At 67.1% G+C, this 57,147-nt stretch carries 53 protein-coding genes and 5 pseudogenes (2 of these 58 cut by a window edge); 34 read left to right on the top strand and 24 right to left on the bottom strand.

Annotation, left to right across the window (positions count from 1 at the left end; all coding sequences use genetic code 11):
- Together J2853_RS33075 and J2853_RS33080 are read right to left on the bottom strand one after the other, a co-directional pair.
- On the bottom strand, positions 1 to 356 hold the start of the coding sequence (locus J2853_RS33075; protein WP_307564630.1) for an asparaginase. 622 nt of this gene lie to the left of the window's left edge; only the first 356 of its 978 coding nucleotides appear in the window; its start codon is at positions 354 to 356; its stop codon lies beyond the left edge, outside the window.
- 319 nt (positions 357 to 675) lie between these two features.
- Entirely contained in the window at positions 676 to 1,467 is a 792-nt protein-coding gene (locus J2853_RS33080) for a hypothetical protein (RefSeq protein WP_307564631.1), read from the bottom strand.
- Positions 1,468 to 1,484: 17 nt separating this feature from the next.
- Between J2853_RS33080 and J2853_RS33085 the strand changes: the two genes are divergently transcribed.
- Positions 1,485 to 2,756 (top strand): IS256 family transposase, encoded by a 1,272-nt coding sequence (locus J2853_RS33085; RefSeq protein ID WP_307568692.1) that lies wholly within the window; start codon positions 1,485 to 1,487, stop codon positions 2,754 to 2,756.
- On the opposite strand, the gene J2853_RS33090 is transcribed toward J2853_RS33085, so the two are convergent.
- Both J2853_RS33090 and J2853_RS33095 read right to left on the bottom strand, forming a co-directional pair.
- Positions 2,753 to 2,893 (bottom strand): hypothetical protein, encoded by a 141-nt coding sequence (locus J2853_RS33090; RefSeq protein ID WP_370879446.1) that lies wholly within the window; start codon positions 2,891 to 2,893, stop codon positions 2,753 to 2,755. The genes J2853_RS33085 and J2853_RS33090 overlap by 4 nt on opposite strands.
- A 302-nt stretch (positions 2,894 to 3,195) precedes the next feature.
- Positions 3,196 to 4,569, bottom strand: coding sequence for an IS1380 family transposase (locus J2853_RS33095; protein WP_307556262.1), 1,374 nt, complete (start codon positions 4,567 to 4,569; stop codon positions 3,196 to 3,198).
- A 489-nt stretch (positions 4,570 to 5,058) separates the two neighbouring features.
- Between J2853_RS33095 and J2853_RS33100 the strand changes: the two genes are divergently transcribed.
- The 8 genes and pseudogenes from J2853_RS33100 (at position 5,059) to J2853_RS33130 (ending at position 12,507) form a co-directional block, all read left to right on the top strand.
- Positions 5,059 to 6,432, top strand: a complete 1,374-nt coding sequence (locus J2853_RS33100) for an IS1380 family transposase (protein ID WP_307556262.1) — start codon at positions 5,059 to 5,061, stop codon at positions 6,430 to 6,432.
- Between the two features lie 947 nt (positions 6,433 to 7,379).
- Entirely contained in the window at positions 7,380 to 8,135 is a 756-nt protein-coding gene (locus J2853_RS33105; protein ID WP_307564632.1) for a hypothetical protein, read from the top strand.
- On the top strand, positions 8,132 to 8,272 hold the full coding sequence (locus tag J2853_RS33110; RefSeq protein WP_307564633.1) for a hypothetical protein: 141 nt from the start codon (positions 8,132 to 8,134) through the stop codon (positions 8,270 to 8,272). Before J2853_RS33105 ends, J2853_RS33110 begins: the two co-directional genes overlap by 4 nt.
- Positions 8,273 to 8,342: 70 nt before the next feature.
- Positions 8,343 to 8,999, top strand: a complete 657-nt coding sequence (locus J2853_RS33115; protein ID WP_307564634.1) for a hypothetical protein — start codon at positions 8,343 to 8,345, stop codon at positions 8,997 to 8,999.
- Between the two features lie 1,546 nt (positions 9,000 to 10,545).
- Positions 10,546 to 10,746 carry a hypothetical protein gene (locus J2853_RS33120; RefSeq protein ID WP_307564635.1) on the top strand — a complete coding sequence of 67 codons (201 nt, stop codon included), beginning with the start codon at positions 10,546 to 10,548 and terminating at the stop codon, positions 10,744 to 10,746.
- A 6-nt stretch (positions 10,747 to 10,752) separates the two neighbouring features.
- Positions 10,753 to 11,037 (top strand): annotated as a pseudogene (locus J2853_RS47985) (HNH endonuclease); the annotation flags it as partial.
- Between the two features lie 87 nt (positions 11,038 to 11,124).
- Positions 11,125 to 11,562 carry a hypothetical protein gene (locus tag J2853_RS33125; RefSeq protein ID WP_307564636.1) on the top strand — a complete coding sequence of 146 codons (438 nt, stop codon included), beginning with the start codon at positions 11,125 to 11,127 and terminating at the stop codon, positions 11,560 to 11,562.
- A 24-nt stretch (positions 11,563 to 11,586) separates the two neighbouring features.
- Complete coding sequence (locus J2853_RS33130) at positions 11,587 to 12,507, top strand: phage major capsid protein (RefSeq protein WP_307564637.1); 921 nt, start codon at positions 11,587 to 11,589, stop codon at positions 12,505 to 12,507.
- Between the two features lie 156 nt (positions 12,508 to 12,663).
- On the opposite strand, the gene J2853_RS33135 is transcribed toward J2853_RS33130, so the two are convergent.
- Positions 12,664 to 13,158, bottom strand: coding sequence for a hypothetical protein (locus tag J2853_RS33135; RefSeq protein WP_307564638.1), 495 nt, complete (start codon positions 13,156 to 13,158; stop codon positions 12,664 to 12,666).
- A 545-nt stretch (positions 13,159 to 13,703) separates the two neighbouring features.
- On the opposite strand from J2853_RS33135, the gene J2853_RS33140 reads away from it, so the two are divergent.
- Entirely contained in the window at positions 13,704 to 14,864 is a 1,161-nt protein-coding gene (locus J2853_RS33140) for an ISAs1 family transposase (RefSeq protein ID WP_307555645.1), read from the top strand.
- Positions 14,865 to 16,292: 1,428 nt separating this feature from the next.
- Here the strand turns inward: J2853_RS33140 and J2853_RS33145 are convergent.
- Positions 16,293 to 16,496 (bottom strand): hypothetical protein, encoded by a 204-nt coding sequence (locus J2853_RS33145; RefSeq protein WP_307564639.1) that lies wholly within the window; start codon positions 16,494 to 16,496, stop codon positions 16,293 to 16,295.
- A gap of 105 nt (positions 16,497 to 16,601) precedes the next feature.
- Positions 16,602 to 16,751 (bottom strand): hypothetical protein, encoded by a 150-nt coding sequence (locus tag J2853_RS33150; protein WP_307564640.1) that lies wholly within the window; start codon positions 16,749 to 16,751, stop codon positions 16,602 to 16,604.
- A gap of 109 nt (positions 16,752 to 16,860) precedes the next feature.
- On the opposite strand from J2853_RS33150, the gene J2853_RS33155 reads away from it, so the two are divergent.
- Positions 16,861 to 17,118: a winged helix-turn-helix domain-containing protein gene (locus J2853_RS33155; protein ID WP_307564641.1), complete on the top strand. Its 258-nt coding sequence runs from the start codon at positions 16,861 to 16,863 to the stop codon at positions 17,116 to 17,118.
- A gap of 212 nt (positions 17,119 to 17,330) precedes the next feature.
- Here J2853_RS33155 and J2853_RS33160 read toward each other — a convergent pair whose 3' ends face one another.
- The 5 genes and pseudogenes from J2853_RS33160 to J2853_RS48225 all read right to left on the bottom strand — a co-directional run bounded on the left by J2853_RS33160 (position 17,331) and on the right by J2853_RS48225 (position 22,956).
- Entirely contained in the window at positions 17,331 to 18,608 is a 1,278-nt protein-coding gene (locus J2853_RS33160; protein WP_370879548.1) for a recombinase family protein, read from the bottom strand.
- Positions 18,609 to 19,118 (bottom strand): annotated as a pseudogene (locus J2853_RS47990) (recombinase family protein); the annotation flags it as partial.
- Positions 19,021 to 20,769 (bottom strand): annotated as a pseudogene (gene metE, locus J2853_RS33165) (5-methyltetrahydropteroyltriglutamate--homocysteine S-methyltransferase); the annotation flags it as partial. The pseudogenes metE and J2853_RS47990, both read right to left, overlap by 98 nt.
- Positions 20,770 to 21,045: 276 nt before the next feature.
- Positions 21,046 to 21,570 (bottom strand): NUDIX hydrolase, encoded by a 525-nt coding sequence (locus J2853_RS33170; RefSeq protein ID WP_307564643.1) that lies wholly within the window; start codon positions 21,568 to 21,570, stop codon positions 21,046 to 21,048.
- Between the two features lie 41 nt (positions 21,571 to 21,611).
- A pseudogene (locus tag J2853_RS48225) lies at positions 21,612 to 22,956 on the bottom strand (NsdA family TPR-like regulatory protein).
- A gap of 186 nt (positions 22,957 to 23,142) precedes the next feature.
- Here J2853_RS48225 and J2853_RS33180 point away from each other — a divergent pair.
- Entirely contained in the window at positions 23,143 to 23,484 is a 342-nt protein-coding gene (locus J2853_RS33180; protein ID WP_307564645.1) for a hypothetical protein, read from the top strand.
- Positions 23,485 to 23,546: 62 nt separating this feature from the next.
- On the opposite strand, the gene J2853_RS33185 is transcribed toward J2853_RS33180, so the two are convergent.
- The 4 genes from J2853_RS33185 to J2853_RS33200 all read right to left on the bottom strand — a co-directional run bounded on the left by J2853_RS33185 (position 23,547) and on the right by J2853_RS33200 (position 28,314).
- A complete protein-coding gene (locus tag J2853_RS33185; protein WP_307564646.1) occupies positions 23,547 to 25,709 on the bottom strand; it encodes an ABC transporter permease family protein in 2,163 nt (720 codons plus the stop codon).
- Complete coding sequence (locus J2853_RS33190) at positions 25,706 to 26,392, bottom strand: ABC transporter ATP-binding protein (RefSeq protein WP_307564647.1); 687 nt, start codon at positions 26,390 to 26,392, stop codon at positions 25,706 to 25,708. Before J2853_RS33190 ends, J2853_RS33185 begins: the two co-directional genes overlap by 4 nt.
- A 68-nt stretch (positions 26,393 to 26,460) precedes the next feature.
- Positions 26,461 to 26,820: a hypothetical protein gene (locus J2853_RS33195; protein WP_307564648.1), complete on the bottom strand. Its 360-nt coding sequence runs from the start codon at positions 26,818 to 26,820 to the stop codon at positions 26,461 to 26,463.
- Between the two features lie 123 nt (positions 26,821 to 26,943).
- The gene (locus J2853_RS33200) at positions 26,944 to 28,314 is read right to left on the bottom strand and encodes an ISAs1 family transposase (protein ID WP_307564649.1); all 1,371 of its coding nucleotides are present in this window, start codon (positions 28,312 to 28,314) and stop codon (positions 26,944 to 26,946) included.
- Positions 28,315 to 28,424: 110 nt separating this feature from the next.
- Between J2853_RS33200 and J2853_RS33205 the strand changes: the two genes are divergently transcribed.
- Both J2853_RS33205 and J2853_RS33210 read left to right on the top strand, forming a co-directional pair.
- Positions 28,425 to 29,153 carry a helix-turn-helix domain-containing protein gene (locus tag J2853_RS33205; protein ID WP_307564650.1) on the top strand — a complete coding sequence of 243 codons (729 nt, stop codon included), beginning with the start codon at positions 28,425 to 28,427 and terminating at the stop codon, positions 29,151 to 29,153.
- Positions 29,086 to 29,847, top strand: coding sequence for an ABC transporter (locus J2853_RS33210; RefSeq protein WP_307564651.1), 762 nt, complete (start codon positions 29,086 to 29,088; stop codon positions 29,845 to 29,847). Before J2853_RS33205 ends, J2853_RS33210 begins: the two co-directional genes overlap by 68 nt.
- A gap of 422 nt (positions 29,848 to 30,269) precedes the next feature.
- Here the strand turns inward: J2853_RS33210 and J2853_RS33215 are convergent, their stop codons facing one another.
- On the bottom strand, positions 30,270 to 30,434 hold the full coding sequence (locus tag J2853_RS33215) for a hypothetical protein (RefSeq protein WP_307564652.1): 165 nt from the start codon (positions 30,432 to 30,434) through the stop codon (positions 30,270 to 30,272).
- Here J2853_RS33215 and J2853_RS47995 point away from each other — a divergent pair.
- The 5 genes and pseudogenes from J2853_RS47995 to J2853_RS33240 all read left to right on the top strand — a co-directional run bounded on the left by J2853_RS47995 (position 30,433) and on the right by J2853_RS33240 (position 33,146).
- Positions 30,433 to 30,690: a hypothetical protein gene (locus J2853_RS47995; RefSeq protein ID WP_370879449.1), complete on the top strand. Its 258-nt coding sequence runs from the start codon at positions 30,433 to 30,435 to the stop codon at positions 30,688 to 30,690. The genes J2853_RS33215 and J2853_RS47995 overlap by 2 nt on opposite strands.
- 70 nt (positions 30,691 to 30,760) lie before the next feature.
- Positions 30,761 to 30,922 (top strand): hypothetical protein, encoded by a 162-nt coding sequence (locus tag J2853_RS33225; protein ID WP_307564654.1) that lies wholly within the window; start codon positions 30,761 to 30,763, stop codon positions 30,920 to 30,922.
- 433 nt (positions 30,923 to 31,355) lie between these two features.
- Positions 31,356 to 31,661 (top strand): annotated as a pseudogene (locus J2853_RS33230) (helix-turn-helix domain-containing protein); the annotation flags it as partial.
- 53 nt (positions 31,662 to 31,714) lie between these two features.
- Positions 31,715 to 32,332, top strand: coding sequence for a transposase (locus tag J2853_RS33235; protein ID WP_307564655.1), 618 nt, complete (start codon positions 31,715 to 31,717; stop codon positions 32,330 to 32,332).
- Positions 32,333 to 32,531: 199 nt separating this feature from the next.
- Complete coding sequence (locus J2853_RS33240) at positions 32,532 to 33,146, top strand: IS5 family transposase (RefSeq protein ID WP_307564656.1); 615 nt, start codon at positions 32,532 to 32,534, stop codon at positions 33,144 to 33,146.
- A 151-nt stretch (positions 33,147 to 33,297) separates the two neighbouring features.
- On the opposite strand, the gene J2853_RS33245 is transcribed toward J2853_RS33240, so the two are convergent.
- The 3 genes from J2853_RS33245 to J2853_RS33255 form a co-directional block, all read right to left on the bottom strand.
- Positions 33,298 to 34,137, bottom strand: a complete 840-nt coding sequence (locus J2853_RS33245) for a pentapeptide repeat-containing protein (protein ID WP_307564657.1) — start codon at positions 34,135 to 34,137, stop codon at positions 33,298 to 33,300.
- Positions 34,138 to 34,308: 171 nt separating this feature from the next.
- Positions 34,309 to 34,722: an ester cyclase gene (locus J2853_RS33250; protein ID WP_307564658.1), complete on the bottom strand. Its 414-nt coding sequence runs from the start codon at positions 34,720 to 34,722 to the stop codon at positions 34,309 to 34,311.
- Between the two features lie 160 nt (positions 34,723 to 34,882).
- The gene (locus tag J2853_RS33255) at positions 34,883 to 35,485 is read right to left on the bottom strand and encodes a LysE family translocator (protein WP_307564659.1); all 603 of its coding nucleotides are present in this window, start codon (positions 35,483 to 35,485) and stop codon (positions 34,883 to 34,885) included.
- A gap of 86 nt (positions 35,486 to 35,571) precedes the next feature.
- On the opposite strand from J2853_RS33255, the gene J2853_RS33260 reads away from it, so the two are divergent.
- From J2853_RS33260 to J2853_RS33270, 3 genes are all read left to right on the top strand, one after another.
- Positions 35,572 to 36,495, top strand: a complete 924-nt coding sequence (locus tag J2853_RS33260; protein ID WP_307564660.1) for a LysR family transcriptional regulator — start codon at positions 35,572 to 35,574, stop codon at positions 36,493 to 36,495.
- Positions 36,496 to 36,850: 355 nt separating this feature from the next.
- The gene (locus J2853_RS33265) at positions 36,851 to 37,501 is read left to right on the top strand and encodes an RNA polymerase sigma factor (protein WP_307564661.1); all 651 of its coding nucleotides are present in this window, start codon (positions 36,851 to 36,853) and stop codon (positions 37,499 to 37,501) included.
- 41 nt (positions 37,502 to 37,542) lie between these two features.
- Complete coding sequence (locus J2853_RS33270) at positions 37,543 to 37,800, top strand: anti-sigma factor family protein (RefSeq protein WP_307564662.1); 258 nt, start codon at positions 37,543 to 37,545, stop codon at positions 37,798 to 37,800.
- Here the strand turns inward: J2853_RS33270 and J2853_RS48000 are convergent.
- A complete protein-coding gene (locus tag J2853_RS48000; RefSeq protein ID WP_370879453.1) occupies positions 37,765 to 38,091 on the bottom strand; it encodes an anti-sigma factor family protein in 327 nt (108 codons plus the stop codon). The two genes, J2853_RS33270 and J2853_RS48000, sit on opposite strands and share 36 nt — an antisense overlap.
- Positions 38,092 to 38,216: 125 nt before the next feature.
- On the opposite strand from J2853_RS48000, the gene J2853_RS33275 reads away from it, so the two are divergent.
- From J2853_RS33275 to J2853_RS33300, 6 genes are all read left to right on the top strand, one after another.
- Entirely contained in the window at positions 38,217 to 39,527 is a 1,311-nt protein-coding gene (locus J2853_RS33275; RefSeq protein ID WP_307564663.1) for a glutamate-cysteine ligase family protein, read from the top strand.
- A gap of 68 nt (positions 39,528 to 39,595) precedes the next feature.
- Positions 39,596 to 40,915: an ergothioneine biosynthesis protein EgtB gene (gene egtB / locus J2853_RS33280; protein WP_307564664.1), complete on the top strand. Its 1,320-nt coding sequence runs from the start codon at positions 39,596 to 39,598 to the stop codon at positions 40,913 to 40,915.
- A complete protein-coding gene (gene egtC / locus J2853_RS33285; protein WP_307564665.1) occupies positions 40,916 to 41,620 on the top strand; it encodes an ergothioneine biosynthesis protein EgtC in 705 nt (234 codons plus the stop codon).
- Between the two features lie 152 nt (positions 41,621 to 41,772).
- On the top strand, positions 41,773 to 42,753 hold the full coding sequence (gene egtD, locus J2853_RS33290) for an L-histidine N(alpha)-methyltransferase (RefSeq protein ID WP_307564666.1): 981 nt from the start codon (positions 41,773 to 41,775) through the stop codon (positions 42,751 to 42,753).
- On the top strand, positions 42,750 to 43,898 hold the full coding sequence (egtE, locus tag J2853_RS33295) for an ergothioneine biosynthesis PLP-dependent enzyme EgtE (RefSeq protein ID WP_307564667.1): 1,149 nt from the start codon (positions 42,750 to 42,752) through the stop codon (positions 43,896 to 43,898). The genes egtD and egtE overlap by 4 nt, the downstream gene beginning before the upstream one ends.
- Before the next feature lie 444 nt (positions 43,899 to 44,342).
- Positions 44,343 to 45,452: a lysylphosphatidylglycerol synthase transmembrane domain-containing protein gene (locus J2853_RS33300; RefSeq protein WP_307564668.1), complete on the top strand. Its 1,110-nt coding sequence runs from the start codon at positions 44,343 to 44,345 to the stop codon at positions 45,450 to 45,452.
- Between the two features lie 129 nt (positions 45,453 to 45,581).
- Here J2853_RS33300 and J2853_RS33305 read toward each other — a convergent pair whose 3' ends face one another.
- On the bottom strand, positions 45,582 to 45,782 hold the full coding sequence (locus J2853_RS33305) for a hypothetical protein (RefSeq protein WP_307564669.1): 201 nt from the start codon (positions 45,780 to 45,782) through the stop codon (positions 45,582 to 45,584).
- 69 nt (positions 45,783 to 45,851) lie between these two features.
- Positions 45,852 to 47,369, bottom strand: a complete 1,518-nt coding sequence (locus tag J2853_RS33310) for an MDR family MFS transporter (protein ID WP_307564670.1) — start codon at positions 47,367 to 47,369, stop codon at positions 45,852 to 45,854.
- A gap of 318 nt (positions 47,370 to 47,687) precedes the next feature.
- Here J2853_RS33310 and J2853_RS33315 point away from each other — a divergent pair, with 318 nt between their 5' ends.
- Positions 47,688 to 48,080, top strand: coding sequence for a PPOX class F420-dependent oxidoreductase (locus tag J2853_RS33315; protein WP_307564671.1), 393 nt, complete (start codon positions 47,688 to 47,690; stop codon positions 48,078 to 48,080).
- Between the two features lie 98 nt (positions 48,081 to 48,178).
- Here the strand turns inward: J2853_RS33315 and J2853_RS33320 are convergent, their stop codons facing one another.
- On the bottom strand, positions 48,179 to 48,952 hold the full coding sequence (locus tag J2853_RS33320; RefSeq protein ID WP_307564672.1) for a MerR family transcriptional regulator: 774 nt from the start codon (positions 48,950 to 48,952) through the stop codon (positions 48,179 to 48,181).
- A 74-nt stretch (positions 48,953 to 49,026) separates the two neighbouring features.
- Here J2853_RS33320 and J2853_RS33325 point away from each other — a divergent pair, with 74 nt between their 5' ends.
- From J2853_RS33325 to J2853_RS33345, 5 genes are all read left to right on the top strand, one after another.
- Positions 49,027 to 49,836, top strand: a complete 810-nt coding sequence (locus J2853_RS33325; RefSeq protein ID WP_307564673.1) for a neutral zinc metallopeptidase — start codon at positions 49,027 to 49,029, stop codon at positions 49,834 to 49,836.
- A gap of 292 nt (positions 49,837 to 50,128) precedes the next feature.
- On the top strand, positions 50,129 to 51,190 hold the full coding sequence (locus tag J2853_RS33330; protein ID WP_307564674.1) for a BUD32 family EKC/KEOPS complex subunit: 1,062 nt from the start codon (positions 50,129 to 50,131) through the stop codon (positions 51,188 to 51,190).
- 398 nt (positions 51,191 to 51,588) lie between these two features.
- Positions 51,589 to 53,544 carry an FHA domain-containing protein gene (locus J2853_RS33335; RefSeq protein ID WP_307564675.1) on the top strand — a complete coding sequence of 652 codons (1,956 nt, stop codon included), beginning with the start codon at positions 51,589 to 51,591 and terminating at the stop codon, positions 53,542 to 53,544.
- A 154-nt stretch (positions 53,545 to 53,698) separates the two neighbouring features.
- Positions 53,699 to 54,757, top strand: a complete 1,059-nt coding sequence (locus J2853_RS33340) for an LLM class flavin-dependent oxidoreductase (protein ID WP_307564676.1) — start codon at positions 53,699 to 53,701, stop codon at positions 54,755 to 54,757.
- A gap of 166 nt (positions 54,758 to 54,923) precedes the next feature.
- On the top strand, positions 54,924 to 57,147 hold the 5' portion of the coding sequence (locus tag J2853_RS33345; protein WP_307564677.1) for a hypothetical protein. It continues 26 nt past the right edge of the window; only the first 2,224 of its 2,250 coding nucleotides appear in the window; its start codon is at positions 54,924 to 54,926; its stop codon lies off the right edge, out of view.

Consider the following 57,147-nt stretch of genomic DNA (forward strand, 5'->3'; position numbering starts at 1 on the left):
GCGCGCATGGCTCCGGTCAGCACGATCGCGCCCCGCTCCGCGGCCCTGCCCGCGAGAAGATCCACGAGGAAGGCGCCGTCCTCCAGCGTGTCGGTGCCCTGAGTGATCACGACACCGTCGAATCCCCGCTCCAGGATGGCCGAACGGGCCCTGCGGGCCAGCCCCAGCATGGTCGAGGGCGACGTGTCCCAGCTCGGCTCCGCCATCACGTCCTCCACCTCCACCGCCACGTCCGCGGGGAGCGCGCCGGAGGGGACGGTCTTCAGGAGCTCGGTCCCGGACGCGACGCCTTGCTGTCCGGGGCGGTACGAGTGGGCGATGGTGTCACCGGTCGCCAGCAGCAGCACACGCTTCACGGCATGATCCCTTCGATGGGCCGCAACGAGTTCGACCCCCGCGGGCGGCTCGCCCTCCAGCAGATGCCGCGCCCCTGAGCCGGGTACCGGCCGCCGCGACGGGTGCTCGTCGCCGGAGCCGACGTACCCGAAGGCGGTCGCCTCCATTTATAACCCATACATACCCCTACTGGGGTTATATTTTGAGGCCGTAGGTTCCAGCGCAGGACCGCCACGACCCGGCATCCGTCGCGCGGGGCGGGTCGGTTGCCCCGGAAACATCCGGACCGTCGCGATCAGGAGGCCCGCTCACGGACCGTGGATCGACGGTCCGGCACCCTCAGGAGACCGGGGACACGACGGTTTCGCGGAGGCGGCGCGCGGCCGTGACCACGTTGGCAAGCGCCGCCTCGACCTCGCCGTACGCGCGGGTCTTCAGCCCGCAGTCGGGATTGACCCAGACCCGTTCGGCGGGCAACGCCCGCAACGCCTTCCTCAGCGACTCCTCGACCTCCTCGGTGGAGGGCACGCGCGGCGAGTGGATGTCGTACACCCCCGGGCCGAGTCCCCGGCCGAAGTCGCCCACGGCGGGCTCATCGAGGATCCGCGCGTGCGACCGGGCCGACTCGATGCTCGTCACGTCGGCGTCGAGCGCGTCGATCGCGGCGAGGATCTGGTCCGCGTCCGAGTAGCACAGGTGCGTATGGATCTGGGTACGGTCGCCCGCGCCCGACGTGGCCCGCCGGTAGGCGTCCACGGCCCACTCCAGGTAGACGTCCTGCGACTCGCGGCGCAACGGCATCAGCTCGCGCAACGCCGGCTCGTCGACCTGGATGATGGAGACGCCCGCGGCCTCCAGGTCCCGCACCTCGGCGCGGACGGCGTCGGCGACCTGGAACGTGACGTCGCGCAGCGGCAGGTCGTCGCGCACGAACGACCACGCGACGATGGTGACCGGCCCGGTCAGCATCCCCTTGACCGGCAGGCCGGTCAGTGACTGCGCGTATCGGGCCCAGCGCACGAGCAATGATCGAAACCTGTGGATCTGCCGGGGAGGGGTGTACCTTCCCGGATCATCCGATGATGGTTTCGAGATAAGGCCGACGTTGGCGCGTCGGTCGGGAAGGCACACCCGTGCCGCTCACCGTAGTGCCCGAACCGCCCGCTGACGACAGCTCATCGACGGCCGCCGCCTCCTCGTTGATCGATGAGATCGTCCGTGAGGGCGCCCGTAAGATGCTGGCCGCCGCGTTGCAGGCCGAGGTGGACGCCTACATCGCCGCCTTCGCTGACGAGCGCGATGCGGCCGGTCGCCGTCTGGTGGTGCGTAACGGCTCCCATCAGCCGCGCGAGATCCTCACCGCGGCCGGCGCGATCGAGGTCACGGCCCCGCGCGTCAACGACAAGCGCATCGACGAGCAGACGGGTGAGCGTCAGCGGTTCTCCTCATCGATCCTGCCGGCCTGGGCGCGTAAGACCCCGCAGGTCAGCGAGGTGTTGCCGCTGTTGTACCTGCACGGCCTGTCCTCGGGCGATTTCATCCCCGCGCTGGGCCAATTCCTCGGCTCGACCGCGGGCCTGTCCGCGCCGGTGATCACTCGTCTGACCGAGACCTGGAAGGGCGAGCAGCGCGCGTTTGCCGCCCGCGACCTGTCCGGCGCCGACTACGTCTACCTGTGGGTCGACGGCATCCACGTCAACATCCGGCTGGAGGAGCACAAGCTGTGCCTGCTGGTGATGATCGGGGTGCGCGCTGATGGCCGCAAGGAACTCGTCGCGCTGAGCGACGGCTATCGGGAGTCGGCTGAGTCGTGGGCCGATCTGCTGCGCGATGCCAAAAGGCGCGGGATGCGGGCGCCGGTGCTGGCGATGGGGGACGGTGCGCTGGGGTTCTGGTCCGCGCTTCGGGAGGTGTTTCCGCAGGCCAGAGAGCAGAGGTGTTGGTTTCACAAGATCGCTAATGTGCTGGGGGCGCTGCCGAAGTCCGCTCACCCCGCAGCGAAGAAGGCCCTGGCCGAGATCTGGAACGCCGAGGACAAAAACCATGCCCAGGCCGCGGTCAAGGGCTTCCAGGCCGCCTACGGCGCCAAGTATCCCAAGGCCGTGACCAAGGTGGTCGACGACCTCGAGGAGCTGCTCGCCTTCTATGACTTCCCGGCCGAGCACTGGGTGCACCTACGCACGACCAACCCGATCGAGTCGACCTTCGCCACCGTCCGGCACCGCACCAAGGTCACCAAGGGGCCCGGCTCACGCGCTGCCGGGCTGGCCATGGCGTTCAAGCTGATCGAGTCCGCCCAGGCCCGCTGGCGCGCGGTCAACGCCCCTCATCTGGTCGCGCTGGTCCGCGCCGGGGCGACCTTCACCGGCGGCAAGCTCGTCGAACGACCCGACGACCACGTCCCATCCGCAGCCGCTTAAAAGATCTTGATCCACAGGTATTGACGATTGCTCCAGCGCACGGTGATCGGCGCCGGTCGCCGGACGTCACCGTGGAGGATGGGCGGCCGCGTGCAGCGGGAGCCGTCGGACTGTAGGTCTCCCAAACCCTCCAGCAATGACCTGACATAGAAAGACGCCCCTAGCTGATTGACCGGGGGTTCTTTCTTCTTTATGCGGGCTACCCCATATGAGCGGCGAATCGCCGCTTATATGACAGCCGTATTGTCTGCCATTCCACGAGGTGTGATTAACGCCTAACCTCGATCTTTCGTGATCTTCGTGTGGTCGGCTGAAGCATTTGGCTGAGGCGTGATTTCGCTTCCTGGTCAGCGTGGTGGCCCGGCTGTCGCGCCGGGTGGGCGGGGTTCCACGAGCCCGTGGGTGTCCTTTCTTGGTCGGTGGAGCGGCTTGATGCTGGTCAGGGCGGTGCCGGCAGGGCTTGCAGGCGGGTGACGGCGGCGATGATCTGCGGTGCCCAGGGCCATCGGGCGGCGATGCGGAGCCGGAGCCGCCGGCCGCCGTGGACCAGGCGTCCGGCGACGGCGAACAGGCGCAGCCGCAAGCGTTTGGGCTCCCAGCGGCGGGCCGGGCCCTGCAGGGCGAGCATCTGCATCCAGGCCATGAGGTCGCCGGCCAACGCGACGATCTCGCACCACATCTGGTTCTGGGTGAAATCGTGCAGCGGCAGGTTGCGCAGGCCGGTGTCCTTGGCGCAGCGGATGCGGTCCTCGGCGCGGGCGCGGCGACGATGGCGCAGCTCCAGATCGGCGAGCTGGCCTTGCTTGGTGTTGGTGACGAAACAGGTGAAGCGGTGCCCGCCGGGGTCGGTGAAGCGCAGCCGCGCACCGGGGTGCGGGCGCTCCCTGCGGACGATGACGCGCATGCCCTTGGGCCAGGAGGTCAGGTTCGCCAGGCCGGTGATCTCGGCGACCCAGGCGCCTGCTCTGACCTGCCCCTCGGCGTCGTAGGCGGGTGTCCACGCGCTGGCGGGCAAGCGACCGATCGCGGCGCCGATGTCGTCGGTGATGGTGAAGCCGATGGAGTATTTCAACCACCGGCCTGGACGGGTCAGCCAGGTGAGGAACTCATGAGTGCCGCCGCCTGAGTCGGTGCGGATCAGAATCTGACGGCGTCGGGCCCGGGGCAGTTGGGCCAGGGCCAAGACGGTGGCGTTGATGTGGTCGGTGGCGGTGTTGGAGCCGGCGTTGCCCGCTCGCAGCACCAGGGCCAGTGGCTCACCGGCTCCGTCGGTGCCGTGGTCGGCGAAGGCGGTCATGGGGTGGAAGCCGAAGGTTTTCTTCCAGGTCGGGGTGGCGTTTTCCTTCTCAGAGTGGGCGATGACGATGGTGGCGTCCAGATCGATGGGGATCAGCTGGCCGTCGGCTCCGGGCGCGGCTGACGCGGCGAGGGTCCAGGCGTGTTCACGGGCGATGGCGCGTGCGCGTCGAATCGCTTTCAGGGCTTTGGCGGTGTCGGTGGCGAGCCGGTCGATCAGCCGGGAGACGGTCGGGTCAGAGGCGATGGGGCCGAACAGTTCCGGCTGAGAGCGCAGTATCGCGATGTCGGCCAGGCAGTCGCCTCCCAGGGCGAGGCTGACGGCGAGATCAGCGATGATCTTTCCGGGATCGTGGATCGCGCGGGCCGGTCGCCATCGTTGCAATTGCTCCGACAGGGCCTGGTCCAGGCCGGTGACGCGCAGCGTTTCCAGCAACAGCAGCGCGCCTGATTGGGAGATGAGCCCGGAGCCGTCGGCGGACATGACGATCTTGGGTCGCGAAGCGATAGTCTTCACGTGAAAAGTGCCTCTTGAGCTGGTGTGGACGGGACCTTAGACAAGTCCGATCATCCCAGTTCAAAGGCACTTTTCTCATGTAAACGATCAAGGCTGGCGATATTCACCGTGAAAGCCCGAGGCTAACACTCCTGGTCACCGCCAAGGGTACGCACCAGTGCGTACCCCTTCTCCGAGCTGGGAGAGCCCCGCTGGAGCGCCGTCGGAGCCCCGATGCGGCACCCAACCCCGTCGAAGGGAACCGGATTTTCCTGGCCGGCCGTGACCGGGGCCGGCCTACGTCCTGGGAACCTCCACCCCTCTGACCTGCGACGGAAGAATTTCTTCGGGCATACCCGGACCTTTCGAGGTTTGTCCGCTCTATTAACCTCGGGCTTTCACGGTGAATATCGCCAGCCTTGATCGTTTACATGAGAAAAGTGCCTTTGAACTGGGATGATCGGACTTGTCTAAGGTCCCGTCCACACCAGCTCAAGAGGCACTTTTCACGTGAAGACTATCGCTTCGCGACCCAAGATCGTCATGTCCGCCGACGGCTCCGGGCTCATCTCCCAATCAGGCGCGCTGCTGTTGCTGGAAACGCTGCGCGTCACCGGCCTGGACCAGGCCCTGTCGGAGCAATTGCAACGATGGCGACCGGCCCGCGCGATCCACGATCCCGGAAAGATCATCGCTGATCTCGCCGTCAGCCTCGCCCTGGGAGGCGACTGCCTGGCCGACATCGCGATACTGCGCTCTCAGCCGGAACTGTTCGGCCCCATCGCCTCTGACCCGACCGTCTCCCGGCTGATCGACCGGCTCGCCACCGACACCGCCAAAGCCCTGAAAGCGATTCGACGCGCACGCGCCATCGCCCGTGAACACGCCTGGACCCTCGCCGCGTCAGCCGCGCCCGGAGCCGACGGCCAGCTAATCCCCATCGATCTGGACGCCACCATCGTCATCGCCCACTCTGAGAAGGAAAACGCCACCCCGACCTGGAAGAAAACCTTCGGCTTCCACCCCATGACCGCCTTCGCCGACCACGGCACCGACGGAGCCGGTGAGCCACTGGCCCTGGTGCTGCGAGCGGGCAACGCCGGCTCCAACACCGCCACCGACCACATCAACGCCACCGTCTTGGCCCTGGCCCAACTGCCCCGGGCCCGACGCCGTCAGATTCTGATCCGCACCGACTCAGGCGGCGGCACTCATGAGTTCCTCACCTGGCTGACCCGTCCAGGCCGGTGGTTGAAATACTCCATCGGCTTCACCATCACCGACGACATCGGCGCCGCGATCGGTCGCTTGCCCGCCAGCGCGTGGACACCCGCCTACGACGCCGAGGGGCAGGTCAGAGCAGGCGCCTGGGTCGCCGAGATCACCGGCCTGGCGAACCTGACCTCCTGGCCCAAGGGCATGCGCGTCATCGTCCGCAGGGAGCGCCCGCACCCCGGTGCGCGGCTGCGCTTCACCGACCCCGGCGGGCACCGCTTCACCTGTTTCGTCACCAACACCAAGCAAGGCCAGCTCGCCGATCTGGAGCTGCGCCATCGTCGCCGCGCCCGCGCCGAGGACCGCATCCGCTGCGCCAAGGACACCGGCCTGCGCAACCTGCCGCTGCACGATTTCACCCAGAACCAGATGTGGTGCGAGATCGTCGCGTTGGCCGGCGACCTCATGGCCTGGATGCAGATGCTCGCCCTGCAGGGCCCGGCCCGCCGCTGGGAGCCCAAACGCTTGCGGCTGCGCCTGTTCGCCGTCGCCGGACGCCTGGTCCACGGCGGCCGGCGGCTCCGGCTCCGCATCGCCGCCCGATGGCCCTGGGCACCGCAGATCATCGCCGCCGTCACCCGCCTGCAAGCCCTGCCGGCACCGCCCTGACCAGCATCAAGCCGCTCCACCGACCAAGAAAGGACACCCACGGGCTCGTGGAACCCCGCCCACCCGGCGCGACAGCCGGGCCACCACGCTGACCAGGAAGCGAAATCACGCCTCAGCCAAATGCTTCAGCCGACCACACGAAGATCACGAAAGATCGAGGTTAACAGGCGGGAAGGGGGAGCGAGGGCTCCGGACCTTCCGGCAGAAGTCCGGGGGATACACCTATGTGAGGCAGGGGCAGGGACCCCGAGAGCTTGGGGGGTAAGGGGGGCCGTAGTTGAGTCGTAGTCGTAACTAACAACTACGACCTAAAGGGAAGTAGTTGTTAACCGTTAACTACTAACTAACTAACTAACCCGGCCCTTAAGGCCGGGTAGTAGATAGCAACTCCTACTAGTAACACTCTCCAGCCACTAATACTCCTGGTAATTAAGCTTCCAAGCTTCGTGCTTGGAATCTCCAGACCAGTTAAATCAACCAGCTCCATGAAAGGCCAACATGCCCAGGAACCCGAACAACAGCAAGCCCTGCTCCTATCCGAATTGTGGACGTCCTAAGCACAGCAGGCAGTTGTGCGTGGGGCACTCCTCGATGATCCGTCGTCGGGAAGACCTCCGCCCCCTCGGTCGGCCCAAGGTCACGAAGGTCGATGCCAACGGCATGGTGCATTGTCCGGAGTGCCAGCAGCGCCTTAGCGCTGACAGCTTTCGCCAGAACCTGGCCTCGAAGCCTGGGGGCTTCGCCACCTACTGCACCCCCTGCGTGGCCAAGCGCAACGAGGCCCGACGCCTCAGCCGGAAGGCTGCCCAATAACCCCACTGCGGCTAAGGCCGCCACCAACGACACCTGACCGCCCGGCCCCGATGCCGAGCGGTTTTTTGACGCCCAGCCACAGGAGAGCACATGAAGCCCAAGCGACCCCGCAAGCGCAAGCGCCGGAGAAGACGATGACCACCGACCTCCTCACGAGAGCGCCCGCCCCCACTGCCAAGACCACCCCTAAGACCGTGACACACCCCCGACCGCAGATACGCACACTTGGAGAACTCGTGTTGGAAGCCCGTGAGATCGCTGCCGAGACCGGTGAGGTGCCGAGCCAGCGATACCTGAAGACCGCTCTCAACATCGGTGGTGCCCGAGCGAAGTTGGTGAGGGACAAGCTCGTGGCCGAGACGGAACCCGTACCTGAGGTTCCTGAGCCGGTGCCGGCCGAGCCTGGCGACGAGATCGCCCTGGGCGCACTGGACGCGCCCACCGAGACCAGCTCTAGACGATCCCACAAGCTCGCTACCTGGCCTCTCGTCCTGCTGGCCATCCCCGCCTTCGTGGCCGTCTGGTCCGGCTGGGTGGGCCTCGGAGAGCTTGCCGGGTTCGGAGTGGTCCACCCGCTCCCTGGTATCGCGGATGGCTTCAGCATCAACACAGCGATCACCTTGCCGATCAGTCTGGAGGCGTATGGGGCGATCGCCCTCCGAGCATGGCTGAGCATGCCGAGAACCCACCGGGCTCACCGGTTCTCGAAGTGGAGCGCACTGATCTCGCTGCTCCTGGGGGCTCTTGGCCAAGTGGCGTATCACCTCCTCGTGAGCCTCGGCTATGAGGCTGCTCCGTGGGGGATCACGACCGCAGTAGCAACGCTCCCGGTCGCTGTGCTTGGCATGGGCGCGGCCCTCGCTCACATGATCAAAGAAGAGCGCTCGTGAACGAACGGATCAACCAGTGTGGGTTCACCGGCTGCCGCAGGCGCGTCGCTGACAAGATCGCCGACCGCTGCGAGGACCACGCCGAGCACACCGAGCCTGAGCCCGAGACCGCCCGATGGCGGCCGTTCTCGTCCTGAACCCGTACAGCGAATCTGGCCCTCGGCATCCCTGCCGGGGGCCTTTCCATCTGACAGCCAGGAGACCCACTTGATCGACACCGGCTTTGAGATCCCTGCTGACTACATGCCTCGTCCGCATTTCGTCCCGCCTATCGAGGCTGTCGAGCCTGACGAGCCCTGGGACTTCGACTACATGTTCGGGGTTGGAGCGCCGCTCCCGAGCTCCAGCACTCACGAGGACACCGAATACATCCTGAGTGACGAGGAGCTTGCGGACTTCCTGGAGTGGTCGTCCGCACAAACTGCTGAGGAGTCCACCGAGGCAGCTACCGAGGTCCCTGAGGCGGTGTTCATCGAGCCTGACACCGAGGGCTACGACATCACCTACATCGGCACGGAGCCTTTCAACCACGACAGCTTCCGGAAGCTGTCGGCCAAACGCCCCAAGCGCCTGAGCATGACCGACTACGAGGACATGTTCAGTAACGAGGAGCTGGATGCACTCCAGGCTTCCTGGTCCGTGGACGTAGAGCCTGCGCCCGACGAGATGGAGTTTGCCAGCTTCGTGGTCAACCTCCATCGAGAAGCCTCACAGAACAAGGTCTCCGAGCGGCTGTCTGCTGAGTTCGGTGGGTCCAAGGAGAAGTTCCGGAAGATGTTCCACCGCAAGAAGATCCCCATCGTCAGGGCAAACACAGCGTGGTGCTTCACCGGCGAGTACCGGTGGATACAGCACGAACTGTGACTGGATGCTGACTCTGTGGTTGGGGACAACCTGGAGATGGACCCCAAACCAGGTTCACCAGGCTCTTGCAGAACCCCAGGTCAGAGGGTGGGGATAAATGGAAAGCCTTAAGGGGAAATACCTGTCCCCTCCTCCTTCGTCGTCGGGTCCAGGAGGTGACCCCCAAAGGGAGCCTCCTCTGTGATCGTCGGCTCCTATAACACTCCTAACCCAGGAGGACAGGCCCACCCTGGACTCCTGGATACGTAGACCTACGAGACCAGTCCTGTCTGCGACGTCCTGGCCTCTACCAACTGGACCTCCTGGATAGACAACCTCCTGTTGTCGTCGTCGGACCTCCTCCGGGGTCCTCCCTGACCGACCAACCTCAGCACTACTGGCATTCACAACCACCTTCCTGTACGGCCCTGGCCCTTGATGGCCGGGGCCTTTCGCATGTCTGGAGACCACCATGACCACCACACCCCACGGCCACGTCACCCTGCGCTGCCAGCACGCAACCTGCGGGCGCAGCTTCCACCACCCCAGAGGCCGGGGCCGATACCCGTCCTACTGCTCCACGGCCCACCGCAAGGCGGGCAGGACCGAGTACCTGGCCTCCAGGGACCGCTCCTACGAGAAGTGCTCACACTGCTCCAAGATCGCGGAGCTGACATGGGGCGGCCGGGAGTACTGCTCACCCATCTGTTTCGGTGTCGCCTCCTTGATGGCTCAGGGAGAGACCCAGGAGGCCGCTGAGGTCGCTGTGGCGGCCCTCATCACCAATGACCCCGTATTGGCATCCAGACGCCCGGTAAGGCGTCCTGGAGCCCCTGAAGATGACCCCGAGAAATACGGCTTCACCAAACGCTCTCTGCGTCGGCTCGATGCTCACGAAATGTATGACGGCTACAGCGTCCAGTCCAAAAGCACTTACCTGGGCGGAGATCTGGGACCGGATGAAGGCCGGACTCGTCTGGGCCTTTACTCACCGAATCTCAAGGACCACGAATGGTTCAAGAGTCATCCGGGTTGGTGGAAGTCTTGAATGCCTCTGGAGGCCGCGGCGTCGGGCCGTAGAGGGCCTCTGAGCCTTTTCTGGCACCCACGGAGCGGGGAGATCACTAGAGGCTCTTAGAATCGATCTCAGGGCCTTACGGAAGCCCTAAACTTTGGAACCCCATCTGCTGCCCTCCGGCCTACAGCCGGGGGCCGGCACTTACTTCTTTCTCTCTACAGGGTGACTCGTGGGTGGAGCGGTTACTGGGGTCAGTAACCGCCACCTAACCTGCCCCCATACCTTGCCGAAGTCCCGATCCACAAGGTTAGTGCGCACACTAACGTTTGCCTGACCTGAGCATTCTTCGAGACCACCCGCACATTGGGCCTGACCTGCGAACTACCCGCTAGGCGGGTACCGCAAAGACTGCGGCCGACAGCCCTTCTCTCTCGGGACAGTTATTACGAGAGTAGGGACTTGCCAATGGGATCCTTCGGAGCCTCCCGCCTCGCCAGCGGGGGGCTCCACTTCATTTCTATCCAGCAACACCAATTGAGGGGAAACACCATGACGTACAAGCACATGATTGAGACCGCCGCTGATCTGAATCGCTGGGAGCCCGAGGACCTGGATGCCTTCCTCGCCGTCGATGAGCACAACGCTGAGCACAGCGTTGGCGTCCCGCCCATCATCAACCCGGCCCTTGGCCTGGTGCTGGTGTACCGCCCGGTTGGCTACATCACCGAGCCCGTCACCGCCGTCGCCTGAGCGACGATGCCCAAGGCCCCTTCCAAATGCTTGACGGATGGCTGCCGGAAAGTAGCCATCAAACAGGGTCGATGTGACATCCACTATGTGCCCTGGTCGGTGACCAGTCCGCGGAATCTGACGCGGCCGAAGAACGCAGCCACCCTGATCCGGCGAGTACGAGTCCGAGACCGGGAGCGCTGTTATCTCTGTGGCGGCCCCGGCCGCATCGTTGACCACATCACCCCAGTTGCCGAAGGCGGCACCTGGGATATGGCCAATCTGGCCTGCTGCTGTGGGCCATGTCACCGCACCAAGACTCGTGAGGAGTCCTCACGAGGGCGGTCGCGCAACAAATGGCCTATGACACTTCTTTCTTCCTTCTTGAGAGGACACCAAATGGATGCCAATCCGGGGACGGGTGACACTCCCGTCGCCGTTCCGGAAACCCCCACACCGGTAGGTGAAGAGAGCGCTTCGTTCGAGGAACGGTGGAAGGCAACCAGCGCCGAACTGGAGGCCGTCAACGCCAGGAACGCCGAGATGGAGCAGGCTCTCGCCAATATCGAGGCTGAGCGGACGCGAAAGCTCATCTACGACGAGTTCGCCCAGGCCGGCAAGGCGCGGGGAATTGAGCTGAACGAGGCAGTGCTTGAAGGGCTCGACCTGTCGGCCTTTGCGGCCGATGGGGCGGTGAACGGTGAGGCGATTGCCGACCTCATGGACCTCTTCGCTCCCGTTCTTCCGCGCTTCTCCCAGAGCCTCGGTATCGGCCCGCAAAGGTCTAGCAAAATCCCTGACGCCAAGCTCTCACTCGATGTCCGAGCGCGACGCTAACCCACCTAACAAAGGAAATACATAATGGCACTCACTCCAATGCCCCCCTATCAGCACGTCGGCACCGGCTCGTTCATTCCCACTCAGTGGAGTGACGAACTCCTCCGGCAGTTCGACCCGCTGCTCGTCTGGTCCTCGTCCCTGGTTTGTAACCGCAACTACGAGGGCGAGATCAGCGGTAAGGGCGACCGGGTCGTGGTCAACGGCATTATCCGGCCCAGCGTCGGCAAGTACGAAGACACCGTGGGCATGACGATCGAGGACCTGAAGACCGTCGAGCAGCACGTGGACATCACCGAGGCCGACTATGTGGCCTTCTATGTCCGCGACATCGAGCGGGTTCAGGTCGCCGGGGTTCTCGGTGCCCCGGCCACGCAGGAGTCCATCCAGGCTCTGGTCAACGAGACTGACACCTTCGTCGGTGCCAAGATCGCGGCCTCCGCCACCTCGGCCGCTCAGGTGGACGTGAGCACCCTCACCGCGAGCCGCGACAAGGGCGAGGCGCTCCTGGAGACCATCTTCGACATGATGGAGAAGCTCGACACCGCCAATGTGGCGGACGGGCGGTATGTGGTCGTCTCACCGAAGGTGAAGCGCTACCTGCTGCGCGCCCCGGACATCGCCAACGCCGCCGCCCTCGGCGAGGGTCAGGCCACCGCCAACGGCGTGGTTGCTCGGCTGGCCGGCTTCACGGTGGTCAGCACCACGGCGATGCCTGCCGGCTGTGAGATTCTCGCAGGCCACAGGTCGTTCACTACCTTTGCCAGCCAGTTCACGAACTTCCGTGAGCAGCCGGTGGAGCAGTTCCGCCGCAACCAGATCGATGCCCTGCACCTGTACGGTGCGCGGGTGCTGTCCTTCCCTGGAGGCAAGCAGCCCACCGCCCCCGGCGCTGCCGTGGTCGGCTCCGAAGGGCTGATCAAGGCCGTCGTCAAGTGGTCCTGACCTCCAAGAGCTGATCCCTCTCACTCCAAGCCCCGAGCTTGTCCTTTGTGGACGGCTCGGGGCTTTTTTGCGTTGTAGCCCAGTAGCAGCTTCAGGGGCGCAGGCCCCACACACATGGATCGGACTGACGCGAGCTGGAGCTGGCGGCCGTGAAAGTCAGTAGCATGGTGTGATTTCTTTGACCTCTGTCGGCTCAAGGCCGCCTATGTCATCTCCCAGCCAGTCGTTGCCAAGGGGTTTGTAGACTCCGTCGGCTGGATCTACTGGCCACAAAGTTCCTCCTACGATTTCGTCGAACTTGCTGGCGAATCGGTAGGAGACGCCTTTGATGCTGGATTCACTGCCCTCTGGCGGGAGGGCTGTCACAAGAGCTTGAGTGCAAGGCGCGATGTCATACGCATAGAAGCGTAGGGGCGGATCGGGTTCTGCTGCCGAGTGGTAACCGACACCGAGGTACAGAGTCACGTTGTGCGAATTGCCGTTCCGAACCCGCCAACTCTCACCCTCTCCTGGTTTCCGTAGAGCACCACCCCGGACGGTCACGCGTCTAGCAAAGGCGGATTTCTCCTTGGCGTCGGCCTCCGCCTTATCCTCCGCCCGGTGCTTTCGGGCGTCGTCTTGCTGCTGTTGACTGATCTCCAATGCGTTCATGGAGATGACGATCGCGGGGATGGACATGAGACCAGCGATGAAGGTGGAGAGGGCTGCTAACCATTGGACGTTCCAGCGGCCGTCGCTGAGCCGTTTTCTCCGGCGTGGCCGTGAGGGGAATGTGAAACGCCTGGTGGCCCGAGCAGAAGGGCGGGGGTTGGCACCTTGCGGCGGTGGCTTGCGGGGGGTCACCGGCCCAGTATTCCGAGGTGAAGTGTATCTAGTCACCCGAATCCGTACCTTTATGGCTGATTTCCCAGTGGGAGTTTCGGGGTCGCCCTCAAGGGCGTCAACCCAGGTTGATAGGCAAATCCTAGTGAATTTGCGAAAGAGCCAGACCCCAGGGCCCCGGCATAGTGGCGTTGAATGATGTGATGTCCGGTTCGCGGAGTGACGGACGCGAAGCCGGCCGGTAAGCAAGCAGGCACGATCTTCGAGATCATGAGGTTCTCTACGCCAAATGATCAGAGAAGGCCGTGCCTGCCCCCTCATCATTGCCGATCAACCCTGCCCTGAACCAACTGGCCGAAGTGAGCTGCGACTCCATGCCCGTCGTAGTCGCCGAGTACGCCAGCCTGCTGGATCAGTTACGGCAGGTTCCCGATCCGCGCGATCGACGCGGGATCCGACACGCGCTGGCTTCGGTACTGGCAGTGGCCGCAGCGGCGGTCCTGGCCGGAGCGCGGTCCTTCACCGCGATCGGCGAATGGATCGCTGATGCTCCAGTCCAGGTCCAGGCCATATTGGAGGTCAGACGCGACCCCGTGATCGGAGCTCATCGGCCACCACACGAGGCGACGATCCGCCGGTTGCTGGAGGTTGTCGACGCCGACATGCTCGATGCGATCCTCACTGGGTGGCTGACCGCCCGCCTGCAGATACACGCCGAAAGCGCCCCGACATCCGGGCGCGGCCGACAACGCCAGGCCATCGCGGTGGATGGCAAGGCGCTACGCGGTGCTCGCCTGGCCGAACACAGCACCGTGCACCTGCTGGCCGCCTTCGATCACAACTCCGGCTTGGTGCTGGCCCAGACCGACGTGGACGGCAAAACGAACGAGATCACCCGATTCCAGCCCCTGCTGGAAGGTCTTGACCTGGACGGATGTGTCCTCACCGCCGACGCGCTGCACACCCAGCGCGATCATGCCACCTTCCTGGTGACCAAGAAGAACGCCCATTACATACTGATCGTGAAGAAGAATCAGCCCAGCCTGCACACCCAGCTCAAACGCCTGCTGTGGAAACGGGTCCCCATTGCCGACCGCCGGCGCGATCGCGGACACGGCCGCGAGGAACGCCGCACGCTGAAGGTGCTCACCGTCAAAGCCGGCCTGCTCTTCCCGCACGCTGTCCAAGCCATGCAGATCAAACGCCAGGTCAGGGATCTGAAGCAGGGCAAATGGCGAACCGTGACCGTCTACGCCATCACCAGCCTGCCCACCTGGCAGGCCAGCCCCGCCGACCTCGCCGCATGGATCCGCGGCCACTGGAGCATCGAAAATCGGCTCCACTACGTCCGCGACGTCACCTACGGCGAGGACCACTCCCAAGCCCGCACCGGCAACGCACCCCGCAACATGGCCGCCCTGCGCAACCTCGCCATCGGCGTTCTGCGCCTGACCGGCGCGACCAACCTCGCCCAGGCCATCCGGCACCTCTCCCGAGACGCCACCCGCCCTCTGGCCCTCCTCGGCCTCACATGATCAAGAGCCGCCCAACCGACTTTGCCGGGGCCCTGAGCCAGACCCGTACGTTCTCGGAGGAGGCAAGACCTTTGGGCTCGCGTGCGCGTGAGCCTAGGCACCCCCCCCACCCCTGCTGACCTGTGGGGACGCCCCGCGCCCCACGCCCTAGGCCACGCAGAGAGAGCAGTCCACCACGCAGCATGCCCGCTTACTTACTTCTTTCTCGGCCACACACCTCGCCTGACCTGGCCTTTCTCTGCCCCACTCTGTCCCTGCCTGTCCTCACTGTCCAGTTCATCCCCTCTGTCCTACTCTGCGCTGTTCATCGTCCTTGTCCTGTCTGTGCCTCATTCTCACCCTTCATCACCTTTGTCTGTTCTGTCCTCTATCTGCCCGTTCACACTGTTCCTGCCTCTGTGTCCTACTACCTGGCCCTGTATGGGCCAGGGCCAGTACGTGAGTATGGCGGCGCTGTTGTTAAATATGCCGCCCTGTAGGCGGCGACTAAGAAGATGACAACTATGAATGGTGGCGGTAGTGCCGGCCGAGTGGCGAGAGCACAGCAGAGCGGAGCAGAGCAGGCGGAGTGAGCGGAGTGCCGAGCCGCGGAGTGCTGAGCTGAGAGTGGCGCTGAGCGAAGCTGAGCTGCGGCGAGAGTAGCGGTGGTGACCGAGGAGGGAGAGTGCAGTGCACCCACCCTCCGAGGCGAGAGCTGCCAGTGGAGAGTGCGCCGTGAGGGCGGCGCTACAGGATCGGGTTTACGGATACGAACGGGTTTATGGACACGGGTTTGAGGATCGGGTTTATGGATGTGGTTCGGGTTTGTGGATACGGCCCACAGCTCGGGTTTGAGGACCTTGCCGGCCAGAGCTACCCGTCACTACTAATGACGTGTGGTCGTGCAGGTCAGAGCAAGTATCGGTCTGACCGATACTTTCCGTGGCAGCGCCACCTGGGTCCATCGGTATGTGGGAGAGGCCGAAGGCATCCGCGATGTGGATGCGTTCGCCAGTACGCAGGTCAGAAGGTGTGCTGTTAGAGCACCCCTGGCGGAGGGTGTGCGCCCCGTCCCAGGCCAGGCAAGGGTAACGAATCGTTACCCTTGCGGGAATGGGTGGCGTAGCGTCACTCATACGACGTTTGCCCAGCTCAGATACTCCGTACTTTAATCACCCCTTCGATAGACGGACATTTTGTCCGTCATACGGCGTCATCCCAGGCCAGGGGCATGTTAGTGCCGACGCTAAGATGCTCCAGCTCAGAGGCATGTTACTGAGCCCAGTAACTTGTTCCCGGTTGGCCGGCCAGCCCAGGCTAATCCGGTGATTAACCTGGCTGACCTGGTGTTCGTTGACTGAATCCCACTCTGGTTATTAAAGAACCAGAGTGCATCGCCGCAGCTCAGGACCATATTCGGGAGGTCCCGAAAAAGGTGCCAACGATCTCCTAGCGGTCGCCATAGCTGACGCATGCGCTGGCGCGCATCTTGACCTTGGCCAGGGCCTGGTCCACCAACCGGCCCAACTCCCCCAGGTCGTGGAGCATCCTGGCGCGGTCCAGCTTCTCCCAGTCACGGATCACGGCCGGCACATCCTTCGCCTGCCTGGCAGCGACGGTGATGTGCTGGCCGGTGCCCTCTCTTACAGCCACGTTCCCGATGATGGTCCAGTCCCGAAGCGCCACGTCTCCGACCTCCGAAGCTCCGAGCCATCAGGCTCGGTAGATGTATTTAAGTGCGCCTAGATGTAGTAACCCTCAGATCCACGAAATCCCACGCTGCTTGCTGGGGCCAGCCTCCAGCTCCATGCCCCGCAGCCATGCTGCGATTCCCTCATCGGCGATCTTGCGGAGGAGTAGGGTCAGCAACCGCTGCTCACGCGACAGGTCCACCAGGTACATGTCCATGCAGTGCATGGTAGCCGTATCTAGGTGTATTAAACCATCACTATGTGTATCGCAGTGTCTTAGCGTGTGGCTATGTTGAGGATAATACGGCTACCTACGGTGGCGTCTTGTGACCGCCATCCATCCCCAGCGCTCCAAGTGGAAGCAGGCGTTCAGGGCCATCAAGGAGCGAATCCGCTCTGGCGAGCTGGCTCCTGGAGATCGCGTGCCTACGGTGCATGAGCTGATGGCTGAGTTCGAGATGTCGAACACCGTGGCGCAGAAGGTCCACAAGGCCCTCCGTGAGGAGGGCCTGGTCGAGACCGAAGTGGGGACCGGCAGCTACGTCCTGGAAGGCGCAGCGGAGAAGATCGAGGCTGCGGAGTAGGGCCTTGCGTGGCACCCCTGATCAAGAAGAAAGAAGTCCATCGAGGGTTGCCGGCCACCGCAGCTAAGGCTCCGGTGCGCACACGACTCCCCCGATATGAAGAAGAAAGAAGTAGGTACCGTCCAGGCGGTACCCCCCGCCACATGGGCCACCCCCGAGAGAGAAGAAAGAAGTGGGGGCACCGTCGTGGTACCCCCAGCCTCTAGCAGCTCTTAAGCCCTCTTCATGGCGGCCTCCCTCATAGCCGCCTCAAGCTCCCTCTGTTCCGCCACGGCCTCCCCTGCCCAGCGCTTGGCCTCCTGTAGGTAGCCGGGTTCCACGGTGTCGGAGAACGCGTCGTTGATGCGTCGCTGGAGGTCTCCGGGAAGGAGCAGTTCCAGGTCTGGAGCGTTCGGGCTTCCGCCCACGTACATCCGGACGCCGGTCTTGCGCAGCAGGGCGGCGCGAGTCTTCCAGTCCGGGTTACGCTCCCAGAACTCGCGGAAGGTCTCACCAGTGCCTGTCTCGACCCACCGGGACGGAACCACGGGCAGGGCCTCCAGCTCGGCGAGAGCTGCTTCGTGGTCCTCCATGGCCTTGATGACTGCGTTGGCTGAGGCGCTGCCGGGCTTCATGTGGACGAGGTTGCCCGTCAGGTTGTTCAGGGCTTCCTTGAGCTGGTTGATGTCGGATGTCCGGTCGGAGCCGGGGACGTAGGTCTTGTTGGTGATCTCCAGGCCGCCAGCGATGGTGAGGAACATCTCCTCCAGGTGCATTTGCAGAACCTCCCGCAACCAGGAGGTTGCGTACTGGCACTTGTGGTCGGTCCACTGGGTCTTGCAGATGTACCAGTTGTAGGTCTTCGCTGGGACTGTCTTCCTCTTCTTGGTGGACGAGCTGCCGTGCAGCACCTCGCCGCACCGGCAGTGGAAGACGCCGGCCAGATCTGTGGTCCTTCGGTCCACGCCTCGCTGTGATGCGCCGCGAAGGTTTACGACGTCCTGTAGCTGTTTAAATTCCTCGGGGGTGAGGATCTCCTCGGCCCACTGCACCGGTAGGCCGTTCTTCTTCTGGATCTCGCCCTTGTGGACCGCGTAGCCCATCAGGGCTGAGTTGGTCAGGACCGACCTGATCGAGTTGGTCCGCCACTTGGTACCCACAGGCGTGTTCGAGACGTTCTCGCGGCCGTTGAGGGCGTTGATGTGCCTCTGGTGGTCGCGGGCGGTCATGATGCCACGGGCGTTCCAGTCGTCGGCGATGCCGCCCATGGAGCCGTTTTTGTTCACCAGGCGCTCGTAGGCTTCCCGGATGAGGGGGCCTGTGATGGGGTCGATGTCGAGACGCCAGCGCGGCGTCTCTTTGTGCTCGATGCGGATCGCCCGGTAGCCGAAGGGCCAGGAGCCGCCTGACCAGAGCTGTTCATCCCGGAAATATTCGAGCTGGTCCAGGCGCTTTTTGACGACGTCGTTGCGGTAGTTGGCTGCCTGTGTGGCCTTGATGTGGGCGATCATTCGGCCGTTGGGGGTGGACAGGTCGAAGGCAGGGTCGTCGAGGACGATGACGGTCTTGTCGTTCTCCATCACGAAGCCGACGAAGGCGGCCCAGTGAAGGTCGTCTCGGGTGATCCGGTCCTGGGCTGTGACCATCATGCCGTCCCACTCGTGGATCAGTGGTGACACGAGCCACTTGGCCAGAGAGGGCCGCTTGTCCAGGTTGATCGAGCCGGAGACGGTGGCGTCCTCTACCCAGCCTGCGAGGGTGTGGTTGCCCTTCCTGACGGCCTCTGAGAGTCGGACGTCTTGGCGCTCCAGCGCCGATGACTGCTCTGTGTCCCTGCTGATCCGCTTGACTGCCAGCACGCGCACACGTTCCTCCTGGTGGTCGCCCTGATTCCAGGCTACACGGAAGTTTGGGTAGAGGACAATCCGACCCGTACGACTGCACCCAGCCGTGGCGGGTGACCGCGAAGCCGTCGAGGTGCTCGGCGAAGTACTGCACCATGTCGTTGCGTTCCGGCTCACCGTGGACGAGCACGTCCAGCCCGAGCCGCTCCTGCAGGGCGACGACCCGCTCGATCTCGGCGCGGACCCGGTGCTCGTACCCGGCCTCGTCCAGCTCCCCCGCGACCATCGCCGCGCGGGCCGCCCGCAACTCGCCGGTCTGCGGGAACGAACCGATCGTGGTGACCGGGAGCGTCGGCAGCCGCAGGTGCTCGGCCTGCGCCGCCGCCCGCACCGCGTACGGGCTCCGGCCCTCTCGCGCCGACGGCGCCTCAACCGGTGCGTCGAACACCGGCGTCCCTTCGATCCGTACGTCGGACACTGGCGTTCCTTCGGCCGGCACCGGCCTCCGCGGCCCCGAGACCGACGCCACGGACGCCGACGGCCCCGCGCCGAATGCCCCGGACGCCGGCGGAGCCGTTCCGCCGCGCGGAATCGAGGCCAGCAGGCCGGCCAGCTCGACCACCTCGGCCACCTTCTGGTCCGCGAAGGCCAGCCGCCGCCTCAGTGCCGGGTCGAGGTCCGTCTCAAGGTCGGCGTCGTACGGGACGTGCAGGAGGGAGCAGGAGGTGCTCACGACCACGTCGCCCACCCGGTCGCGTACGGCGAGCAGCGTGGCGAGCGCCCGCTCGGTGTCGGTGCGCCAGACGTCGCGCCCGGAGACCACCCCGGCGACGACGATCTTCCCGGCGAGGACGTCCAGCCGGGAGAGGTCGCCGTCCGCCCACCCGCCGTGTCCCTGCCCGCCGTCCGCCTGCCCGCCGTGTCCCGGGCCGCCGTGCACCAGGTCCACGCCGATCGCCTCGACCGGCGTGCCCGCGAGGACCGGCAGCGCGTCACCGAGATCACCGAAGTACGAGGCGACGAACAGCGACGGCCGGTCGGGCAGGGAGCCGAGCCACTCGTAGGCGGTCCGGACGGCGGCGAGTTCCGCGTCCGTACGGTCCGCCACGAGCGCGGGCTCGTCCAGCTGTACCCAGGCGACGCCCTCGGCGGCGAGTGCCGCGAGCAACCGCTCGTACACGCCGAGCACGTCGGCCAGCCGGTCCAGCGGCACGAATCCGGCCGGACCGCCGGGCGCTGCCTGCGACAGCAGGAGGAACGTCACCGGGCCGACGAGGACGGGCCGGGTCTCGACGCCCAGCGCACGCGCCTGCCGTACCTCCGAGAGGGGTTTGGCGGCGTCGAGCCGGAAGACGGTGTCGACGCCGATCTCCGGGACGATGTAGTGGTAGTTCGTGTCGAACCACTTGGTCATGCGCAGCGGCGCGACGCCCTCCGTGCCGCGGGCCATCGCGAAGTAGGCGTCCTCGTCCGACCGCCCGCGATACCGCTCGGGGACCGCGCCCAGCAGCATCGCGGTGTCGAGCACCTGGTCGTAGTACGAGAAGGTGTTGGACGGCGACGCGCCCAGGCCGAGCGTGCCGAGCCGCCGCCAGCTCTCCTCGCGCAGCCCGGACCCCACCCCGTGCAGGTCCTCGCTGGTCGAACGACCGCCCCAGTAGGACTCCAGCGCCCGCTTCAGCTCACGGCGGGGACCGATCCTCGGATACCCGAGGACCGTGGAGGTGGGAAACGGTGATGTACGTACGGCGGTCACGCTGACTCCATGCACTGAGGCGGATCGGACGGGGAAATCCTGCCCACCCCACACCTCCCGGGCTCGATCCATTGAGGATGCTTATGGATGCCTCCCAGCGGACGCCGGGGGCACGACAGCCCTCCTGGGAGCCGACCCCGGCCCACACCTGCGCGGTGTCGGTCGCTTCACGGTGGGGCCGATCATTCGCCGGGCTTATCCACCGGCCTCCGGCCCTTTCCCGGACTGAACCCTTTTGGGCTGAACTGGCTCGGCAACGCATCGCCACCGCTCGCCGAGTGGCTCGTGAGCGTGATCATTCGACCTCTGACTGATGACTGCTCCGACCACGCACGCAGCGCTCTGTTTCTACGGCTCGGTAAGAACGTAGAGCAGCGCAGCCATGCTGGTGCCGCTCACGATGTCGCCCTTGCCGACCAATTCACGGATGTCGGCGAGGGGTACCCACTCGACGCGCTCGGCCTCCCATGCCTCGGTCGGCGGACCGGTGTAGGTGGCGCTGTCGGCGCGGAAGATGTGGTGGACCGAGTCCGAGATACCGTTTGTCGGCTGGATGCGCAGCAGTGCGCGCAGCGGTCCGGGCCTCCATCCGGTCTCCTCCTCCGTCTCGCGTGCGGCGGCCGTCATCGGCCCCTCGCCGTCGTCGATCTTCCCGATGGGGATCTCCCATCCCCACGTGTCGGTGATGAACCTGTGCCGCCAGATCATCAGCACCCGACACTGATCGTCGGTGACGACGGCACCGGCTCCCGGCGCGGTACGGATCAGCCGATGGTCCAGGTGCCTGCCGTCGGGAAGCTCCACATCCGCCACCCGGATATCAAGCCACGGATCGGTGTAGAGGGGTTCTTCGGAGTTGACCTGCCAGCGCATGCGACGTGCTCCCAGCGTGGTTGCCTGATCTCGGCTTCACGCTACAAGGGCACGCGTGCCTGCTGATGTGCACGTGTCAGAAACTCCCCGACCACGCGGGCTTCGAAGGGACGCAGAGCATCGGCCACCATGGCGACCCGTTCGGCGATGCGTTCGGACTCCATGCCCTGCGCGCGGTCGAGCATCGTCTCAGCGGTGATGACGGCGTGGTCCAGGTCACCGCGCTCGGTCAGGATGAGAGCAAGGGTCGCGAGCCGGTGAGTCTGGCCGCGTAGATGGCAGGTATCGGCGGAACGAAGCGCCTCTTCGGCATTGGTCTGGGCGGCGGTGAGATCACCAAGCCGCCGTAGGGCCTCAGCGTGCTGACACTCCAGCAGGCCCGGCTGCACGTATCCGGTCTCGGGCGGCTCGTCACCCTGGCGGATTTGAGCGGCGGTGGTCTCCGAGCGGCGTAGGTGCGCGTGACAGCTCGCCCGGTCTCCCACCCGTGCGTACGCCTTGGCCTGAAGCGTGTGCAGGTCGGTGACCAGGGCCGGACTCAGATGCCCACGCGCGCCGCGCAACGCGGTCTCGGCGTATTGGATGACGTACCGGTACTTCGCCCGGGACATGGCCTGATTCGCCAGCAGGGCGACCACGTAGCCGCCGAACGCCAGGTTGCCGGATGCCTTGGCCATCCGCAGGGCGTGGAACAGGTAGCGCTGAGAGCGCGTGACGGTCGGAGTCGTAAGCGCAGATGCCCGCGAGCGCGACCAGGCCACCGGCTGCCCGAAACAGTTCCCGGCCCGTGCGATCGTCATGGCCCCCCTTCAGCAGAGGTGCCACGCCGGAGTTGAGAAAGGCCACGACGCGCGGCCGTACCGGCACACCCCCGACACGGCGGTACATCTGTTCGTAGCGATTGCGGGCGTCCTTGAGTACCTGGACATCGTCCATGCTCACCGGGTGCGGGCCTCGGTGGGAGACGTCCAGCTCATGAGGAGGGTTCTCCCACGCGAAGACGGGCGCGACGGCAGCCGGTCCGTCGATCATCGAAGCCCCTGCCGGGAACACCTTGTTGCTGAGGTCTCCGCGCCACAACGCCACTGCCTGATCAACGGCTCGCGGTAGATCCGGCTCGTCTCGGCCTGTTCCGGCGCGCATCATGCCGATGTCAGCGAGCGACAAGGGCCGGCAGATCTTGTCCCCGATGATCTCGCAGATGATTTCCGGCACATCGCCTCGGGGGACCGCCCCGTCTCTGATCCATCGGGCGACGGCGGTGTGGTCGTAACGGGTCGGGCGTCGGGCGGTGGATGTGGCGCTGTTGATGCGCGCGGCGAGCCCGGCGTGTGAGATCCCCGCCTCGGCGAGCAGAGAGTCAAGCAGGATGTTCGGCTCGCTCATCGACCCGCCTTCCGCACGCTGCCGCTCTTGCTCGGAGTGTAAACAGCCCCGTGCGCTGCGGAGAGGGCATCCACTCAAGGCGGCTGTCACGACTGGATCGCTTTCACACGGGGTGTGAACCGACTCCCATGTCCACGGTCGATCACACGCTTATGCCGACTCAACCACGGGCGGTCCACTGGGGGCATGAATCCGTCGATGACCGATATGGATCTTGCCGCGCTGACTCCCGTCGACTCGGCCGAAGAGCTTCGGGCCGAACTGGAACGGCTGGACATCACAGCCGATGTCCATGACGGGTATGGGCTGGCGCTGGTGTCGGTCTGGGTGGGCCTGGTCGTCTGGTGTAAGGATGATCGCTATTGGTGGCGTACCGGCTGGGACGCTCGGCGTCAGCGGTTCACCTACGCCTGGCATCCGGCGATAGAACCTGTCCGAGCTGCTCGCCGAATCGCGTTCCGCTATGCGGAGCTACGCAAGGTCTATCCCCCGTCTGAGCCGGCGGGGGCACGTTGTGATCCTGCTTGATGAGTGCGTGAGTCCGCACGTGGCCATGGCCCAGCGGGATCACGCGCGGCTGGAGTGTTAGTTCAGTCGGCCACGGGGCGCCAGCGGGCGGCGACGCGGACGGCGTTCGCACCACCAGCCGCTCCAATGGCGAGCGACAACCCCGCTGTCGTCACGGCCACATTCGCCAATAGGCTCCACGACATATCTCCAGACCTTGACATCGCCACGAAGAAGTTGCCTTGCCAAGCTGCTATTGCCACCCCTGCCGCGACCGCGATCAGGCAGGGCGCCACAAGGTTCCAGGCGGCCACGCCGAACACGAACCGCCGCCGCTCGGTGAGCACGGTCAACGGTGCGAGCGCGGCGGTGAATGTCAGGAACTCGGCCGCCGAACTCAACCCCATCGCCACCAAGAGCACACTCAGCACGACCGTGACCAGGAAAACGACCCAGGAGGAAATCGTCGTCAACCTATTTGACCCCTGAGCCCAGGTGTCACCGGGGCGGTTTACCTCCGCCAGGGCGAACGCCCGATGCGCCTCCTCATTCACTTGCACCGCCAGCCCACCTGTCCCGACCGCTGAGACGACGACGAGTTCCTGGACACGCGGCCAAGCGCTTCGCTCATTCGTCAAGCGCACTTGCACGTCGTCTCCGCTCCGCCGGAAATGACCGACCAGCGTTTGCGCCCGAATATCGCCGTCCCGCAACGACACCCGATTCCCAAAGCAGTCCGACACCAGCCCATCCACGGCAGCGCAGGAGCCCCAGAGCCGTCTCGGCTGTGTCTCATCCTCCGGTGCTACCACGCCCAGCGTCGCCGAGCCCGCCGGAAGCTTCCCGACGAAAGACTCGATCGACTCACTGTCTAGATAGGGGGAACTGACGACCAAAACGCTGTCCTGAAGACTCTTCTGGAACTCAAGGGCCCTCTCTGATGAGTCGCCGAGTCTGCTGGTCCATACCTGTGCTTGTACGACGATCCCGATCCCGATGACAATGACCGCAGTCAGGCGGACCACGATGCCAGGGCGCGCGGCTGTCCACCGCCCCGCGATCAGCATCGCAACGTGCCCTGCCTTTGCGGCCCATGCAGCCATCACGCCGCCGAACCGCTGGATCACGATCGCCGACGCCGAAGGAAGTGCAGCCCACAACACCGCTGTGCCGCCAAGATAGGCCAGAAAACCGAACATGCGCGGCAAATATGGGGTGAGTACGATCCCCACTAGCCCAGCTACACCGGCGACGAGCCTCCACCGGGGCACCCGTCCCGTGAACGTCCGCGGGCGCCCCGAACGGCCGCCCGCGTCCACCCGGTGCAGCGTCACGATGGCCAGCAGTACGAAGATGACGGAGGCGGCCACGGTTGGCGGCACTGCCCACAACCACGCTCGGGTGTCAGCCGAATTGATCATATACTCCGGCCCCGGCAGGCGGACGGTTGTGACCAGCGTAGCCAGGTAAGGCGTCAAGCCGATCACCGCACCGGCCAGCGCTGGGACGACGCCCTCGCCCATGTTCAGCAGAGCCCGATGTCGCCACGACGCACCCAGTGCCGCCAGTAGCTCCGTTCGCCGATCTCTAGCCGCAGAGCCGCATCGAACAGCGATGACTAGCAGAACAGCCGCCGCGACCCCCAGTGTGGCCACTAGCATAGTGAGGAACTGTCCAATCGGCGCGACATCTCGCGAGTCGCCGATCAGCATGGTGTTTACCCCACCGAACCGTTTGATCCCGCGCCAGCCCTCATACCCGCCGACTACGTCGGGCCGCACATACGCCAACCGCTCGCCCGGAGAAGATAGCCCGGCATCTCCGATGAGTCCTGCGAACGTCCCGTACCTGTGGAGAATGCGCTCCCTGGCACCAGCTTCCAGGAGCGCCGGGGACAGGAATACCTCACCCCGTTCAGGCCAGCGCGGTAATCCCGGCGGCGGACTGACGGACTCGGCGAGCGGCTCCACGTGAATTACCGAGTGGGGCACGGTTCCGATAGCGTCCCTGTTGATGTTCAGCCACACGGCTGGCCTGCGCACGTCGTTGCCTGCAGGAACCGGTCCGCGTGCCGCATCCCGTTGCTCACGACCGTCGTAGGTCGCCACCACGACAAGGCCGGCCAGCATCGTAGTCGTCAACACCGCCGAGGCCAGTAGCAGCCCGGCGAACCTAATTCGACTTCCTGGCGCGCCCCTTCCAGCTGCGAACCCGATGCGCAGCAATTGACGCCACAGAGGGCTCATGACCTGGTCTCCGCGAGATTACCGCCACGCAGGTCGAATCTGCGGTCAGCCCGGCGGGCCACCGCTTCGTCGTGGGTCACCACCAGCAGCGCGCAGTCACGCACGCGTGGCACGGTGAATAGCAACTCTGCTACCGACTCGCGGGCCTGCTGATCGAGCGCGCCGGTCGGTTCGTCGGCAAGCAGCAGCACGGGCTCGGTGATTAACGCCCGCGCGACGGCTGTGCGTTGCCTCTCCCCACCGGACAGCAACCCTGTCGGCGTTCCGGAGACGGGCACGCCCAGGTCACGGAGCAGCGCCTCGGCGTTGTGGTATGCGTTCCGGCGTGGTTGCCCAGCCAGCAGCGCCGCGATGGCGACGTTCTCGACTGGCGACAATTCGGGCAATAGTTCCCCGAATTGGAAGACCATGCCGATGTACTCGCGCCGATGTTCAGCCAGACGCCGCTTTGGTAGCTTGAGGATGTTTTCACCAGCGACGTAGATCGCTCCATCGTCGGGCGCGGTGAGCCCCATGATGCAGTTCAGCAGGGTGGTTTTTCCGGTTCCGCTTGGTCCGCAGAGAACCGCTGATTCCCCTGATCGGAGCTCAAACGAAAGCGTTCCGAACAAGTGGCGACCGGAAACCGCAAATCTTAGCCCCTCGATCCTCAGAACTGGACGCCCGTGAGCACGGCTGACCATGAAACTCGCCTTCTGAATTGTTGAGAAATGCCGGGCGGAGCAGCGGCTCCGCCCGGCATTAGGTATTACTACTCGTCCCAAGCGCTGCAGTCATCCGGGAGTACCGGAATACTGACGCACGCGCGCAGACTGGTCACCGTGGTTCCCGTGCCGCTCTGGACGGAGGTTCCCCAGTTGGGGTTGTTCAGGTTGAACACCGAGCTTCCCGAGCCGCTGCGGGTGTAGTTGGCGTACGTGTGGCCCGGGTTGGTCTGCCAGCTGTTGTTCTGCGCCACCACCCGCGTACCCGAGGTGTAGGCGTGGGCGTAGTCCTCGGTCGCGCTCAGCGCGGACGCGCCGAACACGGGCATGAGCGCGGCAGCTCCGATGACACCTCCGAGGAGCAGACCGGCCTTCTTTAACAGGAAGCGACCACGGTTGGACTTCATTGCGATACCCTTTCTGTGCATCGAAAAGATGTGCTGCGGGCGGAGGCTAAGGATTTTCGCCCGCAGCTCTTGACCTATGTGATCATGACTTTTTTTTCCTCTTGAAGTCAAGATCGAACAATCTTATCTCATAGCTTTGCAGGCATTTGGCCTAGGAATTAGCACTGAGTCGCAGCTCAGGCGGCGTCTCCGCGTCATTGATTCGGCCAACCGACCGGATGGTTTTGGGATGACCACCAGGGCCCCGGCGTTGAATTGTTCCGTCCCAATCCGTCCTGTGATCAGATGTTGTAGACAGCGAAGGCGGCATCGTGGTCGAGGAGGTCGCGGCGGGCGGGGGCGATGTTGGCACGGCCGGCCAGACGGGCGGTGCTGATCGCCAGATTCCGGAAGCCGGCCAGGGCCCTGGGCGCGGTACCCGTCCTGACCTGGGAATGATCCTCCTTGAACGTCACGTCTCTGACCCCATTCAGCCGATTTTCCACGCACCAGTGCCGGCGCTCGTAGTGGTTGAGGTGGATGGGACCTGCCAGGCAGGCTGGCGATGCCGAACACGATCTCTTTGCTGATCCACGGGCCATCCGGGGGCCGGGCCAGGTCGCCGACGTCGCGGCGGAGCCGGAAGGCTTGCCGGGCACCGGGGAAGAGACCGTCATCGGCGGGGGCGGTGCGGATGGTGCGGCGCTCGGTACGGCCGTGCCCGTGATCGTCATCGATGGCGGTGGTGGCCGACCATTCGGCATCCGGTTCCGACAGCAGGGCGTGCGCGGCGGCGCGGGTCAGCGGTTGGTTGCCCTTCACGATGAGGACATAGTGGCCACCCATCTGGGTGATCATGCGGGCGGTGGTCTTGGTGGTGTGCAACGCGTCCAGGGTCAAGACCATCCCCTCTATCGGCAGGTGGGGCAGCAGGGTGCGGGCGGCGGGGCCCTCGCCCTTCTTGCCGGCGACCTGGCATTGGCCCAGGATCACGCCGTGCTCGTGGCTGATCGCGCCGACCAGGACGACCCGTCCGCCCTCGGCGGTGCGTGCTCCGCGCAGTGCCTTACCGTCCAGTGCCGCCGCGGGCAGCAGTCCGGGCGGGGCAGGGTGGGTGAGCTGCCGCGCGGCCGCGCGGCGCTGTTCTCGCTCAGCGGGGCCGGGGGTGTCGGGGATCTGCGGTGCGGGCGCCTGATGGTGGATGACATCGACGACGTAGCCGCTGATCGCGGTGCCCAGTGCGTCGGCGTCCAGCTCGGCCAGGACCCGGCGGAAGGTCCGTTCGCTCGGGACGGTGAACAGCCCGGTGAACGAATCGCGGTAGGCGCCCAGCCGCTGGAGCACCTGTTGAGAGATCCGGGCGGCCCACTGCCGGATCGCCGCCACGCTGTCACCGCCGACCACCGGCGTGGCGCACGCGGTCAACGTCACGATGACCACCAGCGGATGCCGCAGCCCACAGGACGAGCGCTGATCGGGCACCGTCGCCAACCGGCGCATCAACGCCGATTCCACCACGACCGGGTCGGCGGCTAGTGCCGCATCATCTTGGGTTTGCCCTGTTTTGTGGCGACACGCCGATCACGGTCCCACCTCTGTGGGCGTGATCGCTTCAGACTCTGCTCGTGGCTGAGCGGGTTCGCGTACGCGAGATCGATGACGATGAAGGAAATCGGCTGCTGCGCATCGTACGGCGCGGCACCGGCTCGGTGGTGACCTGGCGGCGAGCGCAGATGATGATGCTGTCCGCCCAGGACATGAACACCACCCAGATCGCCAAAGTGGCCTTCACCAGCGAAGACCGGGTCCGAGATGTGATCCACAACTTCAACGCCGACGGATTCGACTCGCTCTACCCCAAGTACAAGGGCGGCCGGAAGCCGACGTTCACCCTCCCGCAGCGCGTGGAGATCAAGAAGATCGCCAAGTTCAAACCGGTCGAGCACGGGTTGCCGTTCTCTCGGTGGAGCCTTGCCAAGCTGGCCGATTTCCTGGTCGCCGAGGGGGTGGTCGAGGACATCAGCCATGAGGGCCTGCGCGAGCTTCTGCGTGCGGAAAGTGTGTCCTTTCAAGCCATAAAGACCTGGAAAGCCTCCCGGGATCCGGACTACGCGACCAAGAAGGCCCGCGTCGAGCACCTGTACGCCATCGCCGACGGCGAGGTCATCGGTGACCCCGACGAGCCGGCTGTGATCTTCTGCATGGACGAGTTCGGGCCGCTCAACCTTCAGCCCCGCCCGGGCAGGCAGTGGACCGGCGTTGGCGGCAAGGCCAAGGACCCCGAGCGTGAAACTCGACCGGGCCGTTCGCGTCACCCCGCCCGTCATCCGGCGGCGCGACCTCGTGACTGCTGAGGTCACGAAGATCCTCACCCACCCGGCCACTCCGTTCGCGATCGTGGTCACGTTGCTGCTGAACACGACTCTGGGTGTCATCCACGCCACCGACCTGGTGCGGCTCGGCGTCGGCCCCCGCCCCACGCCGCTCTCCGAACTCGGCACCCTGATGTTCGTGCCCGTGTACGTGTTCCTCGTCCTCCCGATCTACGCGGCCGGGAGCGAGTACCTGTCAGGGCAGATCAGGGTCACCCTGGCCAGCACCCCGAACCGGGTCACCCTCGCCCTCGCCAAACTGGCGGCGCTCCTCGCCGTCACGGTTCCCGGCGCGCTCCTTGTGCTCCTCCCCGAACGCCTCACCATCACCATCGCCGACGGAACGGACGCCGGGGGCATCCTCCTCGATCTGGGCCGCTGGGTCGCCGCGTACACGCTGATGGCGCTGGTCGCGTACGGGCTCGCGGGACTTCTGCGCAGCACCATCGCACCGCTGACGATCCTGGTTCTCGTCCCGGTCCCGGTCGCGACCGGCGTGTTCCAACTGCCGGAAGTGATCCGGTTACTCCCCGACCAATTGAGTCTCAGCATGCTCGGCACCCCCGGATATGCCGTCACCGAGCTCCCTCCGATGCTCGCCGGCGCGGCTCTCACGACCTGGGCGCTGCTGCTCGCTGCCGCGAACGGGCTCGCTCTGGTCCGCCGCGACAGTTAGCCTGGGCACCCTTCCTCCGTCAACGGCACGGGCCAGCGCGGCCGGAAAATAACGTGGAGAGCTCTGCGCCTGCCGATAATTCCATCCGTCCAGGTCACGGCCTTGCAATGCTTCTCTTGCAGGCAGGCTCCGGCTCTTGCAGAGGAGGAGTACGGCAGGATGACCGGTCGTGCTCCTTTGTCTGGCCTATCTCGCCGTCACGAACACCTTCGCGGCGCTGAGGTTGCTGCCGATGGGCGATCGGGACAAGGACATCGAGATTCTCACCCTACGTCACCAGATCGCCGTCCTGGAACGGCAACTCGGCGCCGACACCCGGGTGAGGTTCGCGCCTGAGGACCGGGCCTTCCTCGCCGCTCTCCTGGCGCCTCTGCCCCGCGAGGTGCTTCGCCGACTGAGGCTTCTCATCCGCCCGGACACTGTCATGCGCTGGCATCGCGATCTGATGAAACGGCGTCATGCTCGTGCCTGCGCGCCGAAGCGGCGCGGGCGCCCAAATTCCCGGCGCTCATCGACGAGATCCTCGCCGAGGCCGGCATCCAGAGCGTGCTCACCGGTATCCGGATGCCACGGATGAACGCGATCATGGAACAGTGGGTGCAGTCCTGCCGCCGCGAACTACTCGATCGCTGCCTGCTGTGGAACGAACGCCACCTCCGGCACGCCCTGCGCGAGTACGAACAGTTCTACAACCGGCACCGCGCCCACCAAGCCCTCGCTCAGGCCACCCCGCTGCGTCCTGCCCCGGATCCGATCACCGATCCAGAGCGGATCGGCGACCTGAACATACATCGGCGAGATCGGCTCGGCGGAGTTCTCACATGCTGCTTGAATCCCCTATAAGAACAATTCGGCAACTCACTTCCCGAGGTCGCGTTCTTCTGGACTCCAACCCCCGCAGAGAAGGATCACGATGAACGACAACGTCATGGTCGGGCCCGGTGCTCACGAGGATTCCGCACTGAATGCTCTCGCTGACAAAAGACCGGAGGAGGCGCAGGTGTGGGCCATCCTTGCGCTGGCTTCGGCGGTCAACCGGCTGGCGGAAGCACAAGAGGCCATCGCGAACAGCTGAGCCCCGCTGAATCTTTCGGCAACAGTGTTGGGGTGCTCGCGGCCTGCTCCCGGTCCTCGTCGACGACGGTCGCGATTCTTTCGGCAACCGCCTGTCGAGGGCCTGGGCGTCGCGGGCCGGGACCGGCCGGAGAGCCGCAGCCCGGCCCGCGAACGCCAGCGGCCCGCCGTGGCGGGCCGCCTTGACTATGTAATGAAAATCCTCGCCGAACGACCTTCTCAAGCGACCTTGATCATGTGATCCGACAACGTACGTAGCCAGTTACTGATCAAGAAAGTCTGAGGTTACGGGCGCCTGGGCCGGTTGAGCGGCGCGTTCGCGGGGGTTGTAGACCTGGAATATGAGGTATTCGGATCGTGGGGGCCTGTCGATGCGGGCCCGCGCTGAACGGGAGCGGCTTCGGTTCGTGGCGGCGGACCTGTTCGCCCAGGGGATGAGCGCGCCGCAGGTGGCGCGGGAGTTGAGCATCACCCGCAAATCGGCGTGTGCATGGCGTCGAGCCTGGGAGGCCGGCGGCAAGACCGCACTGGCCTCCAGGGGTCCCGGCGGGAATGTGTGCCGACTGTCTGCCGATCAGCTGGAGCGGCTGGCGTGGGAGCTGGATCGAGGTCCGGCCGCGCACGGCTGGACTGATCAGCGCTGGACGCTGCCCCGGATCGCCGCAGTGATCAACGAGGTGTTTCGGGTGTCGTACACGGCGCGCGGGGTGGCCTACCTGTTGCGCGGGCAGGGGTGGTCGCCGCAGGTGCCGGTACATCGAGCCACCGAGCGTAACGAGGAGCAGATCACCGCGTGGCGGGGCCGGCGGTGGTCGGCGTTAAAAGAACCGCGGCGGCCTGGGGCGCCTGGATCGTCTTCTGCGACGAATCGGGCCAGAACCTCAGACCGCCCAAGGGCCGCACCTGGGGAAGGCGGGGCCAGACCCCGATCGTGACCGTGCCCGGGCGTGGAGCGGGCCGGGTCTCGATCGCCGGGCTGCTGTGCGTCAAGCCGGGCGAGCGGACCCGGCTGATCTACCGCACGATCACTTATCACGGCCGCAGACATGAGCCGAAGGGCTTCGGCTGGGCCGACTTCGCCGCTCTGCTCACCGATGCCCATCAGCAACTCCGCGGCCCGATCATGGTGATTTGGGACAACCTTCCGGCGCATGTCAGCGCCCCGATGCGGGCCTGGATCACCGCGCGTGCCGACTGGCTGCTGGTCTATCGGCTGCCGGCGTATGCCCCTGAACTCAATCCGGCCGAAGGCATCTGGGCCAACCTCAAGGGCAAGATCTACAACCTCGCCGTTCACGGCGTCGACGCACTCGCGGTGCTCCTGAAAAGCCATCTCAAGCGCATGCAGTACCAGCCTGGCCTGCTCAACGCGTTCATCGCCGAGATCGGCTTGAGTCTCGAACCGCCGTAACCTCAGACCTTCTTAATCAGTAGAGGGTGTCTGAAAAGCCCATTGATGGGCATATCGACCATGTAATGACCCGTGTCGGGAGCACGGGAGGTCGTCGATGACCGAGAAGCGTGCCGCATACCCAGCCGACCTGAGTGACGTCGAGTAGGAGGCCCTTGCTCCATCGATCCCGCTGGCCAAGCTGGGTGGGCGTCCGGCGGTGCATGAGCGGCTGGCGAGAGATCCTGACCGTGCTGCGGGAGCGGGAACGCACCCGGCAGGGCCGACTCCCGCAGCCGAGCGCGGGCATTCTGGACAGCCAGAGTGTCAAGACCACCGAAAAAGGGGGCCCCACGGCTACGACGGCGCCAAGAAGGTGAACGGCCGCAAACGGCACCTGATCGTCGACACCCTGGGCATCGTGCTCAAGGCCCGGGTGAGCGCGGCCAACGTCGACGACCGCATCGGCGCCACCCTCCTGTTGCACGACATCCGACAGGACTTCCCGCGGCTCCGCCATTGCTGGGCCGACCAGGGCTACCGTGGCCCCTTCCTGGAATGGGCCCGCCAGGTTGCCGGCATCACCGTGCAGGTGGTCGCCCGACGCGACGGCGGCATGCGGCACACCTGGGCTCCCGTTGGAGCACCGCCCCGGATCGTACCTCGGTTCGCCGTCGTCCCCCGCCGTTGGGTAGTGGAAAGAACGTACGCCTGGCTGGGCCGCTACCGCCGATTGGCCAAGGACTACGAGTACCTGCCGGCCACCTCAGAAAACACCATCTACCTGGCTATGGGCTTCACCCTGCTCCGCCGGCTCACCCGAGCACCAACCTAACGACTTTTCAGACACCCTCTACCGACTCAAGCGGGATCCGGAAAGGGATCGCGCATGGGTGTGGTCCCGTTCGGAGCGCCCGCGGGACCGGGCGTGGCCGGATCCGGTGCCGCTTCACCAGCCGTTCGGAGGGACCGGGAATGCCCGGCGGCTACCAGTGCGCCGGGTGGGTGAGCGACGGCGGCACCTTGGTCCCGGCATCGCCCTTCGCCGCGTCCAGCTGGGACTGGATGAGGAAGATGCTCCCGGTGAGGTCGGCCCCTCTGAGATCGGCGTCCCTGAGGTCGGCCCCGATGAGATCGGCCGTTCTCAGGTCGGCGCCTCTGAGATCGGCCCCGATGAGGTAGGCCCCCCTCAGGTTGGCGCCTCTCAGGTCCGCGCCCTTGAGTTTGGCCCCGATGAGGTCGGCTCCCCTGCGGTCCTTCTTCTTGTGCCGGACCTCGGCGCGCACGAGTTCGCTCGCGCGCAGCAGCAGGGCGTTGACGTCTCGCCGGCGTGCCGCCACGTCCAGCTCGACGAGAGCTTCGGGGCCGTTGCGGGTGAGGCGTTCGATCTCCTCCAGCGCGAGGCCGAGCTCACCGTGGAGGGATCGGGCGGGCTGCAGCGTCAGCGCCTCGGTCAGGTACCAGAGCAGCTCGTGGAGGTCCCGCATGACCGGGAACACCTCGAACATCCGCCGCGCGGTGTGCGGGGCCCGCCGCCAGTCCTCTCCGCCGAAGGTGATCTGAGAGACCTTCTGCCCCGCGCCGAAGCAGTCGTAGACGGTGCACCCTCGAAAGCCCTGCTGCCTGAGGCGTGAGTGGATGCCGCAGCGGAAGTCCGTTTTCAGGTTGGGGCAGGCCTGCTTGGCGGGCTTGTCGATCGCGAAGTCCGTCGAGGCGGAGAAGGCCGGTGCGACGCAGCACAGCGCGAAGCAGTTCTCGCAGTCGGCTCGCAGGCCGAGGCGTCCTTCTTCCGAGGTCTGCCCTGGGTGTTCGTGTTTCTCGGACAACGTGCGCGATCTCCTGCTGGGAAGCAACCGTGCCGGTCACGGACGGTGACGAATGACCATGAGCAGCACTTTCACCACGCACCCTAGCCGACCTCTCCCAGGCCGTCGTCGCGGGCGGGATCGCACGGCGGGCGCGGACCGTGTGCGACCGGGCGCCACCGGCCCGGGTCCTCAGTGCTCGGTCAACCGCTGGAACAGCTCCCATGAAGCACGCTCGACCCAGTTGTGCAGCAACTTGCCGTCTTCGCGCACCGCCCAGACGGCGGTGCCCGTGAAGGTTATCCACCGCTGGTCGGCCTCCAGGCCGAGCACGCCGTTGTTCTTCCCGGTTATGCGCCAGCGGGACGCGACACGACTTCCGTCCTCGTTCTGGAACGACTCGACGACCTCCAACTTCAGGTCGACGACCTTCTCCAGGAAGCCCCCGACCCACTCCTTGAAGCTCTCCTTCGAGACGACGTCCTCACCGCCGCTGGTGAGAACGAAGTCGTCGACCACGAACCTGTCGATCGCATCAGGATCGTGTGCGTTCCAGACGGCGTCCCAGAACTCTTCCACGATCTCAACCGATGTCGGAGCGCTCACGCTCACCTCCGGAAGGCGCAGCAAGACTTTTTGTCATTATTTCTGACACTACAGTCAAGGGCGACGCGGCCTCCTGAGTCACCCGGGGCCGGTGCGAGATCAGCCCGGCGCGATCCGTGCCGGGGCGATCCGGGCCAGGGCGATCCGGGCCGGGGCGAGCTCAGACGAGGTCGTCCGCCGCGAGAAGTCCGGCGAGGCCGACGAAGCACACGCCGCTGCCGAGATCGACTCGGCGCCGGGTCCGAGCCGGGATGCCGGTCGCTCCGAGGCGACCGCCGAGGCCGATGTAGCCGAGGCCGACCACGATCTCGATGCCGAGGTAGGCCCCTCCGAGCAGGGCGAGTTGCGCACCGGCGCCGTCTTTCGGCCCACCGGTGAACTGGGGCAGCAGGGCGGCGGTGAAGAGCACCAGCTTCGGGTTGCTCATCGCGACGACGAACTCGTTGACGATGAGCGGCCGCACGCCCTTTCTCCCCGTGGAAGTCGGGGCGGCCAAGTCCGGGTCGGCCGATGCCCGCCAGGCGCGCCGCAGGCTCACGAACCCGATCCACGCGAGGTAGGCGACACCGACCCACTTGATCACCGTGAGCGCGGTGGCCGAGGCCGCCAGTGCCGCGCCGAGCCCGGCCACGACCAGCCCGACGAGGATGACAAAGGCGGCCAGTCGCCCGCCGAGCCCGGCGAGGGCGTGCGCGGAGCCGTGACGTACGGCGTTGCTCAGGCCGAGGAGCTGGTTCGCTCCGGGAATGAGCGACACAAGCACGGCAGTCGGGATGAAACCGACCCAATTAATCACAAAAGCCAACTTTAGTACTCAAAACGGGTTTAACCAGGCCCGGGGTACGCGGCGTGGGGAGATGGCCATACTGGAGTGTGGATCCCGGCCCGCCACTGCGAGACATCGGCTGCTTCGCGCTCGTCGCCCAGCGCCTCAGCTTCTCGCGCGCCGCCGCCGAGCTGCACATGTCCCAACCGGCGATGAGCCAGGCCATCGGCCGCCTGGAACGATCCCTGGGGGTCCGCCTCTTCGAGAGGACCAGCCGGGAGGTCCGGCTTTCGCCGGCGGGCAAGGCGCTCCTGCCCTACGCCGACGCGATGCTGGAGGCCTCCGCCGCGCTCGTGGCCGAGGGCGCGCGGCTGGCCAGGTCGGCGAGACCGACCCTTCGCCTGGCCTATCCACTGATCGTCGGCCCTCTCGCGGCGCGGATCGCCCTCCGGCTGACCCGGCGCAAGCCCGCGATCGACGTCGAACTCAGGGCCTCGGGGTGGGGGGCCGCCACGTCGGACCTGGAGCGGGGCGACATCTCGGCGGCCATCCTCAGCGCGCCGTTCCCCCGGGAGTTCACGACCGCCGCCCGTTTCCACGTGACGGTCGGCCATCTCACCGTACCGGCGGGCGACCCCCTCGCCGCCGTGTCACGGATCCGGCCCGAGCAGCTCTCCCGGCAGAAGATCCTCATGCCGCGCAACCGCACGCCCGGCGGCATGTGGGCGCGGCTCGCCGCCCAGTTGCGAGGCCCGCACCAGCACCACGTGGTGGCCGACGACATCGACGACTTCGCGGCCGCGCTGGACCTCGTGGCCGCCGGCGTCGGCCTGCTGCCGACGCCCGAGTTGCTCGTCAAGACGATCCGCCGCCATGACATCCGCTTCGTCCCGCTCGACGCCGGGGATCTTCGCATGATGTACGGACTCGTCTGGTCCGGCACGCACGCCTCGCCCGAGCTGATGACCCTGGTCCAGACCGTCCAGGAGGCGCTGTGGACCAGGTAGGCCCCCTGCTGCTCGGCTCGCCCGACCGGCGGACTCCGCGCGGATGAGCGGCCATGACCTCGACGTCCCCGTTTCCGGTCGGCCGATCGTGTAACGAAAGGCAGGCTGCCGGAACTAAGGGGGAGAAGCAGGACGTCATGGGATCAAGGTGGACAGGAATCAGTAAGAAAAGGTGTCAGACCATGTCAGAGCGGGAATCTTCCCCCTCTGACACGCAGCACTCCCGGGAGCGCTTCAGCGGAGAGGACGCGTCAGCAACGGCAATGCCACTTGTCAGCGCCGAGACACCCCCGAGCCGGAAACGATCCGGCAGAGCGTTCCAGCATCATTGATGTCCTATTTGGAGGAAGCGATCGTGGAGTCGTTCACGGGCGGCGGACTGCCCCCGGACGATGTCGTCGTCGCGGCCCTGCGTGCCGGAGACGAAGCGATGTTCGCGGCACTGCTGGACACCTGGTCGCGAGGGATGTTGTGGTTGGCCCGCTCTCACGTGTCCACCAGCGACTCGGCGGAAGAGGTCGTGCAGGACACCTGGCTGGCGGTGATCAAGGGGATCGACGGCTTCGAGGGCCGCTCCTCGGTCAAGACCTGGGTCTATCGGATCCTGGTCAACACGGCCAGGAAACGGGGTGTGCGCGAGAATCGCACGGTTCCGTGGAGCAGCGCCTTCGAGCAGGAGAAACCGACCATCGACCGCTCCTCTTTCCAGGGCGCGGACGACCCCTTTCCCGGCCATTGGAAATACTTCCCCCTGGCCTGGCCGACCCCCGAGGGCGAGGTGCTCGCCGCCGAGGTGCGCGGCCGGATCGCGGTGGCCCTGGCCGATCTCCCTCCCCGGCAGCGAACCGTGATCACACTTCGCGACGTCGAGGGGTGCACTTCTGAGGAGGTCTGCGAGATCCTGGATATCTCCGCGGCCAATCAACGCGTTCTGCTGCATCGCGCCCGTGCGGCGGTGCGCGAACAATTGGAAGATTATTTCGAGACGGCGAGGCGGTCCGCGTAGTGAGAACGGTTCAGTTTCAAGACGGTAAGGCGGTCGAAGTTGTGAAGCGGTTCAGCTGCGAGGAGTTGGTGGACCTCGTCACCGCCTTCCTGGAAAACGACCTCGATGAGTCCACCCGGTCCCGGTTCGAGGAGCATCTGGTCGGCTGCGAGGGCTGCGAGCGGTACCTCGACCAGTTCCGCACCACTGTCGACGGCCTCGGCACGCTGCGGTCCGGGACCCTGCCGGGCGACGAAGGGCTGTCACCCGCCACGCGGGACCGGCTACTGTCCGCTTTTCGCGACCGGCGGACGGCCTGAGTCCGGGCCCGCGCCCGCGCCTGCGCCTGCGCCTGCGCCTGCGCCGAGGAAGCTTCCGCACAGCCCTCTGAGCACGCGCTCCGGAATGTCATCGGCTCCGAGACAGCCCAGCGCATTGATCGTCGCCCGCATCTGCTCCAGGTAGCCGAGACAGCCGGCGCATTCGGCCAGGTGAGAGTCGAAGCGCCGCCGTCGCCTGGCGGGCAGCGCCTCTTCGAGATAGTCGGTGGCAAGCCCCAGAACCTCACGGCAGTCAGCCGATCGCCTGAAGCGAGACCCGGATCGCGTCATTCCCACTCATGCCCCATGCGACGTAGTTCCGCTTGCGGGGCGATCCGTTACATCACGCTCCTCTGTAACGTTCGCGCGCTTCACGGGTCTATAGACCCATACATATCGGGCGAAAGGGGAAGAGGATGACCGGTCTGGCGACCGAGAACACGCTGATCCGGAATGCCTCGGACGTTGAGGACTTCGCACGAGGCTGCTTCCTCGGCTCCACCGGCGACCAGGTGGGGGTGGAGCTGGAGTTCCTGGTCTTCGACCGTACGGCTCCCGATCTCCAGGTCCCGCTGGCCAGGATCGCCGACGCTCTGCCCCCGCTGCCCGGCGGGAGCCGGGTGACCTTCGAACCGGGCGGCCAGCTCGAACTCTCCGGCCCTGAGGGCTCCCTGCCCGATGCGATCGTCCGCCTCTCCGCCGACGTGGACGTCACCCGCCGAGCACTGTGGGACGCCGGCATGGTGCTGACCGGGGTGGGCCTCGACCCGCTGCGCCCGGCTCGGCGGCAACTGCGGATGCCCCGGTACGACACGATGGCGGCGTTCCTCGGCACCCCGTACGGGCCCCTGATGATGTGCTCGACGGCGTCGATCCAGGTCAACCTGGATCTGGGCAGGAAGCCCGCGGTGCGGTGGGAGCGCGCGCACCTGCTGGGTCCCGTCCTGGTGGCGGCCTTCGCCAACTCCTCGCTCAGCGAGGGCAGGCCGTACGGGTGGATGTCGGGCCGCCAGGCGGTGTGGGAGCGGCTCGACCCCACGCGGACGGCCCCCGTCCCCGCGGCCGATGATCCCGCCGCGGCCTGGACGGAGTACCTGCTCGACGCCCGGCTCATGCTCGTAGGCGAGCACGACGAGCACGACGAGCACGGCGCGGGTGGCACGGGCTGCGACGGTCGCGAGGATCCAGGGGTCCTCGACGGCGGCCGGGCGGACGGGGAGCGATCCCGCCTGATCCGCAACGGCTCGACCCTTCGCGACCGGCTGGCCGCGGACACCCGCCCCCTGACCCTGACCGACCTGGCCTACCACGCCACGACGATCTTCCCCCCGGTACGGCCACGCGGCTGGCTGGAGATCCGCTACCTCGACGCCCAGCACCCGGCGAGCTGGCCGGTGTGCGTGGCGGTGACCCACGCCCTCGTGATGGACGACCGCGCCGCCGACACGGCGCTGACCGCGGCCGAGCCGTACGCGGGGATGTGGTCGCGGGCGGCGCGCCGCGGCCTGGCGGATCCGGGGCTGCGGAGGGCCGCCGACGCCTGTTTCCAGGCCGCCCTCGCCGCGCTGCCCCGCCTGGGTGCGACCGCGGGCCTGGTCCGCGAGGTGGCCGCGTTCGCCGATCGTCACGTGACACCCGGCCGGTCCCCGGCCGCCGACCTGCTGGATCTGGTGAGAGGGCCAGGGCGGCGTCTGTCGGCCTGGTTGACCGAGGAAGAACCGGCCTGACCGAGGAAGAACCGGTCTGACCTCCTCCCGCGGCTGAAGCCCGGGATCCCCATTCTCAGGGAGATTCGATGAACGACTTCAAGGAACGGATCGCCTCCGAGCTGCTCTCGGTGCGGAACCGCTCCCTGGCCTACACCGACGCCGAGGACGACCTGCTGCTCAAGCAGCACTCGCCGCTGATGTCACCGCTGGTGTGGGATCTGGCGCACGTGGGCAACTACGAGGAGCTGTGGGTGCTGCGTGAGGTCGGCGGGATCACCCCGCTCCGGCCCGAGATCGACGACCTGTACGACGCGTTCAAACACCCCCGCAAGAATCGTCCGAGCCTTCCCATCCTGGGACCGGTGGAGGCGCGCCGCTACATCGAAGGGGTGCGCGGCCGGGTGCTGGACGTCCTGGACAAGGTCGACCTGCACAACCCCGATCCTCTCCACCGGAGCGGCTTCGTCTTCGGCCTGGTGATCCAGCACGAGCATCAGCACGACGAGACGATGCTCGCCACCCTGCAGCTGTCGAAGGCGCCGGGCCTGGTCCGCGACGGCGACCTCCCACCCGGCAGGCCCGGAGGGGCCGAGGAGGTGTTCATCCCGGCGGGATCCTTCCTGATGGGCACCGACACCGAGCCGTGGGCCTACGACAACGAACGGCCCGCCCACCGGGTGGACCTTCCCGGCTACTGGATCGACAGGCTCCCCGTCGGCAACCGCGCCTACCTCGCCTTCATCGAGGAGGGCGGATACGACGACCCACGGTGGTGGACCCCGGAGGGCTGGCGCTGGCGGCAGGAGAGCCGCGCCTTCGCCCCGCTGTTCTGGACCAGGGACGGCGACACCTGGTGGCGCACCCGGTTCGGCCGGACCGAGCCGGTGCCCATGGACGAGCCCGTCCAGCACGTGTGCTGGTACGAGGCCGACGCCTACGCCCGCTGGGCCGGCAGGAGGCTGCCCACCGAGGCCGAATGGGAGAAGGCCTGCGGCTGGGATCCCGAGACGGAACGGGCGCGGAAGTACCCGTGGGGTGACGACGATCCCGGGCCCGGAAGGACGAACCTCGGGCACAGGGCGGCACGGCCCGCGCCGCTCGGCGCCTTCCCCTCCGGGGCCAGCGCCTACGGCGTCGAGCAGATGATCGGGGACGTGTGGGAGTGGACCGGTTCCCGGTTCCTGGCCTACCCCGGCTTCAGCAGCTTCCCCTACCCCGAGTACAGCGAGGTCTTCTTCGGCGGCGACTACCGGGTGCTGCGCGGCGGATCCTGGGCGGCCGACCCGGCCGCGATCCGCACGACGTTCAGGAACTGGGACCATCCGATCCGCAGGCAGATCTTCTCCGGTTTCCGCTGCGCCAGATCGGCCTCCCCGGACGCCCCCTCCTCCCCGGAGCGGACGTAGATGTGCCGCCACGTGGCCTGGCTGGGCGCCCCCCGGACCCTCGCCTCACTGATCCACGAACCCGAGTACGGCCTGCTCCGCCAGTCCTACGCCCCGCGCCTGCAGTGCCACGGCACGATCAACGCCGACGGCTTCGGCATGGGCTGGTACGACGCCGCCCTGGAGGAGCCGGTCCGCTACCGTCGCGCGGTCCCCATCTGGACCGACGCCAACCTGCCGCCCCTCGCGCGGGTCGCCCGCTCGGGGAGCCTGCTGGCCGCCGTACGGTCGGCGACCGTCGGCATGCCGATCGAGGAGACCGCGACCGCGCCCTTCAGTGACGGGACGTGGCTGCTCAGTCACAACGGCCGTGTCGCGCGGGAGGCGGTCAGGGAGCTCGCCGACGACGCGGCCAGCTCCTGCGACTCCGCCTGGCTCGCCGCCGCGGTGTTCGAACGGCGGCGCGCGGGTCATCCGCTCGGCGACGCCCTGGCGGAGGTCGTCACCCACGCCGGGGTGAAGGATCCCGAGGCCCGCCTGAACCTGCTCGCCTGTGACGGCACGTCGCTCGCCGCGACCGTCTGGGGCGACACGCTCTTTCTCCGTCGCGGCGACGGCGTGCTCGTGGCGAGCGAGCCGTTGGACGACCGGCCCGGCTGGCAGGCCGTACCGGAGCGAACCCTGGTGCTCGTCTCTTCCGGGGACGTGCGCATCCAGCCACTCTGACCGACCGGCACCCCGGTCACGAACCGACGGACCGCGAGGCGAGGAGGACCGTGATCGAGCGGAGCGAGGTCATCGAGAAGACACAGAAGCCCGGTCACGAGCCGACGAGCCGTCACACGGGGGGCCGTGACCCATCGCCTTGAGGAGGGCCCATGCCTGTCACCCAGTCAGCCGTACACCTGATCAACCACCTCGGTCGCGACTACCTGCGCCAGGCGCTCGAACACGACGTCCGCACCGGGCTGACGTCGACGCCCAAGTGGTTGCCGCCCAAATGGTTCTACGACGCGACGGGCAGCGAGCTGTTCTCCCGGATAACCCGATTGCCGGAGTACTATCCCACGCGTCGCGAGCTGGCCATCCTGCGCGAGCAGGCCGCCGACATCGCGACGCGGAGCCGTGCGGACACCCTGGTCGAACTCGGCTCGGGGACCAGCGAGAAGACCGTCCTGCTGCTCGACGCCCTCGCCGCGGCCGGGACGCTGCACACCTACACGCCGGTGGACGTCGACGCGATCACCCTCGCCGACGCCGCGCGGCGGCTCGCCGTCCACTACGCCGGCCTGACCGTGCACGCGGTCTGCGCCGACTTCGAGCACCACCTGACGCTGCTGCCGCGAACGGGGCGCCGGATGGTCGCGTTCCTCGGCGGCACCATCGGCAACCTCGATCCGGTGGCACGCGAGATGTTCCTGAAGGAGCTGCGCACCACGCTCCGCCCCGGCGACACCTTCCTGCTCGGCGCCGATCTGATCAAGGACACCGGCCGGCTGATCGCGGCGTACGACGACGCGGCCGGGGTGACCGCCGCCTTCAACAGGAACGTCCTGCACGTGATCAACCGGGAGCTGGACGCCGACTTCGAGCCGGACGCCTTCGAACACGTCGCGCTGTACGACGCGGAGCACGACTGGATCGAGATGCGGCTCCGCGCCACGCGTCCCATGCACGTGCGGGTCGGCGATCTCGGTCTGCACGTCTCCTTCGAGGCGGGAGAGGAGGTCCGCACCGAGATCAGCGCCAAATTCCGCCTCGACGACCTGAGCCGGGAGCTCGTCTCGGCCGGATTCACGGTGAACCACCGCTACGTCGACCCGACCGGTGACTTCAGTCTCCTCCTGGCCGGCACATGATCGCTGATGACTGGCGGGCGGCGCGGTCCTCCGCGCCGCCCGGTCACCTCGACGCCGCCGGATACAACATCCCCAGCGACCGGGTGCACCACGCCGTCGTCGATCACCTGCGGCGCGAACGCGAGGTGGGCGGCCACCGGGCGGCTCCGGACCTCCACCCGTCCAGATCCGCGCTGGCCGCCCTGGTCGGCGCCGGCGCCGGCGACGTCGCCTTCCTGGAGAGCGGGACGGCGGCGATGGCCGCGCTGCTGGGCGGATGGCGGCTTCCGCCGGGCAGCCGGGTCGGCGTCGGCCGCACGGAGTACGGGAGCACGCTCATGCTGCTGCACCGCCTGGCGCGGCTGAGCGGCTGGAAACTCCTCGAACTGCCCGTGGACGACGACTCCCGCCTCGACCTGGACGGGCTCACGTCCCTGCTGTCCGACGGGCTGGACCTGGTCGCCCTCCCGCACATCTCCTCCCACCGCGGCGTCGTCCAGCCCGCCGCCGCGGCCGGACGGCTGTGCCACGCCGCCGGGGTGCCGCTGGTCCTCGACGTCTGCCAGTCCCTCGGCCACGTGGACGTCGGCGGCGCCGGTGCGACCGCCTACGTCGGGACCTCCCGCAAGTGGCTCGCCGGGCCCCGCGGGGTCGGATTCCTGATCGTTCCCGGCCTCGCCGAGCACGATCAGGACATGGACGCGGCGGCTCCCGCCCTCGGCGGGCACACCTGGGTGCACGGCGACCCGTCTCCCCTGGCCGGCGCGGCCCGCTACGAGACCTTCGAGGGGCCGATCGCCGCGCGGGTCGGGCTGGGCGTCGCCGTACGGGAACACCACGACCTCGGCCCCGCCGCGATCCACGCCCGCCTGGCCGAACTCGGCGTCGCGGCGCGGCGCCTCCTCGACGGGATCGGCGGCTGGCGGGCGGCCGAACCGCTCGACGAGCCGTCCGCTCTCGTCACCCTCCGGCCGCCGCCGGGCGCGGACCCCGAAGCGGCCGTCGAGAACGCCAGATCACGGGCGGCACAGGCATCCCTGCTGGTCGGCGCCGTGCCCGTCGGCAGAGCCCCTGCGGACCTGCCCACGCCCGTGTTGAGGATCTCCCCGTCTCCGGGGACGCGCCGGGAGACCCTGGACGCCCTCGCCCGCGTTCTCGATCACTGAACCGGCCGTTCGGAGAACCCCGGCGACTCCCCGCGGGGAAGGGAGTCGCCGAGTGCGCCCGCGCCGCCGAAAGCGCAGGGACCGCCCTCCCGCGGGGCTCGGAATCCTGTTGACCAGGGCCTCTTCCGCCCTCAGCCTGAATTCATCCGAAGACCGGCGGTATCGTTCTGGGCCCGCCGGTTGTTGTCCTTTTTGGCAACCCGCCGTCAAAACCGTCGGTGGCCACCTCGCTGCCGCCCCCTCGGGCGTCTTCAGCCGGTGCCACCGCCTGTCGCGTCGGCGGCGCTGCCGCGCTCGATGGCGTTCCTCGACGGCACCCCCGTCGTCCAGCCGCTCATCGGGTCGCTCGCTTGGATCGTCGTGGGAGTAGTGACCGTGCCTGATTGTCGAACATCGCGCCACCAAGGCTCATCTCACGTCCGCACCGGCAGCCCTCATCCCCCCATGACATCCCCCTCCGTGCTGACAGCCCCTCCTGAGCAGGAGGATCACGACCCTCAGGAGCAGTGGCCGCCCGGCGCCGGATCCCCGGCGGACGGCCCCTCGGCCCGGACGCCGCCGTCCGCCGTCCGCCGATGGATCCGGATCCTCATCCCCGTCGCCGTCGTCTCCGTAGCGATATGGACGCTCCGCGACAGCCTCCCGGCACCCGCGCAGATCGCCCATGCCATGCGGGAGGCCAGTACGTGGGGTCTCGCCGTCGCCCTGGCCACCTCGGTGCTGTCGGTCACCATGTTCGCCCGGCAGCAGCGAGCGCTGCTGCACGCCTACGGCGCCGCCATGAGAATGCCGCACGCCCTGGCCCTGGCCTACGCCCGCACCGCCATAGCCGCCGCCCTGCCCGCCGGATCCGCCGTCTCGGCCGCCTACGCCTTCCAGCGGTTCCGCGCCCACGGCGCGAGCCGTACCACCGCCGCGTCCGTCACCATCCTGTCCGGCACCGTCTCGGCCATCGGACTGCTGCTGCTCTACCTGGCCGGCACCGCCCTGGCCCTCGTCATCGACCCCGCCCTGCTCGTCGACGCCCAGGGAACGCTGATCACGGGTGGAGCCCTCATCCTGCTGGCGGGAGCCATCCTGCTGGCCGGACGCCTGCGCCGGCCGAGGCCCACCTCCCGATGGTCCCGGGTGGCCACCTTCCTCGCGCCGGTCGGCACCACCTTCCGCACCGTCGCCGCCCTTCCCCGCCGCGACGCGGCGGCGGCGCTCTGTTTCGCCGTGGTCGGGTGGCTGGCCGACCTGGCCTGCCTGTACACCGCCACCGTCGCGTTCGACCTGGACGTCCACCCGGTACGGCTGGCCGCCGTCTACCTCGCCACCCAGCTGCTGCGGCAGATCCCGCTCACCCCCGGCGGCATCGGCATCATCGAGACCAGCCTCATCGCCGGGCTGACCGCCACCGGAGCGCCCGTCACGCCGGTCACGGCGGCCGTCCTGGTCTACCGGCTGCTCACCTGCTGGCTCACCCTGCCCGTCGGCGCCGCCGCCTGGGCCCTGCTGCGCCGTATCGAGCCCTCTCCTCAGCAGGCCCCGGAACCCCAGCCGGTGAGCTAGTCACGGCCGTCCTCGGCCACGGCCGGTGACGAACCTCCGGGACTCGCCGCCGCGAGCAGGCCCCCGCACCGCGCGATCTCCGCGAAAGCCCAGGATCCGACGGGCTCCGCGCCCCGGCGGGACGCGCGATCAGTCACCGATCGTCTGGTAGGCGGCGGTCCAGAAGTCGCGGTGGAGGCGAGGCGTGTCCACCGAGTCCATCGCCGTCTGGGTCAGCAGGATTCCGATGAGTCCTTCGGCCGGGTCGGCGTAGGCGGTGGTGCCCAGGCCGCCGTCCCAGCCGAACTGGCCCACGGACGCCAGGTCGCGGCGGTGGGTGCGGACCGCCATCCCGAAGCCGAAGCCGCCGTGCCTGCCGAAGTGGTCGCCGAAGGCGTCCTTCTCGACCCCGTGGCCAGGTCAGTCGAACGTGAGCTCTTTGGTGCGCCTGGGCATGAGCAGCATGGCGCCCACACCCAGCACGGCCACCAGGAGAAGCGCGAGGAAGATGTTGTGGGTGGCGTCGTAGAGCGCCGTGCGGACGAAGGCCACCACCGCCGGCTGTCCTCCCGCGTCCTGGCCGCCGAGCACCAGGCTCGTCGCGTCGACGCTGTCGGGCAACCGGCCGGCCACCGAGGCCGGCGGGGCGGCGAAGTGGCCGGCCAGCGTGGCGTTGGAGATGGCTCCGAAGACCGCCGCTCCGACCGCGCTGCCGATGGAGCGGCAGAACATGTTGGTCGCCGTGACGACGCCGCGACGCTCCCACCCGACGACGGACTGGATGGCGACCATGGTCGGGCTCGACGCGAGTCCCAGCCCGGCGCCCACGACGAAGCACGCCCCCGCGACCGCCCAGATCGGGGCGCGCTGGGTGAGCAGAACACACAGGACGGCGCCGACCACGATCAGGCCACTGCCGATGAGCGCCGTGTCGCGGAAGCCGATGCGCATGTAGAGGCGTCCTGAGAAGGTCGCGGCGATGGGCCAGCCGATGGTGAGCGCGGCCAGGGCGAAGCCCGCCACCAGCGCGCCGGTGCCGAGGACGCCCTCCGCGTAGGTCGGCACGTACGAGCTGAGACCGATCATGAGCGCGCCGATGCACAGGCTGACGAGGTTGCCGCCCGTGAGCGTGCGATGGCGGAACACCCACAGCGGCAGGATGGGCTCGGCCGCTCTGCGCTCCATGAGGACGAACACGACGGCCAGGACGACGCCCATCGTGAGGATGAGCACGCTCGGAACGGATACCCAGCTCCACGCCACCCCGCCTTCGAGTAGACCAAGGATGATCAGGGAGGAACTGGCCGTGAGCAACGCCGCCCCGACGTAGTCAATCTTGTGGGAGCTCCGCTTCACCTGCTCCTTGAAGCGCCGGGCGAGCACCCAGGCGGCGATGGCGCCGAGCGGCAGGTTGATGAAGAAGATCCAGCGCCACGAGAGGTACTCGGAGAACACGCCGCCGAGCGTGGGCCCGATCACGGAGGCGGCGCCCCAGACGCTCGCGACGTAACCCTGCACGCGCGCGCGTTCCTCGACGGAGTAGAGATCGCCGACCATCGTGATGCTCATGGGCTGCACGGCTCCGGCGCCGATGCCCTGCAGCGCGCGGAAGAAGATCAGCGCCGGCATGCTCCAGGCGATACCGCACAGCACCGAACCCAGAAGGAACACGGCGATGCCGAAGAACATCACCGGCTTGCGCCCGAAAACGTCGGCGAGCTTGCCGTAGAGGGGGACGGTCACCGCCTGGGTGAGCAGGTAGATCGAGAAAAGCCAGGGGAACTGGGAGAAACCTCCCAGATCACTGACAACCGACGGCACCGCCGTCGCGATGATCGTGCTGTCGAGTGCCACCAGGCCGGTGCAGAGCATGATGGCGGCAAGCACCGGACCACGCTTCGACCTGAAACCGACGCCCTCCGAAGTCTCTGTCGTCACGTGGGGTGGTTCTCCTTGCGGGCTGAGCGCGGACATCAACGCCGGACTCACCTCGCCGGCGACGTGGCCGTCCAGCGAGAGGCAACCACCCCTCTGGCCTCGGCATTCCTCACGTAAGGGATTCACAGGAACCCGAGATGTTCGCGGGAGGCACGGAGAATCCGGCGAGGCCGGAGCGCCGCGCGAGCAGGCCGGCGACCGGCGGGAGGGCAGGGAGACACGCCCCGGTCTCCGGCCACGACGGAGCAAGTATGCTGCTCCACAATCATGCCGGGCAGCTCAGAAGAGCGCCGCATCCGACTGGCTGAAGAGATCGCCGTGAAACTCACCGAAGAACTGCTCGCGCTGCTGCGACGGCCGAGCGTCTGCTATATCGCCACCACGATGGCCGACGGTTCGCCGCAGTTGACCCAGACCTGGGTCGACACCGACGGCGAGCACGTGCTGATCAACAGCGTGCAGAGCCACGTGAAGACCAGGAACATCGAGCGGGACCCGCGCGTGGCCGTCGCCGTCTCCCACCCTGACGACCCCTCGAGTTACACGCAGGTGCGCGGACGGGTGGTCGAGGTCACCACCATCGGCGCGGCCGACCACATCGAGAAGCTCGCCCAGAAATACCTCGGCAAGCCCTACCCCTGGTACGGAGGTCGCGACCAGGTGCGCGTGATCTTCGTCATCAAGCCCGAGAGGATCAGCGGCATCGGGTGACGTTCCGGCCGTAGTTCGTGATCAAGGCCGCCCGTCGTGGGGAGGCACCGCGGATGCCTCTCCTACGGCCGCGTCATCCGGCCTGTCCTACGGCCGCGTCATCCGGCCTGCCGGACCCGCTCCAGGTAGACGACCAGGTCGCGCATCTGGTCCACGGGCCACGGGAGCCTCTGACCGATCTGCTCGCTGTTCTCCTCCCACGTCCTTCGCGCGGCGGCCTTGGTCCGCTCGCCGTCCTCGCCTTCGCTGTGGAACCGGTTCCCCAGCGCGTCCCAGCGGCCGGCCAGGGCCCTCACCCGCGGGTCGTCGACGGGGGTGTCGTCCCGCACGTGCCGCAGGAGCTCCTCGACGAGCCCGGCCCATTCGGTCTTGGCCGCCTCGACGGCCTCCGGGCCGAGTTCGGCCCTGCGCCGGGCCAGTTGCTCCCGCTGCTCCGGCGTGAATGTGGTCTCGAACACAGAGATCATCTCCAATGTCATCATGAACTGGTCCGGATCGGGCATCGACGCGCTGTCGATCTGTCCCAGCAGCCCGTGAAGCCGGTGCGTGAGCTGCTGGATCCGTACGGCGTGCGACTCCAGCCCGTGCAACTGGGCCGTCAGCACCTCGCGCATCGCCGCCAGGTCGTCCGCGGAGTCCGCGAGGACACTCGCGATCTCCTCCAGTGACAGCCCGAGCGTCCGCAGTGCCCGCACCCGGTACAGCCGCCGCACATCGCTCTCGGTGTAGCGGCGGTGCCCCGACGCGATGCGTTCGCTCGCGCTCAGCAGGCCGATCTCGTCGTAGTGACGCAGCGCGCGCACGGTCATGCCGCTCGCCCGCGCCACCTCGCCGATACTCCATCGACGCTCGCCGTCGTCTTTCCCGATCACGTCCACCACGCTAGAACCTCCCGTCGCGGCGGGTTCAAGTCCCTGTCGGCGGAGGAGTTCTAAACTGTCCGACCATGCGCTTCCCCCCGTCCGGCGCCGATTCGCGACGCCCCCTCCGGCGCCTGACCGTCCTCACCCGATGGGCGATCCTGGCGACCGCGTGCCTGACCGTCCTGTCGTCCGGAGTCGCGCAGGCCGCGCCGCCCAAGAGCCCGTTGCTGAAGACCGGCAAGCTGGCGACCACGTCGTGCCCGGAACCGCCGATCATCGACCTGGGCATCCCCCGGACGCGCGAGTACCTGACGACGGTCATGAAATGCCTTGATAAATCATGGTCCGCCCACTTCGCTCGCGCCGGGCTGAGGTTCCGCAAGCCCACGGTCCGTTTCTACGAGGAGCCCGCGCAGAAGGTGTGCGGCACCGTGCCCTGGCCCGTCAACGTGGGGGCCCTCTACTGCACGGAACGGGCCACGCTGGTGTTCCCGCTCACCGGCGACTGGATCGAGAACCGGACCGACCTGTATCCCTTCAAGATCGCGGCCCACGAGTACGGCCACCACCTGCAGAGCCTCACCGGTGTCAGACGCGACTACGAGGCCCGCGTCCGCTCCGACCCCGCCCACCAGAACGAGCTCAACCGCCGCTACGAACTCCAGGCGGACTGCCTGTCAGGGGTGTTCCTGGGCAGCGTGCGACGCTCTCTGCCCCGTACCGCGCAAGACTGGGAGTCGCTGTCCGACGAGCTCCGCGCCAGCGGCGACGACCCCGGCCACCGCACCCACGGCGCCGGCGCCAACCGGGTCCGCTGGTTCGATCGCGGCTACCGCGCGATCTCCCCCGCCGCCTGCGACACCTGGACCGCCAAGCCGTCCTACGTGTCCTGATCCGCAGGACACGATCGGTGGGACAGAGCCGGGGAGCGCCGTGGCCGGTGCCACGGCGGACGGCCGGTCACGGGGCCGAGTCTGGTCTCAAGGCCGTCCATGAGAGCGGGCCGGCCCCGCGTGGGAGCCGGTCGTCGTGGCGGGTGGAAACCGGTTCCTCGACCGCCGCCCGAACAGGCCCGCACACCGAGCCACCGGCCGGCTTCACCCGCTGCGGTAGCCTCACCGTCAAGATCAATAAGCTGACGAGACGGGATGCGCATTCATGGGATCGTCGCCGGACCGCTCTGACATGTCCCACGCCACACGTCTCTCCGGCTACGACACCGTCTCCACCGCCCTGGCGTTGCTGAGCGACCGGCGCCTCGGCGAGCTCGTGGACGAGGCCCCGGTCATCGCCTCCGGGGTCGGCGGCACGGCGGTGTTGCTGGACATCGAAGGCATACCGGTCTTCGCGAAACGCGTTCCCCTCACCGACCTGGAACGACGCCCGGAGAACATCAGGTCCACGGCGAACGTGTTCCGGCTCCCCACGTTCTGTCAGTACGGACTGGGGCCGGGATCGGGATTCGGCGCGTGGCGCGAGCCGGCCGTGCACACCATGACGACCAACTGGGTTCTCGGGAGGCGATCCGAGAGTTTCCCGCTGATGTACCACTGGCGGGTGCTGGAGGGGCCGCCGCCCCGGACACCGACCTCCGAGGAGCGAGCGGATCTGGCGGACACGGTCGCGTACTGGGACGGTTCGGCGGCGGTACGCGAGCGGCTTGAGGCGGTCGCGCGGGCATCGGCCGGTGTGATGCTGTTTCTCGAATACATTCCCCAGAACCTGCACGAGTGGCTGACCGCGCAGGTCGCCCTCGGTGACGACGCCGTCGAATCGGCGCTCACCATGGTGGAGCGAAATCTGAGAGCCGGCGTCTCCTTCATGAACGCGAACGGGCTCCTGCACTTCGACGCGCATTTCGAGAACATCCTGACCGACGGCCGACGTCTCTACTTCGCGGACTTCGGCCTCGCGGTGAGCTCTCGATTCGAATTCCTGGAAGCCGAGTCCGGCTTCTTCGCGGAACACCGGGGTTACGACCGGGACTACACGGCGTCACAGTTGGTCAACTGGCTGACAACCGCGCTGAGCGGTGCGGTCGACCGGGCGGGCCGCGTCGCGTTCATGAACCGATGCGTCGACGGCGAGGACCTCCCGGGTGTTCCGGCGGCGGCCGCGGCGATCATCAAGCGCTACGCCCCGGTCGCCGTCGTCATGGGCAGGTTCTATCGGGAGTTGCAGACCGAGAGCAGGACCACTCCCTATCCGGTCGAGGAGGTCGGACGAGCCTGGGCCACGATCCGATAAGACTTTCCCCGTCACGCCGACCGTGTTTTCCCGGCCGGCGCGGAACTCCTCTCGGACATGATCTCCATCGGGCGATTCGAGACGTCTGCGTTCGATCCCGTTCCCTTGGGAGGTGGCCCCTGAATGCAGGGGCGCCGGAGGCATCCCCCGATATGAATCAGCGCCCCTGAATGCCTTGATGTCATTGAATGCGAAGTTTGATGGCAAGGGATTTGGGCGGGTATGGGACATTTCCCGTGGGCGTCAAGCGTGGCACGATGGGTGATCGCGTAGAGGTTCTCCGGAGTGGAGGAAAACTCTGCGATGAACCTGGTCGACCCGGAACACGATGGAACGCACAGCGCCCGTGCGATCGCCGATCGCATCGGTTCTACGACCCAGGGAAAGGGGTACGCCCCATGCCACCTGCGATTGTCGGGCATCAAGGTCCGCTTACCGGACAGCGGTTCCCGATCGGCGACACGCCCATCACCTTCGGTCGCAGGGAAGACAGCAGCGTGGTGATCGCCAGCGGGAGGGCCTCGCGCCTTCACGCGGAGGTGCTCCGCGAGGCCGGCGGCTATGTCCTGCACGACCGGGGGAGCCGCAACGGGACGCTGGTCAACGGTAATCGCGTGACCTCGCATGTGCTCCAGCCGGACGATCTGATCACGATCGGCGATGAAACGTTCAGTTTCGAGGCCTCCAATGAGATGGAAACAATCGTCGACGCCCTCGTCCTTCAGTCATTCATCAAATCCGCCGTGCGCGGCGACGCGGGACCGGTTCTGAATGTCACGGTCTCCGGGGGCGGCCCTGTCGGACTGAGCCTTTCCCTGCTCCTCGAAAACCTCATGGGTCCGCGAGTGGCCATCACGGTGTACGACGGTCGCTGGACTCAGGACGGGTCCCGGGTCGTGTGGAAAGACGAAGCCCAGGGAAACGTCCGGCGCCGGCAGGTCGTGACGGTCCAGAGTCGTCAATATCTGAACCTCCCCGAGGAGGTCCAGTCGCGGCTGTTCACCCCCGAGGCGTACTCCGAGATGTGGCCGACCGGCCCCGATTCGATTCGCGGCTACGGCCCGCGCAACATCCGGATCGCCGACATCGAGGACCGGCTGCTTGAGATGGCGAACGAGAAGCCCGACCGCATCCGGCTCGTTCCCGCCGTCTTCGACCCGGCCGAGCACCATGAGACGTTGATCGAGAACCAGGTGCTCGCCATCTGCGAGGGCGGACGCTCACGGACCCGCGAGTACTTCACCGACAAGTTCGGCAACGCCGACACGTCGATCTACTCACTGGACGGTCAGCACATACAGGACGTCGTGCTGGGCCTTCAGGTGAAGTCCGGCCTGTCGGATCCCATGACCGTCCTGCTGACCGTGGCCCAGAACCGTTTTCTCCTGAACGCCCTGCGCGGCGAGGGCTTCCTGAACATGCGCCTCACCGACACCGAGGCCGGGGAGGTCATCGGGATCGACCCCGTCCGGCACGTGTTCGAGGAATGCATCGCCTCCCGCCCGTGCCTGATGGCACGAACCGACCACGGAGAGTTTCACTGCTCGACCCACGGCACGCTGTTCCTGCCCGCCCTGGTCAGAAGCTCGGCCCTGTGGAAACGGGTGATGGAGGGGTTGACGCTCTTCGGCGTCACGGAGGAGAACCTGAGAGCCGTCACCGCCTTCCGGCTGGACATGGTGCAGCGGCCCCGATTCACCGCCCAGCTGTATCCCGCGACGTCGACCACCCCGGGAACCTACGGCTTCCTGCTCGGGGACGCCGCCAACGCGATCCACTTCTGGCCGGGGCGCGGGCTCAACAGCGGCCTCGCGTCGTCCATCTCCCTGGCGCGCTCCCTCAGCAACGGCTGGCGCGGGAAAGCCTTCCGCGACGCCGACTTCGTCCGTCACGAGGCGGCGATGTCGATGCTCCAGTACCGGCACAAGAGCCGGGCCTGGAAGGCGATGGTGACCACCGACGATCACGGGGTCACCCGTGCGATCAAAGAGAAGATCGTCCAGGGCATCGAGGAGGGAGGCGCGGGCACGGACAAGGACGCGGACATCGACGCTCTCATGGAGCGACTGCGGCAGATCCGGGATCGCCTGTCCTCTCGCATTCCCGGCATGCCCGACGACGAGACCCTCAGGGACCACCTGCGGCGGCTGAAGGGTGAGACGGTGCGGACCCTGCTGGTCAGCGGGGCCTGGGAGACGTCCGTCGTCGGAGGCGAGGAGGTCGACATCGACATCTTCGACCGGCGGGACCTGCCCGTGGCCGAGAGATCCCAGGTCGCGGCACGCGTCGAAGAGTCACCCGACCGCACCCGGCTGATCGCACGGAGACCGAGCGGCTCGATATCGCCGGGGTGACGTCGACCACAGTGCCCGCCGGCGTCGACGACCGTGCCGTGGGCGCCGCGGCCCGGCGAGGCCGGACCAGGCCGGACGGTGATCGCCGCCGGAATTCTCACCACGGTGTCACCGTTTCCCTCTACTGCTCGCGCTGTAGAGAAAGAGGCGAAGGATGTCCGCACCACTTGAGTTCGCTATCGACACGTTCGGTGACGTCACCGTCGGCGCGGACGGCGATCGGCTGCCGTACGCGCAGGTGATCCGCAATGTCGTGGAGGAGGCCGTACTCGCCGACAGTGTGGGGATCGACGCGATCGGCGTCGGGGAGCACCACCGGGACGACTTCGCCGTCTCGGCGCCGGAGATCGTGCTGGCGACGATCGCCGGCCGTACCGAACGCATCCGTCTCGGCACCGCGGTGACCGTGCTCAGCTCCGATGACCCGGTGCGCGTGTTCGAGAGGTTCGCCACGCTGGACGCGGTGTCCCAGGGACGGGCGGAGATCATCCTCGGTCGCGGCTCCTTCACGGAGTCGTTCCCGCTGTTCGGCTTCGACCTCGCGCAGTACGAGGAGCTGTTCGAGGAGAAGCTCGACCTGCTCTCCCACCTGCTCGAAGAGGGCCCGGTCACCTGGCAGGGCCGCCTCCGCGCCGGGCTGAAGGACCAGCACGTCTACCCGAAGACGGAGTCGGGCCGGCTGCGCACCTGGATCGGCGTCGGCGGCAGCCCCCAGTCCGTGGTGCGCGCGGCGAGCTACCGGATGCCGCTCATGCTCGCGATCATCGGCGGCCCGCCGGAGCGTTTCGAGCCGTACGTCGACCTGTACAAGCGCGCCCTCACCCAGCTTGAGGTGCAGCCGTTGCCGATCGGCGTGCACTCGCCGGGCTACATCGCCGAGACCGACCGGCAGGCACGCGACGAGCTCTGGCCGCACTACTGGGCCATGCACGACCGCATCGGCCGCGAGCGCGGCTGGGGTCCCACGAACCGCAGCCGCTTCGAGTCGGAGGCCGACGAGGGCTCCCTCTACGTCGGATCGCCCGACACGGTGGCCGCGAAGATCGCGAAAACCGTGCGCACGCTCGGCGTCGACCGCTTCGAGCTCAAGTACAGCTCGGGGACGCTCCCGCACGAGAAGCTCATGACCACGATCCGCCTGTACGGCGAGGAAGTCGTGCCGCGGGTGAGGCGGCTTCTGGCCCAGACCCCCGCCGAGGCCCCGGCCGGGTGAGGCACGCCGCCGGTGCGGCACGGTGCCGGCGCGGTCATCCGGCGGTGCCGGCCGTCAATCCCGCCATATCTCTTCTCATTGGCTACACGTGCCGAAAGCGACGCGGCTAGCCTGAGCCCATGTGGCTGCGGAGAGTGCTCGGATCGGCCGGTTTCGCAGGTGTGGCTTGACCGTGATCGATGAGGCGGCCCTGTTACGGGCCTGCGCGGCGGGCCGGGTCCTGAGTGCGCGGGCCGGCGAGGAGCTCATCGTCGAGGGCCGTCTGATCCGTGAGCTGTGCCGTCGGAGCAAGGAGGAGATCGACCCTCGCGGGCCGGCGATCGAGGGCGCCAGGATCAGCGGCGAGCTCGACCTGAGCGGGATGGAGGTCCCCTACCCTCTCCGCTTCACCGGCTGTGTGTTCGATCAGCCCGTCCATCTGGACGGTGCCGACCTGCACTCGCTGGCGTTCGACGACTGCACGGTGCCCGGGGTCCTGGCCAACGGGCTAAGGGTCCGCCGCGATCTGGATCTGTCCAGGTCGCGCGTCACCGGCGACCTGTGGACCTCTGCCAGCACCTCCTGCAGCGCGGCCGTCTGGCTGTGCGAGTCGGAGATCGGTGGACGCCTGCTCTGTTTGGACACGGTCATCGACTCCTCGATGCGGGCGGTCCAGGCCGACCGGATGCGGGTCGGCGGGACGATCCGGCTGCTGCACGGCTTCGAGGCACGCGGTGGGCTGCGGCTGCTGGGGATCCAGGTGGCGGGCTCGCTGGATCTGACCGGCGCCCGGCTGACCCGTCCCGACCGCGGACTGGCCCTGGACCTGGGCGACGCGCAGATCGGCGGCAGCGTCTTCCTCATCGACGACCAGACGGGGCGCCGCCCGCTGATCCGTGGCCGCGTCGACCTGGGCAACGCCCGGGTCTCCGGCCAGTTCCTGATCCGCAACGCCACCTTCGAGCCCACCGAGGCGGTCAGGCGCGCCGGATACTCCACCAAGCGCGGCGGTGGGACCGCGATCAGTGCCCCCGGCCTCTTCGTCGGGGGAGATCTCAGCGTCGAGGGCAAGTGCCGACTCGGCGGCGGCGTGGACCTCTCCATGGGCTCCTTCAGCACCATCCGGATCCACGCAGGATGTGAGCTCACGGCCGGTGGCGGGCGCGCCCTCGATCTGACCAACGCCGAGCTGCGCTCCAGCCTCCTCATCGAGGAAGGGGTGGCGGTCCAGGGCACTCTGCGGCTGGCGGGGGCGCACATCAAGGGCGACCTCACTCTCCGGGGAACCAGATGGAGCCGGCCGGAGAAGAGCTCGCTCATCGACGCGCAGGGCGTGGTCGTCGACAGCGTGGTGAACCTGCAGGATGTGAAAGCCGTCGGCGGCAGGCTGGGCTTCCGCTCCGCGACGATCGGCGGCATCCTGGACGCCCGCAACGCCCGCCTGCGCAACCCGGGTGGCGAGGCGCTCTCGCTCCAGCAGGTGGTGGTGCGGGGGTCAGTACTGCTCTCCAGAGGATTCACCGCCGAGGGCCGGGTGCTGCTGAACCGGTGCGCCGCGGAGGGACGGATCTATTGCGAGAGCGGCGTCTTCGCCGAAGGGATCGAGGCGGTCTCGGCCACGGCACGCGGCGGCGTGAACCTGCACTGGGCCGAGGTCCCGCCGCTGGTGAACCTGACCGGCGCGTCCACCACGGTGCTCGCCGACGACCCTGCCAGGTGGCCACGAAACTCGATGATCGCGGGATTCGTCTACGACCGGTTCGACGGCGCCTGGGACTGGCGGGCCCGTCGCGACTGGCTGCGCGGGATGGTCCCCTTCGACGCCGGTCCCTACGAGCAGGCGGCCAGGGTGTTCCGCCAGCACGGCCACTCCGTGGAGGCCGAACGGCTGCTCATCGAGCAGCGCCGGCAGGCCAGACGGGCACCGTCGCCGGATGGCCGCTCGCCGCGCCGACTGATCAGGAACGCCCGCGACCTGCTCTACGGGCTCACCGTCGGCTACGGCTACCGGCCGGGCCGGGTGCTGTGGCTACTGGGCGCTCTGCTGGCCCTGGTAGGCGTCATGATGCTGAGCCCCGCGGTCCAGCAAACCCTGCGGGCCACCGATCCGCGCGGAAACGTCTACGCGGTGGACGGCCGGCTGGTCACCGTGGACGACGTGGCGACTCCGGGGGACGGCACCGCGACCGTGGCGGGGCGCGGCGCCCGTCCCGGGCCGTGCGGGGACGGGCAGGTGCGCTGCTTCGACCCGCTGTTCTACACGGTGGACACCGTCATCCCGCTCATCTCGCTGGGCCAGCGCGCGACGTGGTACCCCGAGACGCGCAGCCCTGCGGGGGCGACGACCTCGGCGCTGTTGAACGTGGCCGGCCTGCTGGGCTGGTTGCTGTCGACCGTCGTCGTGCTCTCCT

Source organism: Streptosporangium lutulentum (genome assembly GCF_030811455.1).
GTDB lineage: Bacteria > Actinomycetota > Actinomycetes > Streptosporangiales > Streptosporangiaceae > Streptosporangium > Streptosporangium lutulentum.

Excerpts from the sequence above, each read along its gene's own strand:
- J2853_RS33105 (WP_307564632.1), top strand. The coding sequence starts at position 7,380 with ATGACCACCGACCTCCTCACGAGAGCGCCCGCCCCCACTGCCAAGACC.
- J2853_RS33120 (WP_307564635.1), top strand. The coding sequence starts at position 10,546 with ATGACGTACAAGCACATGATTGAGACCGCCGCTGATCTGAATCGCTGG.
- J2853_RS33125 (WP_307564636.1), top strand. The coding sequence starts at position 11,125 with ATGGATGCCAATCCGGGGACGGGTGACACTCCCGTCGCCGTTCCGGAA.
- J2853_RS33130 (WP_307564637.1), top strand. The coding sequence starts at position 11,587 with ATGGCACTCACTCCAATGCCCCCCTATCAGCACGTCGGCACCGGCTCG.
- J2853_RS33135 (WP_307564638.1), bottom strand. The coding sequence starts at position 13,158 with ATGAACGCATTGGAGATCAGTCAACAGCAGCAAGACGACGCCCGAAAG.
- J2853_RS33140 (WP_307555645.1), top strand. The coding sequence starts at position 13,704 with ATGCCCGTCGTAGTCGCCGAGTACGCCAGCCTGCTGGATCAGTTACGG.
- J2853_RS33150 (WP_307564640.1), bottom strand. The coding sequence starts at position 16,751 with ATGGACATGTACCTGGTGGACCTGTCGCGTGAGCAGCGGTTGCTGACC.
- J2853_RS33160 (WP_370879548.1), bottom strand. The coding sequence starts at position 18,608 with ATGATCGCCCACATCAAGGCCACACAGGCAGCCAACTACCGCAACGAC.
- J2853_RS33170 (WP_307564643.1), bottom strand. The coding sequence starts at position 21,570 with ATGCGCTGGCAGGTCAACTCCGAAGAACCCCTCTACACCGATCCGTGG.
- J2853_RS33180 (WP_307564645.1), top strand. The coding sequence starts at position 23,143 with ATGAATCCGTCGATGACCGATATGGATCTTGCCGCGCTGACTCCCGTC.
- J2853_RS33185 (WP_307564646.1), bottom strand. The coding sequence starts at position 25,709 with ATGAGCCCTCTGTGGCGTCAATTGCTGCGCATCGGGTTCGCAGCTGGA.
- J2853_RS33190 (WP_307564647.1), bottom strand. The coding sequence starts at position 26,392 with ATGGTCAGCCGTGCTCACGGGCGTCCAGTTCTGAGGATCGAGGGGCTA.
- J2853_RS33195 (WP_307564648.1), bottom strand. The coding sequence starts at position 26,820 with ATGAAGTCCAACCGTGGTCGCTTCCTGTTAAAGAAGGCCGGTCTGCTC.
- J2853_RS47995 (WP_370879449.1), top strand. The coding sequence starts at position 30,433 with ATGGAACAGTGGGTGCAGTCCTGCCGCCGCGAACTACTCGATCGCTGC.
- J2853_RS33215 (WP_307564652.1), bottom strand. The coding sequence starts at position 30,434 with ATGATCGCGTTCATCCGTGGCATCCGGATACCGGTGAGCACGCTCTGG.
- J2853_RS33225 (WP_307564654.1), top strand. The coding sequence starts at position 30,761 with ATGAACGACAACGTCATGGTCGGGCCCGGTGCTCACGAGGATTCCGCA.
- J2853_RS48000 (WP_370879453.1), bottom strand. The coding sequence starts at position 38,091 with ATGACGCGATCCGGGTCTCGCTTCAGGCGATCGGCTGACTGCCGTGAG.
- J2853_RS33275 (WP_307564663.1), top strand. The coding sequence starts at position 38,217 with ATGACCGGTCTGGCGACCGAGAACACGCTGATCCGGAATGCCTCGGAC.
- egtB (WP_307564664.1), top strand. The coding sequence starts at position 39,596 with ATGAACGACTTCAAGGAACGGATCGCCTCCGAGCTGCTCTCGGTGCGG.
- egtC (WP_307564665.1), top strand. The coding sequence starts at position 40,916 with ATGTGCCGCCACGTGGCCTGGCTGGGCGCCCCCCGGACCCTCGCCTCA.
- egtD (WP_307564666.1), top strand. The coding sequence starts at position 41,773 with ATGCCTGTCACCCAGTCAGCCGTACACCTGATCAACCACCTCGGTCGC.
- egtE (WP_307564667.1), top strand. The coding sequence starts at position 42,750 with ATGATCGCTGATGACTGGCGGGCGGCGCGGTCCTCCGCGCCGCCCGGT.
- J2853_RS33300 (WP_307564668.1), top strand. The coding sequence starts at position 44,343 with ATGACATCCCCCTCCGTGCTGACAGCCCCTCCTGAGCAGGAGGATCAC.
- J2853_RS33305 (WP_307564669.1), bottom strand. The coding sequence starts at position 45,782 with ATGGCGGTCCGCACCCACCGCCGCGACCTGGCGTCCGTGGGCCAGTTC.
- J2853_RS33325 (WP_307564673.1), top strand. The coding sequence starts at position 49,027 with ATGCGCTTCCCCCCGTCCGGCGCCGATTCGCGACGCCCCCTCCGGCGC.
- J2853_RS33330 (WP_307564674.1), top strand. The coding sequence starts at position 50,129 with ATGTCCCACGCCACACGTCTCTCCGGCTACGACACCGTCTCCACCGCC.
- J2853_RS33335 (WP_307564675.1), top strand. The coding sequence starts at position 51,589 with ATGCCACCTGCGATTGTCGGGCATCAAGGTCCGCTTACCGGACAGCGG.
- J2853_RS33340 (WP_307564676.1), top strand. The coding sequence starts at position 53,699 with ATGTCCGCACCACTTGAGTTCGCTATCGACACGTTCGGTGACGTCACC.